The sequence below is a fragment of the Aureibaculum marinum genome, from assembly GCF_003813905.1.
Classification (GTDB): domain Bacteria; phylum Bacteroidota; class Bacteroidia; order Flavobacteriales; family Flavobacteriaceae; genus Aureibaculum; species Aureibaculum marinum.
In genome coordinates this window covers 57,672-115,342 of record NZ_RPFJ01000006.1, presented here as the reverse complement: position 1 = coordinate 115,342, position 57,671 = coordinate 57,672, and the positions used below count along the sequence as shown (strand labels likewise).

General features: G+C 30.3%; 48 protein-coding genes and 5 tRNA genes (1 of these 53 only partly in view). 17 read left to right on the top strand and 36 right to left on the bottom strand.

The annotated features are described in order from the left end of the window. Nucleotides 1–26: 26 nt before the first annotated feature. Nucleotides 27–713 carry a ComF family protein gene (locus tag EGM88_RS05030; protein ID WP_123896877.1) on the bottom strand — a complete coding sequence of 229 codons (687 nt, stop codon included), beginning with the start codon at nt 711–713 and terminating at the stop codon, nt 27–29. 51 nt (nt 714–764) lie between these two features. On the opposite strand from EGM88_RS05030, the gene EGM88_RS05025 reads away from it, so the two are divergent. The 7 genes from EGM88_RS05025 to EGM88_RS04995 all read left to right on the top strand — a co-directional run bounded on the left by EGM88_RS05025 (nt 765) and on the right by EGM88_RS04995 (nt 7,208). Then, nucleotides 765–1,322: a class I SAM-dependent methyltransferase gene (locus tag EGM88_RS05025; RefSeq protein ID WP_123896876.1), complete on the top strand. Its 558-nt coding sequence runs from the start codon at nt 765–767 to the stop codon at nt 1,320–1,322. Between the two features lie 86 nt (nt 1,323–1,408). After that, nucleotides 1,409–2,314 carry a hypothetical protein gene (locus tag EGM88_RS05020; protein WP_123896875.1) on the top strand — a complete coding sequence of 302 codons (906 nt, stop codon included), beginning with the start codon at nt 1,409–1,411 and terminating at the stop codon, nt 2,312–2,314. Nucleotides 2,315–2,412: 98 nt separating this feature from the next. Beyond that, the gene (locus EGM88_RS05015; protein ID WP_123896874.1) at nt 2,413–3,954 is read left to right on the top strand and encodes a glycine--tRNA ligase; all 1,542 of its coding nucleotides are present in this window, start codon (nt 2,413–2,415) and stop codon (nt 3,952–3,954) included. 287 nt (nt 3,955–4,241) lie between these two features. Further along, nucleotides 4,242–4,844, top strand: a complete 603-nt coding sequence (locus EGM88_RS05010) for a TetR/AcrR family transcriptional regulator (RefSeq protein ID WP_123896873.1) — start codon at nt 4,242–4,244, stop codon at nt 4,842–4,844. Between the two features lie 36 nt (nt 4,845–4,880). Further along, nucleotides 4,881–5,681, top strand: coding sequence for a haloacid dehalogenase type II (locus tag EGM88_RS05005; protein ID WP_123896872.1), 801 nt, complete (start codon nt 4,881–4,883; stop codon nt 5,679–5,681). Nucleotides 5,682–5,705: 24 nt separating this feature from the next. Beyond that, nucleotides 5,706–6,464: a peroxiredoxin-like family protein gene (locus EGM88_RS05000; protein WP_238988381.1), complete on the top strand. Its 759-nt coding sequence runs from the start codon at nt 5,706–5,708 to the stop codon at nt 6,462–6,464. 9 nt (nt 6,465–6,473) lie between these two features. Further along, complete coding sequence (locus EGM88_RS04995) at nt 6,474–7,208, top strand: SDR family oxidoreductase (protein WP_123896871.1); 735 nt, start codon at nt 6,474–6,476, stop codon at nt 7,206–7,208. A gap of 76 nt (nt 7,209–7,284) precedes the next feature. Here EGM88_RS04995 and EGM88_RS04990 read toward each other — a convergent pair whose 3' ends face one another. The 5 genes from EGM88_RS04990 to EGM88_RS04970 form a co-directional block, all read right to left on the bottom strand. Further along, nucleotides 7,285–7,848, bottom strand: coding sequence for a DUF3575 domain-containing protein (locus EGM88_RS04990; RefSeq protein ID WP_123896870.1), 564 nt, complete (start codon nt 7,846–7,848; stop codon nt 7,285–7,287). A gap of 97 nt (nt 7,849–7,945) precedes the next feature. After that, nucleotides 7,946–9,073, bottom strand: a complete 1,128-nt coding sequence (locus tag EGM88_RS04985) for an efflux RND transporter periplasmic adaptor subunit (RefSeq protein ID WP_123896869.1) — start codon at nt 9,071–9,073, stop codon at nt 7,946–7,948. A 12-nt stretch (nt 9,074–9,085) separates the two neighbouring features. Then, nucleotides 9,086–13,402, bottom strand: coding sequence for a CusA/CzcA family heavy metal efflux RND transporter (locus tag EGM88_RS04980; RefSeq protein WP_123896868.1), 4,317 nt, complete (start codon nt 13,400–13,402; stop codon nt 9,086–9,088). Nucleotides 13,403–13,562: 160 nt separating this feature from the next. Next, on the bottom strand, nt 13,563–13,952 hold the full coding sequence (locus EGM88_RS04975) for a hypothetical protein (RefSeq protein ID WP_123896867.1): 390 nt from the start codon (nt 13,950–13,952) through the stop codon (nt 13,563–13,565). Nucleotides 13,953–14,099: 147 nt separating this feature from the next. Continuing rightward, a complete protein-coding gene (locus tag EGM88_RS04970; RefSeq protein WP_123896866.1) occupies nt 14,100–14,969 on the bottom strand; it encodes a cation diffusion facilitator family transporter in 870 nt (289 codons plus the stop codon). 333 nt (nt 14,970–15,302) lie between these two features. Between EGM88_RS04970 and EGM88_RS04965 the strand changes: the two genes are divergently transcribed. Beyond that, nucleotides 15,303–15,698, top strand: coding sequence for a hypothetical protein (locus EGM88_RS04965; RefSeq protein ID WP_123896865.1), 396 nt, complete (start codon nt 15,303–15,305; stop codon nt 15,696–15,698). Nucleotides 15,699–15,719: 21 nt separating this feature from the next. Here the strand turns inward: EGM88_RS04965 and EGM88_RS04960 are convergent, their stop codons facing one another. From EGM88_RS04960 to EGM88_RS04950, 3 genes are all read right to left on the bottom strand, one after another. Further along, nucleotides 15,720–19,136 (bottom strand): hypothetical protein, encoded by a 3,417-nt coding sequence (locus EGM88_RS04960; RefSeq protein WP_238988380.1) that lies wholly within the window; start codon nt 19,134–19,136, stop codon nt 15,720–15,722. Nucleotides 19,137–19,302: 166 nt separating this feature from the next. After that, nucleotides 19,303–19,785 carry a methylated-DNA--[protein]-cysteine S-methyltransferase gene (locus EGM88_RS04955; protein WP_394336876.1) on the bottom strand — a complete coding sequence of 161 codons (483 nt, stop codon included), beginning with the start codon at nt 19,783–19,785 and terminating at the stop codon, nt 19,303–19,305. Continuing rightward, complete coding sequence (locus EGM88_RS04950) at nt 19,775–20,542, bottom strand: TatD family hydrolase (RefSeq protein WP_203229429.1); 768 nt, start codon at nt 20,540–20,542, stop codon at nt 19,775–19,777. The genes EGM88_RS04955 and EGM88_RS04950 overlap by 11 nt, the downstream gene beginning before the upstream one ends. Before the next feature lie 79 nt (nt 20,543–20,621). Between EGM88_RS04950 and arsC the strand changes: the two genes are divergently transcribed. Both arsC and EGM88_RS04940 read left to right on the top strand, forming a co-directional pair. Further along, entirely contained in the window at nt 20,622–20,963 is a 342-nt protein-coding gene (arsC, locus tag EGM88_RS04945; RefSeq protein ID WP_123896863.1) for an arsenate reductase (glutaredoxin), read from the top strand. A gap of 184 nt (nt 20,964–21,147) precedes the next feature. Next, entirely contained in the window at nt 21,148–23,568 is a 2,421-nt protein-coding gene (locus tag EGM88_RS04940; protein ID WP_123896862.1) for an outer membrane beta-barrel family protein, read from the top strand. Between the two features lie 55 nt (nt 23,569–23,623). On the opposite strand, the gene EGM88_RS15915 is transcribed toward EGM88_RS04940, so the two are convergent. Next, complete coding sequence (locus EGM88_RS15915; protein ID WP_203229428.1) at nt 23,624–23,788, bottom strand: hypothetical protein; 165 nt, start codon at nt 23,786–23,788, stop codon at nt 23,624–23,626. Nucleotides 23,789–24,080: 292 nt separating this feature from the next. On the opposite strand from EGM88_RS15915, the gene EGM88_RS04935 reads away from it, so the two are divergent. The 3 genes from EGM88_RS04935 (at nt 24,081) to EGM88_RS04925 (ending at nt 28,712) form a co-directional block, all read left to right on the top strand. Next, complete coding sequence (locus EGM88_RS04935; protein WP_123896861.1) at nt 24,081–26,534, top strand: TonB-dependent receptor domain-containing protein; 2,454 nt, start codon at nt 24,081–24,083, stop codon at nt 26,532–26,534. Between the two features lie 174 nt (nt 26,535–26,708). Further along, a complete protein-coding gene (gene fumC, locus EGM88_RS04930) occupies nt 26,709–28,106 on the top strand; it encodes a class II fumarate hydratase (RefSeq protein WP_123896860.1) in 1,398 nt (465 codons plus the stop codon). A gap of 132 nt (nt 28,107–28,238) precedes the next feature. Continuing rightward, entirely contained in the window at nt 28,239–28,712 is a 474-nt protein-coding gene (locus EGM88_RS04925; RefSeq protein WP_123897177.1) for a nucleoside deaminase, read from the top strand. Here EGM88_RS04925 and EGM88_RS04920 read toward each other — a convergent pair. The 3 genes from EGM88_RS04920 to EGM88_RS04910 form a co-directional block, all read right to left on the bottom strand. Beyond that, entirely contained in the window at nt 28,706–29,110 is a 405-nt protein-coding gene (locus tag EGM88_RS04920; RefSeq protein ID WP_123896859.1) for a hypothetical protein, read from the bottom strand. The two genes, EGM88_RS04925 and EGM88_RS04920, sit on opposite strands and share 7 nt — an antisense overlap. Nucleotides 29,111–29,146: 36 nt before the next feature. After that, nucleotides 29,147–29,326, bottom strand: a complete 180-nt coding sequence (locus EGM88_RS04915; protein WP_123896858.1) for a hypothetical protein — start codon at nt 29,324–29,326, stop codon at nt 29,147–29,149. Between the two features lie 70 nt (nt 29,327–29,396). Further along, nucleotides 29,397–29,915, bottom strand: a complete 519-nt coding sequence (locus EGM88_RS04910; RefSeq protein WP_123896857.1) for a DinB family protein — start codon at nt 29,913–29,915, stop codon at nt 29,397–29,399. A gap of 45 nt (nt 29,916–29,960) precedes the next feature. On the opposite strand from EGM88_RS04910, the gene hutI reads away from it, so the two are divergent. Further along, nucleotides 29,961–31,202 carry an imidazolonepropionase gene (gene hutI / locus EGM88_RS04905; RefSeq protein ID WP_123896856.1) on the top strand — a complete coding sequence of 414 codons (1,242 nt, stop codon included), beginning with the start codon at nt 29,961–29,963 and terminating at the stop codon, nt 31,200–31,202. A 104-nt stretch (nt 31,203–31,306) separates the two neighbouring features. Further along, the gene (locus tag EGM88_RS04900; protein WP_123896855.1) at nt 31,307–32,371 is read left to right on the top strand and encodes an N-acetylmuramoyl-L-alanine amidase family protein; all 1,065 of its coding nucleotides are present in this window, start codon (nt 31,307–31,309) and stop codon (nt 32,369–32,371) included. Nucleotides 32,372–32,514: 143 nt separating this feature from the next. On the opposite strand, the gene EGM88_RS04895 is transcribed toward EGM88_RS04900, so the two are convergent. Then, nucleotides 32,515–33,240, bottom strand: coding sequence for an FKBP-type peptidyl-prolyl cis-trans isomerase (locus EGM88_RS04895; protein ID WP_123896854.1), 726 nt, complete (start codon nt 33,238–33,240; stop codon nt 32,515–32,517). Nucleotides 33,241–33,407: 167 nt separating this feature from the next. Between EGM88_RS04895 and ftcD the strand changes: the two genes are divergently transcribed. After that, the gene (gene ftcD / locus EGM88_RS16000; protein WP_238988379.1) at nt 33,408–34,475 is read left to right on the top strand and encodes a glutamate formimidoyltransferase; all 1,068 of its coding nucleotides are present in this window, start codon (nt 33,408–33,410) and stop codon (nt 34,473–34,475) included. A gap of 58 nt (nt 34,476–34,533) precedes the next feature. Continuing rightward, nucleotides 34,534–35,178: a cyclodeaminase/cyclohydrolase family protein gene (locus tag EGM88_RS15995; RefSeq protein ID WP_238988378.1), complete on the top strand. Its 645-nt coding sequence runs from the start codon at nt 34,534–34,536 to the stop codon at nt 35,176–35,178. Between the two features lie 64 nt (nt 35,179–35,242). Here the strand turns inward: EGM88_RS15995 and EGM88_RS04885 are convergent, their stop codons facing one another. From EGM88_RS04885 to EGM88_RS04780, 22 genes are all read right to left on the bottom strand, one after another. Then, the gene (locus EGM88_RS04885; protein ID WP_123896853.1) at nt 35,243–36,388 is read right to left on the bottom strand and encodes a hypothetical protein; all 1,146 of its coding nucleotides are present in this window, start codon (nt 36,386–36,388) and stop codon (nt 35,243–35,245) included. A gap of 51 nt (nt 36,389–36,439) precedes the next feature. Then, the gene (locus EGM88_RS04880; RefSeq protein ID WP_123896852.1) at nt 36,440–36,754 is read right to left on the bottom strand and encodes a DUF3467 domain-containing protein; all 315 of its coding nucleotides are present in this window, start codon (nt 36,752–36,754) and stop codon (nt 36,440–36,442) included. Between the two features lie 2 nt (nt 36,755–36,756). Continuing rightward, a complete protein-coding gene (gene rpoC / locus EGM88_RS04875; protein WP_123896851.1) occupies nt 36,757–41,028 on the bottom strand; it encodes a DNA-directed RNA polymerase subunit beta' in 4,272 nt (1,423 codons plus the stop codon). 92 nt (nt 41,029–41,120) lie between these two features. Further along, nucleotides 41,121–44,936: a DNA-directed RNA polymerase subunit beta gene (gene rpoB / locus EGM88_RS04870; RefSeq protein WP_123896850.1), complete on the bottom strand. Its 3,816-nt coding sequence runs from the start codon at nt 44,934–44,936 to the stop codon at nt 41,121–41,123. 132 nt (nt 44,937–45,068) lie between these two features. After that, entirely contained in the window at nt 45,069–45,446 is a 378-nt protein-coding gene (gene rplL / locus EGM88_RS04865; protein ID WP_123896849.1) for a 50S ribosomal protein L7/L12, read from the bottom strand. Nucleotides 45,447–45,493: 47 nt separating this feature from the next. Beyond that, nucleotides 45,494–46,009: a 50S ribosomal protein L10 gene (gene rplJ, locus EGM88_RS04860; RefSeq protein ID WP_123896848.1), complete on the bottom strand. Its 516-nt coding sequence runs from the start codon at nt 46,007–46,009 to the stop codon at nt 45,494–45,496. Between the two features lie 21 nt (nt 46,010–46,030). After that, the gene (rplA, locus tag EGM88_RS04855; RefSeq protein ID WP_123896847.1) at nt 46,031–46,723 is read right to left on the bottom strand and encodes a 50S ribosomal protein L1; all 693 of its coding nucleotides are present in this window, start codon (nt 46,721–46,723) and stop codon (nt 46,031–46,033) included. A 21-nt stretch (nt 46,724–46,744) separates the two neighbouring features. Further along, complete coding sequence (gene rplK, locus EGM88_RS04850; RefSeq protein WP_123896846.1) at nt 46,745–47,182, bottom strand: 50S ribosomal protein L11; 438 nt, start codon at nt 47,180–47,182, stop codon at nt 46,745–46,747. A 65-nt stretch (nt 47,183–47,247) separates the two neighbouring features. Further along, nucleotides 47,248–47,799, bottom strand: a complete 552-nt coding sequence (gene nusG / locus EGM88_RS04845) for a transcription termination/antitermination protein NusG (protein WP_123896845.1) — start codon at nt 47,797–47,799, stop codon at nt 47,248–47,250. Between the two features lies 1 nt (nt 47,800). Beyond that, complete coding sequence (secE, locus tag EGM88_RS04840) at nt 47,801–47,995, bottom strand: preprotein translocase subunit SecE (RefSeq protein ID WP_123896844.1); 195 nt, start codon at nt 47,993–47,995, stop codon at nt 47,801–47,803. 137 nt (nt 47,996–48,132) lie between these two features. Further along, nucleotides 48,133–48,205 (bottom strand) — tRNA-Trp (locus EGM88_RS04835). A gap of 76 nt (nt 48,206–48,281) precedes the next feature. Next, on the bottom strand, nt 48,282–49,466 hold the full coding sequence (gene tuf / locus EGM88_RS04830; RefSeq protein ID WP_123896843.1) for an elongation factor Tu: 1,185 nt from the start codon (nt 49,464–49,466) through the stop codon (nt 48,282–48,284). Nucleotides 49,467–49,524: 58 nt separating this feature from the next. Next, nucleotides 49,525–49,596, bottom strand: a tRNA-Thr gene (locus EGM88_RS04825). A gap of 223 nt (nt 49,597–49,819) precedes the next feature. Then, a tRNA-Gly gene (locus tag EGM88_RS04820) sits at nt 49,820–49,892 on the bottom strand. A 188-nt stretch (nt 49,893–50,080) separates the two neighbouring features. Beyond that, nucleotides 50,081–50,163, bottom strand: a tRNA-Tyr gene (locus EGM88_RS04815). A gap of 40 nt (nt 50,164–50,203) precedes the next feature. Next, a tRNA-Thr gene (locus EGM88_RS04810) sits at nt 50,204–50,277 on the bottom strand. 97 nt (nt 50,278–50,374) lie between these two features. Beyond that, the gene (hpf, locus tag EGM88_RS04805) at nt 50,375–50,680 is read right to left on the bottom strand and encodes a ribosome hibernation-promoting factor, HPF/YfiA family (RefSeq protein WP_123896842.1); all 306 of its coding nucleotides are present in this window, start codon (nt 50,678–50,680) and stop codon (nt 50,375–50,377) included. A gap of 6 nt (nt 50,681–50,686) precedes the next feature. Continuing rightward, nucleotides 50,687–51,577 (bottom strand): tyrosine-type recombinase/integrase, encoded by an 891-nt coding sequence (locus EGM88_RS04800; protein ID WP_123896841.1) that lies wholly within the window; start codon nt 51,575–51,577, stop codon nt 50,687–50,689. A gap of 105 nt (nt 51,578–51,682) precedes the next feature. Further along, nucleotides 51,683–51,880, bottom strand: coding sequence for a 30S ribosomal protein S21 (gene rpsU, locus EGM88_RS04795; protein ID WP_123896840.1), 198 nt, complete (start codon nt 51,878–51,880; stop codon nt 51,683–51,685). 280 nt (nt 51,881–52,160) lie between these two features. Then, the gene (locus tag EGM88_RS04790; RefSeq protein ID WP_123896839.1) at nt 52,161–54,650 is read right to left on the bottom strand and encodes a zinc-dependent metalloprotease; all 2,490 of its coding nucleotides are present in this window, start codon (nt 54,648–54,650) and stop codon (nt 52,161–52,163) included. Nucleotides 54,651–54,767: 117 nt separating this feature from the next. After that, nucleotides 54,768–56,246 carry an SLC13 family permease gene (locus EGM88_RS04785; RefSeq protein ID WP_123896838.1) on the bottom strand — a complete coding sequence of 493 codons (1,479 nt, stop codon included), beginning with the start codon at nt 56,244–56,246 and terminating at the stop codon, nt 54,768–54,770. A 181-nt stretch (nt 56,247–56,427) separates the two neighbouring features. Next, nucleotides 56,428–57,671, bottom strand: the 3' portion of a protein-coding gene (locus EGM88_RS04780) for an aryl-sulfate sulfotransferase (protein ID WP_123896837.1). Its footprint extends 343 nt past the window's final position; the window shows 1,244 of its 1,587 coding nt (coding positions 344–1,587); the start codon falls outside the window, past its right edge; its stop codon occupies nt 56,428–56,430.

The window sequence follows — 57,671 nt, the reverse complement described above, 5'->3', positions numbered from 1 at the left end:
ATTTGTTGCAAAAGTAAAGAAATATTCTATTCGGTGTAGGCCATTGTTGCAATACTTATTTTTACATTATTTGATTTTAAAATTTGCATGGCACAGGCCTCTAAGGTAGCTCCAGTAGTAAACACATCATCTATTAATAATATATGCTTATTATCAAAAAAAGATAGATTATTTACATGAAATATTTCTTGAACATTTTTCCATCGTTCAAAACGGTGTTTTAATGTCTGAGTTTCTGTTTTTGATTTACGTGTTAAAATACCTTCAATAAAAGGAACATTTATTTTTTCTGAAATGCAGAGTCCAAATTTTGTAAGTTGATTATACCCTCTTTTTTTTAATCTATTTTTGTGTAACGGCACCGGTACTATATAGTCAATTTTAGGAAATCTTTTACTGTTATTAAATTCTTCTCCCATCCAATTTCCTAAGAAAGTACCTACATCTTGTTGACCTTTATATTTTAACTGATAAATTAATTGCTGAGACACACCTTTTGTTTTGTAATAAAACAATGCGGTGCCAAAATTTATAGGCAAACGCCCATAAAAGGCTTTTTCAACTTTGTTATTTTCTTCGTTAACAAAACTTGTTAATGGAAGTTCAAATCTACAATTTAAACATAAGGTTAACTCATTTTGCATCAATTGCTCTAGGCAACAAACACAAACTTTAGGAAAAAATAAGTAATAAATATCTCGAAAAAATTGCATCTTTGACAAATATTTTGTGAATTTAACAGTTATTTTAATAAAGATACAATATTGCAGACAAAAAAAGCATTTATAAAAGAAGCCATTAAGAATATTAAAACTTCAGGGACTGTAGCTCCAAGTTCTAGATATTTGATACAAAAAATGCTAAAAGAAGTAGATTTTTCAAAAACTAATGTTATTGTAGAATATGGTTCTGGTAATGGTAATTTTACTAAAGAAATTTTAAAAAAATTATCAAAAGATAGTCAACTTATTTGTTTTGAAATTAATGATAAGTTTGTAGAACATTTAAAAAAAATTAAAGATCCAAGACTTACCATTTTAAATGAATCTTGCGAAAACATTAAGTCTGTTTGTAAAAATTTAAATATTACTAGTATTGATTATTTTATATCTAGTTTGCCGTTAACAAATATTCCCGATAATATATCGTGTAAAATTCTAACAGAAAGTTATAATCAACTTGACAACAACGGAGCTTTCTTACAATATCAATACAGCTTAACTTATTATAGAAAATTAAAGAAAATGTACAATCAAGTAGATTTAGATTTTGAAATAAGAAACTTACCACCAGCATTTATTTACAAATGCAAAAAAAATTAATACTGTGTACAATATTTTTCTAATTTTGCGTTTTGCTTAGATAAGTATTTAACAAACTCTAAATTAAAACTTTAATTATTTTTATTATGGAAGAACAAAAATCATCTTCAAACAAAAAAATTATAATTGGCATACTATTGGCATTGCTAGTTGGGTTAGGCGTATATACTATACGTACAAATTCAAAGTTCAAAGCTTCTGAAGAGTTCTTAAAACAAGAAAAAGAACAAATATTAGGCAATTTAACTGCTATGGAAGAAAAATACGATACAGCAATTGCACAAAATAATTCAATGGCCGAGGAATTATCAATTGAAAGAGATAGAATAATTGCATTTAAAGATTCCGTAAAAAATTTAAAAGAAACAAATTGGTCTTTAATAAGACGTTACCGAAATAAAATAGCTGAATTAGAAAAAACAAACGAAAGATTAATGAGCGTTGCTGACTCTTTATTTCTTGTTAATAATGATTTGACCATTCAAAGAGATAGTATTACTGGTAAATTAATTGAGCAAACAAATGCCAATGACACCTTATTAGCTCAAAACATGGACCTTTCAGAAAAAGTTAAAATTGGTGGGGCTTTAAGAGTTAACTCTGTAGCTGCTACTGCTATGAGATTAAGAGGTAATGGTAAATATGCTGAAACTACTAAAGCTCAAAAAGCTGAGGCAATTCGTGTATCTTTTAGATTAGAAGGTAATGAAATTGCTACTCCTGGAGAAAAAACTGCTCATATTATTATACAAAATCCTACTGGAAAAGTACTTAGCGAAAAAGGTACTTTTACTACTAATGATGGTAAAGAATTACCATATACTGACATGGACGTTATAGATTATAAAAATGTAGATAGAGATGTTGTATTGTTTGTAGAAAAAATACCTCAAAAATTTATAAAGGGTAATTATACTGTTAAAGTATATGTAGAAGGAAACATTGTAGGAGCTACAAAATTAGAATTAAAAGATGCATTTTTAGGTTTGTAAAAAATCAAAATAATTAAATTATAAATTAAAGTGTAAATAGGTAATACTATTTACACTTTTTTATTTTTATAATATTTTTAATTAGCTATTTTTGCATCATGGCAAAACAAGATGATCAATTTAAAAAAGTAATCTCACATGCTAAGGAATACGGTTATGTATTTCAAAGCAGTGAAATTTATGATGGCTTAAGTGCTGTATATGATTACGCTCAAAACGGAGTAGAGTTAAAAAACAATATACGCGACTATTGGTGGAAAGCCATGGTGCAATTAAATGATAATATTGTTGGTTTAGATGCCGCAATATTTATGCATCCAACTACTTGGAAAGCATCAGGACATATAGATGCCTTTAACGATCCTTTAATTGATAATAAAGATTCTAAAAAACGTTATAGAGCTGATGTTTTAATAGAAGATTATTGTGCTAAAATAGAAACAAAAATAAATAAAGAAATTGCTAAAGCTGAAAAACGCTTCGGTGATGCCTTTAACAAAGAAGAATTTATCTCTACTAACCCACGCGTTGTAGGTTATCAAGAAAAAATTAACACCATTCTTTCTAGAATGGGTAAATCTTTAGAAAATGAAGATTTAGCTGATGTTAAAGCCCTTATCGAAGAGTTAGAAATAGCTGATCCGTTAACTGGTTCTAGAAACTGGACTGACGTAAAACAATTTAACTTGATGTTTGGCACTAAATTAGGAGCATCTATAGATACTGCAATGGATTTATATTTGCGTCCAGAAACTGCTCAAGGTATTTTTGTTAACTTTTTAAATGTTCAAAAAACGGGACGTATGAAAATTCCTTTTGGGATAGCTCAAACAGGAAAAGCCTTTAGAAATGAAATTGTTGCAAGACAATTTATTTTTAGAATGCGTGAGTTTGAACAAATGGAAATGCAGTTTTTTATAAAACCTGGTACTCAAAAGGAATGGTATGAACAGTGGAAAAAAACTCGTTTAAAATGGCATTTATCATTAGGAATGGGTGAGGAAAATTATCGTTTCCATGACCATGAAAAATTAGCTCATTATGCCGACGCTGCAGCAGATATCGAATTTAAATTTCCTTTTGGTTTTAAAGAATTAGAAGGAATTCATTCTCGTACAGATTTTGATTTAGGTCAGCACGAAAAATTCTCAAATAAAAAGTTACAATATTTTGACCATGAAGATAACCAAAGTTACGTACCTTATGTAATTGAAACTTCAATAGGTTTAGACAGAATGTTCTTGGCTGTTTTTTCTAATTCTTTGGTTGAAGAAGAGCTTGATAATAACACTACCAGGACCGTGTTAAAATTACCTGCTGTTTTAGCACCTAATAAAGCTGCTATTTTACCTTTAGTAAAAAAAGATGGACTGCCTGATATTGCTAAAAAAATTGTAGATGATTTAAAATGGGATTTCAATGTTGTTTATGATGAAAAGGATGCCGTAGGGAGAAGATACAGAAGACAAGATGCCAATGGAACTCCTTTTTGCATAACAGTTGATCATGACACTTTAGAAAACAATACAGTTACAATAAGACATAGAGATACTATGGAACAAAAACGTGTAAAAATTGAAGAAGTCCGTAATATTATAAAAAAGGAAGTAGATGTTAAAGAGTGGTTACAAAAAATGTAATAAGTATACTTAAAAAACTAACGCCCTTTTAAAAAATTTTAAAACGCAATAGAAAATTCTATTGCGTTTTTTTATTAACTAATCTCCTTACATCCTAACTAAATTTTAAAGCTCCTCATTATTAAAATAGCATTATCAATTAAACCTCCTATCACCCCACCTTAAACAATTGAAAATCTAACATTTATAGCATCTTATTTAGACCAAATTTTATATTTAAAATTGTTTTATTTCAAAAACAACTAAAAACATTCTATATAGAATGTTTTTAGTTGTATATTTGTCCTATGCAACAGAATATAAAATCAGAGCTTACAAAAAAACATATTGTTGATAAAGCCTTTGAATTGTTTTATGAAAATGGGTTTAAAACCACAAGTATTGATAAAATAATGAAAGCTACACCTTTTTCTAAAGGGGCTTTTTATCACCATTATAAAAACAAAAAAGAATTAGGACTCGAAGTTATAACCTTAAAAATACAACAACGCGTCTATGACGGTATGGTTTTACCCTTAACTAAAAAAGGGGATGCTTTACAACTATTGCAATCTACTTTTTTAAATAGAATAAAATCGTTTCCATTATATGACAAAACGCATGGTTGTCCTATGAATAATTTTATAAATGAAATAGGCGATTATGAATTGGCCTATCAGAACGCTTTAAAAAATATTATTGAAAAGTGGAAAGAGACCCTAATACAATTAATAGAACGGGGAAAAAAAGAGAATTCAATCAATAAAAAAATATCAAGTACAGCCGTAGCCGTTTATTTAATAAGTGCTTTTGAAGGAATTAGAGGTATAAGAAAACTATATTCAGATGATCGTATAATTGACGAATACATTTCTGGCCTCTCGTTATATCTAACTCGGCTAAAGCCTTAATTTAATACAATTAATAGTTTAACTCAACTTATAAAAATGAATAACGACAGAAGAAGCTTTATTAAAAAAACAGCAATTATCGGTGTAACAGGGGCTTCAGTACCTCTATTCGGTTATGCTAAAAACTCAAGTAAAGAGCATACAAAAAGAACAACATTAAAAAGACCTAAAGTTCTCTTTTTTGATGTAAATGAAACATTACTTGACTTAACAGCAATGAAAAAAAGTGTAGGAAAAGCTTTAGGTAATCGTAGCGATTTATTACCCTTATGGTTTACCACAATGTTGCAATATTCATTGGTATCTACAGTGGCAAGACAATATAAAGATTTTGGAATAATTGGTGCTGCTGCTTTACAAATGGTTGCATCAAATAACAATATTTCGTTAACAGAAACTCAAGCTAAAGAAGCTATTCTAGGACCAATACGCTCCTTACCCGCCCATCCCGAAGTAAAAAAAGCTCTTGAAGAATTAAAAAAAGTAGGATATAAACTTGTTTCATTTACAAATTCTTCAAACAAAGGTGTTGAAACACAATTTAAAAATGCTGGACTTATTGATTTATTTGACTATCGTTTAAGTATAGAAGATATTGGGAAATTTAAACCTCATGTAGATACTTATGATTGGGCAGCCCGTAAAATGAATATAAATCCTACTGAATGTATGCTTGTGGCAGCTCATGGCTGGGATATTGCAGGTGCTCTATGGGCAAATTGGAGGGCTGCTTTTATTAATAGACCTGGTGCTCAACTTTATCCACTATCTCCTTCTCCTGAAATTAACGAGTCTGATTTATCGTTAATTGCAGAAAAGTTAATTGCTCTTAAATAACTTTTAAAATATAAACAATACATCATGAAAAATAGAACACTTTACATATTTACACTACCCTTTATAATATTAATAGGCTGCGGAGATGTGAAGAAAGAAAATGCAAAAAATAATATTATGAAAACCGACAGTATAGAAAGACCTTTAGAAAACGAACTAAACAATCGTAAATTAAATTTTGAAAAAACAGCCTCAGTGGAGAAAAAGAGAATTTACGCTGAAGGATTAGAAAAAGTAAAAGAAAATAATATTGTTGGCAACGCTTTACAAGTAGGTGATACTGCCATAGATTTCACATTACAAAATGCTTCTGGTAAAAACGTAACTTTATATAACGAACTTAAAAAAGGACCTGTTATTTTAATGTGGTATCGTGGAGGATGGTGTCCTTATTGTAATATGACACTGCATTACATGCAAGAATCACTTTCTGAATTTAAAAAATATAATGCTAATCTGTTGGCATTAACTCCTGAAACACCTGATAATTCTATTTCTACAAAAGAAAAACACGATTTACAATTTGAAGTTTTAAGCGATATAGACAATATAGTTGCTCGTCAATATAAAGTAGTCTTTAAATTAACTGATGATGTAAAAGAAGCCTATGAAAACAGTTTTGGATTAAGTAACTATAACAACAATGACAAAGGTGAATTACCTCTCGCTGTTACATATATTATTGGACAAGATAGAGTTATTAAATATGCATTTTTAGATGCCGATTACAGAAATAGAGCCGAACCCAAAGATTTGGTTGAATTTTTAAAAGAAAATAAATAAAAAATTATTATGAGATTAGAAAACAAAGTAATTGTTGTTACAGGGGCTTCTAGAGGAATTGGCAAAGAAATTGCTTTATTATTAGCTAAAAACGGAGCCAAAATAGTTGTAAATTATTCAAGAAATCAGACTGAAGCAGAAGAAACTGTAGCCGAAATTACTAAAAATGGAGGTACTGCTATTTCGATTAAAGCTGATGTAAGTAAAAGAGATCAAGTGACGTTTTTATTTGATAAGAGTATAGAATCTTTTGGTAAAATTGATGTTTTAATTAATAATGCTGGAATACTAATAACTAAAAAAATAAAAGAAAACACTCAAGACGATTTTAGCACAATTTTTGACGTAAATGTTAGAGGTGTTTTTAACGCCTTACAAGAAGCTAACTTAAAACTAGCAGATCATGGAACTATAATTAACGTATCTTCTAGTACTGTAAAGTTAATGTTTGCCAACTATGCCCTCTATTCTGCCTCAAAAGCAGCTGTTGAACAAATGACTCGTGTTTTTTCTAAAGAGATTGGTAGAGGAATTTCTGTAAATGCTATTGCTCCTGGTGCCACAGAAACAAAATTATTTTTAGAAGGAAAAACACCTGAATTTATTGAAAAACTTAGCTCAATGAATGCATTTAACAGATTGGCAAAACCAATTGATATTGCAAAAGTTGTATTATTTTTAGCTAGTGATGATTCTAAATGGATTTCAGGTCAAGTAATTGGTGCTAATGGAGCTATGATATAATTAAAACTAGGGTTTCACTTTTTATTAATAATTTATGAGAAGGCCTAGTATTTTAAACATTTAATTACAATAAAATTTACCATCGATATCCAAAAGAAGCCCCTAACCTAGGAACTAATTCAGTTGAATATACTTCATCAGACTGATAAACATTTCTACCTGCACCACCAAAAAACTCAAATACAAAGCCTTTTTCACTAACAAATTTACCTCCAATAGAAATACCTAAGGCAACATTTGTTGAATTTCCATCACTATGTATAGTTGCCTCTGGATAAGGAACATAATCATAGTAAAAACTATCATATTCATCTTGAACATTTATCATACCAAAGGTTTCTAAAAAAAATCCCCAAGCATATTTACTAGAAAAATACCTTCTATAAAAAGGTGTAAAAGCAAACTCCTCATTATAGTAAGGTCCATTATCAGAATCACTGTCCTGTAAATTTATTAAAATGGAAGCTCCAACAGAAGATTCAGAATCTATCAAGTATTCATACGAAAAGTCAGCCGCTTTAAAAACTATAATATTAAAGGCATTGCCTTTTATTTCATTCTTTTTTATAAGTACGTTATCATTTTGTGCAAATATTATTCCTGTAACTAATAAAAAGACAATTACTATTAAATTTTTCATTAAATGATTTTACATTAAACATCTCAATACGAATTATAGATGAAAAAAATTAAAAAGGTTGCTTCTCATTTTATTATATCGTGTGGTTAGAATTAAATCATCCTTCATTCAATAACATAAAAGCTCCTCTAACTAATATTTCTTTCCCCTTTAAATCATTAGAATTCAACACTTCAATATAATCTTCATTTTGCTTACCTATTTCTAATTTTACTTTTTCAAAAGTAAAATTATTAGCATCTTTATTATGAAGTACCAACACATAATAATCATTTCCAATAGATCCTACAGCCTCAGTTGGCAAAGCTGAGCTTATTTTAGAATTATTAATTATTTTAGCTTCAGCAAACATACCAACTATCAAATTGGCATGTTCATCATCTAAATGAGCATGAACTTTTACAGTTCTATTAGTTTCATTAATTGTATTACCAACCAAATGCACCTCTGCTTTAAATATTTTATCAGAGGCTTCTGGTATTTGAAACATTACCAATTGTCCTTTTTTTATTTTTAGGATATCCTTTTCAAAGACTGTCAACTCTAAATGCAAATGATCTCTATCTACAATTTCTAAAATTTCATCAGAAGGAGCCACATAAGATCCATTATTTACATTTACTTTTGATACTGTACCATTAATTGGAGCATATAAATTAATTTGTGAAGTAAAATTACCTTGTTCAACAGAGGTGGGATTAATATTCATCATCTTTAATTTTTGTCGTAGCCCATTAGATTTTGCCAATGCACTTTTATAAGAACTCTCTGCTTTTAAATAATTTTTTTTAGAAGTAATATTTTCTTCATACAAGGTTTTTTGTCGATTATATTCAGACTTTAAGAAATTAAGCTGTTCCGTTATTTCTGCATATTGCTGTTGTAGCTCTACAAATTCTGTATTTTCTATGGTCACTAACAGTTGTCCCTTTTTTACTTCATCACCCACCAATAAAGGCGTGTTTTTTATAAAACCTCCTAAAAAAGTACTGACGTTAGCCTTATTCTGAGGAGGAACATCAATTATTCCATTTACATTTATGACGTTGCTAAACTCTTGTTCTGATAACTTACCTAACTTCATTTTCTCCAATTTAAATTGAGTATTAGTCACCGTAACAACATTTTTATCTTTAGAAGTTAATAAATTCTCATTTTCTTGTTTATCAGAAGTACCACAAGAAATAAAAGCAAGGATAATTATAAGTATATATATTTTTTTCATTTTCTATTTTTGTTATAAGGTTAAATAATTTATATCAATTATTGTTTGATTGTATTTATTCAGATTATCTAAATAAGTTAATTCAATATCTTTAGCGGTCTCTAAACTTTGTATATATTGAAAAAAGTCAATTTCGCCATGTTTAAAACTGAGTTCGGCTGTTTTTATAATTTCTTCTGAAAGTCTCTTTCCTTGATTTTCATAATAATTAACAGCTTCACCATATTGATTAAGTTCTGCCATTAATTTGTGATAACTTGTAAACAACCTCGATTTGAAATCGGATTGTTCTTCTTTAATTATATCCTTTTCAAGTTTAGTGGCTTTAATTTTAGATATTTTTCCTCCAAATAATAATGGTATTTTAATCCCAATTTGATATCCAATCATTTGTTGATTTAATGCCTCGTTTGAACCTTGAAAGTATTCTACACTTAAATCAGGTAATAACCTTTGTTTTTCACTCTTTTGCAACGCATTATAGTAACGTTCTGCATTATTATAATAGCTTAGTCCCACATTATTTTCAATAGAGACATTTAGCAATGTTAATTTTCTAAGGGGCTGACTAGGAACCTTAACACTATCAACCTGCACTAAAGCTTTTAACTCTTCATTCATCTTAATTACCTCTTGTGTTGCTTGTTTATACAAGATTTGTAATTGCTTTTGCTTACTTTGAGCCGTAATCACCTCTAAATAATTAGTTTCCCCCAATTCAAATCTTCGCTCTGCAGATTTTGAAAAATTAACGTACAAACTATCAACAAATTGATATAACTCTTTTTTGTTTTTAGCATAAACCACATTGTAATAAGCACTATAAACTTTTCGCTTAAGAGTTTCTAACTTGATGTTATAATTAGATTGCTGTAATTTGTAATCTGCTTTACCTAGTTTTTTATCTGAAAAATATACCGTTGGAAACTTAAAATTTTGCTGAATACCAAAAACGTGTAATGGCAAATTATTTGTGCCTAAATTACTTTCATCGTAACTATAATAAATTGCTGTTTTATCAAAATCAAAAGCACTTCTTATAAGTATATCGCTTTTATCAACCATTAAAGAAGAAGCTTTTAATTCTGCATTATTTTCTATTGCTAATGCTAAAGCTTTATCAGCAGTTAACAAGTTTTGCTGAGCATTTATGCCTAATGAAATTAGCAAAAGAAGTATTGTTGTTATTCTTTTATTGTTCATTTTTATTTCTTTTTTATCTTCAAACCAAGCATATAAAACAGGTAAAACTACCAATGTTAAAAAGGAAGCAGTTATCAATCCTCCAATAACCACTGTTGCTAATGGCCTTTGCACTTCTGCTCCTGCATTGGTTGAAACCGCCATAGGTAAAAAACCTAATGCAGCTGCCATTGCTGTCAATAAAACTGCACGTAATCTATCTTTTGTTCCTTGTATAACTCGTTCTTTAACATCTAATATTCCCTGTTTTTTTAATTCGTTAAAATGTTCGATTAATACAATTCCATTAAGTACGGCAATTCCAAAAAGTGCAATAAAACCAACTCCTGCAGAAATACTAAATGGCAAACCCCGTATCCATAGTAATAAAACACCTCCAACAGCCGCTAGTGGTATGGCTGAATATACCAATAGAGCTTCTTTAACAGAATTAAAGGCAAAATAAAGCAATATAAAAATGAGCAAGAGAGCTACAGGCACTGCGATTTTTAAGCGATTTTTAGCACTTTGCAAATTCTCAAATTGCCCTCCATAAGTAATAGTATATCCCGCAGGTAATTTTAAATTTTGATTTACAATAGCTTGAATATCGTCAACTACTGACTGTAAATCTCTATTTCGGACATTAATTCCAACCACGATACGCCGTTTTGTATCATCTCTTGAAATTTTGGCTGGACCATTAGAATATTGAATTTCTGCCAACTCACTCAAAGGTATTTTAAACCCATTAGGCGTATCTATGTATAAATTTTTAAGGTTTTCTAAATTTTTACGATGATTTTCATCAAACCGTAAAACCAAATCAAAACGTTTTTCTCCTTCAAAAACACTACCCAATAATTCACCCGCAAACCCCATAGAAATAATTTGGTTTAAGTCAGAAATATTTAATCCATATCTAGCAATTTTTCTTCTATCAAATGTGACACTCATTTGAGGTAAACCGTCTATTTTTTCGACAATAATATCGGAAGCACCTTCTACATTTGCTATTAAAGCTTTAACTTCATCAGCTTTTGTTGATAAGACATCTAAATTTTCTCCAAATATTTTAATAGCAACATCTGCCCTAACTCCTGTAATTAACTCATTGAATCTCATCTCTATAGGCTGAGTAAACTCTACATCCATATTTGGAATTACTGCTAAAGCTTCTTTAAACTTATCTGCCAATTCATCTTTACTTGATGCTGAAGTCCATTGCTTTTTAGGTTTTAACTTGATTATAACATCACTCTCTTCCATTGACATGGGGTCTGTGGGTACTTCTGCTGCACCTATACGAGTTACCACCTGATCAACTTCTGGAAACTTTTCTAATAAAATTTGTTCTATTTTTGTAGTTGTTTCAATAGTCTTACTTAAGGATGTACCTGTTTTTAAAACAGGTTGAATAACAAAATCTCCTTCATCCAAAGTAGGCACAAACTCTCCTCCCATCTTACTAAAAATCAATACACTAATCCCTAATAGCAATATTGACAATACTATAACCATTTTTCTATTAAAAAGAGCCCAATTAATAACGGGGTTATACAATTTTGTTATAAATTTTATCAATCTTACCGAGATATTTTTGTCACTATGTCTTGTTGGCTTTAAAAATAAAGAAGCTATTACAGGCACATAGGTTAAACAAAATAACATAGCCCCAATTAAAGCAAAACTAAACGTTAAAGCCATGGGTCTAAACATTTTACCTTCTACACTACTCAGTGATAATATTGGAATAAAAACTATAAGAATTATAAATTGACCAAAAATAGCTGAGTTCATCATTTTTGATGCTCCATTAGAAGTAATTTGATCAATTTCTGTCTGTCTTTCTTTATTAGATAAAGATAAAATTTCGCTACGCCTAGAAGTAATTTGAAAAGCAATAAACTCAACAATAATTACAGCCCCATCAATGATTATTCCAAAATCTATTGCTCCTAAGCTCATTAAGTTTGCATCAATTCCAAATAGATACATCAAAGAAATAGCAAATAATAAACTTAATGGAATTACAGAAGCTACTACCAGTCCAGAACGCCAATTACCTAATAATAATACCACTACAAAAATAACTATGAGCGAACCTAAAATAAGATTTTCAGCGACTGTAAATGTGGTTTTTCCAATCAGTTCACTACGTTCTAAAAACCCATTAATATAAACCCCTTCTGGTAACGTTTTTTGTATGGAAGCTATTCGCTCTTTTACCGCTTCAATAATTTCGTTAGAATTTCCATCTTTAAGCATCATTATTTGGCCTAAAACCTTTTCTCCTTCTCCATTACCCGTTATAGCACCAAATCTGGTAGCACTACCAAATCTTACGGTAGCAATATCTTTTATATAAATAGGATTGCTATCTGTATTTTTAACTACTATATTTTCAATATCTTCCAATGATTTGACCAATCCTTCACCTCGAACAAAAAAGGCTTCATTCTCTTTTTCTATATATCCACCACCGGCTACACTATTGTTTTTTTCTAATGCGGTATATATATCACTAATAGCTATATTCATAGCATTAAGTTTTGTTGGGTTAATTGCTACTTCATACTGTTTAAGATAGCCTCCCCATGTATTAACCTCAACTACACCTGGAATACCAGAAAGTTGCCTTTTTACAATCCAATCTTGAATTGTACGTAATTCAGTGGTCGAATATTTATCTTCGAAACCCGGTTTTACATCCAAAACATACTGATAAATTTCGCCTAAGCCAGTTGTTATTGGACCCATTTCTGGTGTACCAAAACCTTCTGGTATTTTTTCGGATGCAGATTTAATTTTTTCAGCAATTAGTTGCCTAGGTAAATAAGTTCCCATATTGTCTTCAAAAACAATGGTTACTACGGATAAACCAAATTTTGAAATAGAACGTATTTCTACTACTCCTGGTAAATTTGCCATTTCAAGTTCAACAGGATATGTAATAAACTGTTCAACATCTTGAGTAGATAAATTTTGAGATGTAGTAATTACTTGTACCTGATTGTTTGTAATATCGGGTACAGCTCCAATTGGTATTTTGCTTAAGGAATAAATTCCAAAACCAATAATAAAAGTTATAAAAAGTAGGATAATCAGCTTATTACTTAAGCTGAATTTTATAATTCTGTTTAACATAATTATTTTTAATAAAGTAGAACAAGCTATGATTAATTAGCTTTAAAAGAAATGACTTAAATCAATACTCTCATTAAAAATGAGAATCAGACACCTTCAATTATTAATTTTAATTGCTCTAAAAGAAATGAGGTTTATAATAAAAAAATTAACTTTTAAATTATAAGTGTTTGGGAGGTTGAAAAACAGAAGGTTTCTCAAAATAAGAAATAGAATCTTTATAAAAAAAGTTAAAAGGAATAGCTACAAAAGGTGTAAAATTTAAATCGAAATTTGAAGCAACAAAAGTAAATGGAGGATTTAGGTGTTGGCAACTATGATGACTGCTTTTAAAAGGCAAACTCTTATGTTCTTGATGCTCATCACCATTTAATAAATCACTAGAACTGTAATGCTCTATCAAAAAATCAACAAAAGAATCTCCATAAGTTTTCTGATGGTATTCAGCATGTTCCCACAATATTTTAAATTTAGAGACATCTTCAATATTTATATTAAAGCTTTGAAAAAGGATTAAACATGAGGATAATATGGAAAACACTTTAGCCATTGACTACAAATTTACTTATTTTTAAAATAAAGTATGTAACATTTTTCACATAACTAATTACCTTAGTTTTATTACAGAATAGAAAACGAATGCCAGTAGTTAAAACACAAGCATAATATATAAAAAAATAAACAGTCTTTTTTATAATTACTCGTTTGGTTCAATATGAATTAATACCTGTCCTAGGTTGGGTATTTCTTCGTGTAAATAATCTTTCAATTTATGAGCAATTTCATGTCCAATTTTTACTGAAACTTTTCCATTAACAATTGCATGTAAATCTACATGATATTTCATACCTGCTTTTCTTACAAAACATTTCTCTGTTCCTAAAACCCCTGGAACCTCCATAGATTTCTCTCTAATTATAATTATAAGGTCGTCATAAAGTTGCTCGTCCATAACCTCACCTAAAGCTGGTCTTAAAATTAAATAACTATTATATAAAATAAAAGCAGAAGCTCCTAATGCGGCCCAATCATCAGCAGTCTCATACCCCTTACCAAATATAATTGCTATTAAAATTCCAATAAAAGCCATTACTGAAGTAATTGCATCACTTCTATGATGCCAAGCATCCGCCTTAAGCGAAGAACTATTGGTTTCTTTACTTTTTCTAATAACTATTTGGAAAGAAATTTCTTTCCAGGCAATTATTCCCCCTAATACTATCAATGTCCAAGATTTAGGAATTTTATGTGGAGTTCTAATGTTTTGAATACTTTCGTAGGCAATAATTGTGGCAGAAACTACAAGAAAAGCAACTACTGCAAAGGTAACTAATGGTTCAATTTTTCCATGTCCGTATGGATGATTTTCATCAGCAGGTCGTTTGGCATATTTAAAACCTAATAACACTAAAAAGGAAGCAAAAATATCTGTTATGGATTCAATTGCATCTGCTATTAGAGCATACGAATTTCCAAAAACACCTGCAATTCCTTTTATTAGAGCTAAAAGAGTATTTCCAATTATACTAAAATAAGTAGTTCGTATTGCTGTTTGTTCGTTGTTCATCACTTAAATTCAATAGTTTCGCAATACCAATTTATCACAATTATGGTCATATTTTTGGCATATGCAAGATATAGAAATTCATATCAAAACTTGCAATGTTTGTATGATTTAACAAAGCATAGTTACAAGAAAATTTCAACATAAAATTATACTACACTTAATAATGAAAAAATCTTTAAAAAACAACCAAAGTGACAATAGAACTTTTAATTAGATTTAATTTAAATATAGGTATAAACAAATCTTAAAACCAATATAAAAAAATGATTTGATACTATTTAAAAACAAGTATTTTTGTCTTTTAAAACGCTAAATAAAATTTACTCTTTTGAAATGAAAAAAGACATTGAAATTCCTGAAGTAAAAGACGTTTATATTGCCATTGTAAAAGAATATAATAAACTCTTTAAGAATTATGATTGGAATGCATACATAATTAATAATAAAACTGTCGATTTAGAAATGGTACTTATTGTTACTTCTGGTTTTTCAGAAAATAAAAGTACAGCCACTTTGCGAAGAAAACTAGACAAACTACCTGCTAAAAGTTATGCTAAGTTAGAATTAATTCCAGAAGAATTATTTGCGTTAAACAATATCTTTAAGGTTTCTTTTTTTGAAGAAAACAAAATGTATGACAAAACATATGTTTTTAGAAAAAACACCATTAACGAAAAAGCCCTACAACCTATCCCTGTAATGGATGTAAAAGGGGTTTTGGTAAAATAAAAGTCCTTATAAATCATCAAGTTAAAAACTCGCTCTTAACTGTACTGTACCTGTATGAATAGCCTTTGCCATTTCTGATTTTCTACCTAAATAATTAATGTTTAAATCTAAATAAGAAGTAATTCTTTTTTGTAAACTTAAATTCCAGGTGTAATTAGTTCCTGGCTGTAAGCCTTCTAACATTTGATAAGCGACAGGAGAGTTTAAATCTCCTTCAAAAGTATTCAACACTAAATTTAATGATGAATTGATTGAATAATTCTGATTTTTTGCAAAAATAAAATTAGCTCCAAAATTATGAGAAGATAAAGTTTCAAGATTATATATTTGATTCTCTTTATTCTTAAAATGATAGAACATTTCTAACCGTGAATTTTTACTATACAAATAAGATATTTTAGGATTAACTTCTGTATTTTCTAATGTATAATTTCTACTTGTAAATTGTTCTGACGCACTTTTATTTTCTGTGAATGCCGTTTTAAAATCAAATAACCAAAACTTGCCTATTTTATGATTAAATAATAACTGATGTGATTGTAACATTTGCTCTTGATCACCAATAGAAAAAGAATTTTTATTTTCTGTGGAAATATAAGTGTATGTTGTTGAATATTTTTGTTTTCCTCGATTAAAAAACAGACTATTCTTCAAATTCAATGTTAACGACAATACATCTTCATTTATACTAAATGGATTAATTTCAAAATTGGCTCCTTCTCTTTTCTTTTTAGTATCTATTAATGCAAAAGACTGATTAGTAAAATGTGATAATATTTTTTTCAATCCTTTTTTACTACTCCAACTAGCAGGGTAAATAGTCAAGCTTTGACTAAATTTATTGCGGTGCGTTTTTACAAAATTAATTGTAGGTAACAAAACACGAACATAATTAGCTTCATCTTGAAATTGAGCAATTTCAAATTCATCTAATTCTTGTATATTATTAGCATTATAATCATTCCAGGTATAATAACCAAGGCCTGTATCTACTTGAATATAACTATACTCTTGTTGTGCTAAATTTCCTGAATTGGTTTCGTAAACCGTTTGTAAATTAATGGCACTATTTAACAATTGTTGACGAAAAGATAATCTAGAATTTAAAGACTCTTCTTTGGTAGATTCTACATTTAAATTTTCATGTTTTACTGTTCTATAATTTACAAATAATGAAAGGTTTGAATTCTTTTTTTGAATTAATTGAGATCTTAAAAAATAAGTATTGGCATTATTAACTCTAGTTATGTTGTTATTTTGAACACTATCTGTAGTTCTATAATTATAACCAAATTCAGCAAAAACCTTAGCAGTATCTCCTACACCAATATAAGCTTCAGATTCAACATATTTATGACTTAAATTTGAAAATGTATTGGTTAATTTATCTTTACGTTTATTACTTTCACTATTTAATTTGGCTCCTACCCAACCTTTATTAAAATAGTGCTTTATTGTTGAATAACCTCTAAAAAATTCTGTCTGTGCGACATCAGAATCATTATTTAAATAACTGCCATCAATAGTTATTTTTGTATTATTAAATTTTAAATTACTATAAAAATTATGTTTTGTTCCCTTGTAATTTTCACTAAAATTAAGCCAATCAAAAGCATAAATTATTTTTCCTTTTTCATAATTACTATAGCTTAATTCTGCAGATAAATAGTTTTGATTCCCAAGCGGATTTACCAAATCCCAATCGCGAGAAAATTCGACATCTCTATAACGTTCAATGGTTTTAAAATCATTCTGTATAAATTCGTAATCAACAGAACTTTTTAATTTCCATTTTCTATCTGATAAAAGCTGATTCCACGATATTTTTGTTGCTACACCTTTATTATCATTATCATCAATAGAAGAAAAAAGGTTTCTGTCATTTACACTATAGGCTACTTCTGAGTTAAAACTAGTTATTGTATTGGGGTTATAGCTCATATTTACTACAGCAATCTGTAATTTTTCTGGAGCAACCAACGTCACTATTGGCTCAAAATCTCCTTGAGGTACACCATTTATAGGTTCAACATATTCATAAATTCTACCTGATGCTATGGTTGTTTTAATTTGATAATTACCATTATTTAAACCTACATAGGAAAATTGTAAATTGTATAAGTTTTCGTTTTCGTCATTTGAATATGTAAAAATTTCTTCGCCATATAAAATTTCTTTTTTATATAGTATTTTATGTTCTTCAAACGCTACAGGGTAAGCTGACGAAACATTCATTTTAGAATTATCATCTCCAGCAAGCGACAAAACTTCTTTTTGGCTATTGCTTAAATCTTGTTGTAATGATTGATTTTTAGCGTCATTCTCATTATAAAAACTAAACCCAACGGTAAATTTATCTGATTTATACTCTACACCATCATATGATACAAAACGAGTATAATTACGATCTGCATATTGATATTCTACTGTTATTCTCATATCAGCTGTAATTGGATATGTTGGCATAAAGGTTATTTCAGCAGTATTATAATCAATAATATAATCATTACCTTCGCCTCGTTTTAATAAAACACCATTAACATAAACTCTTTCTGAGCCTGAAATTAATAAAATATATTGCTCAGCTGACGTTATAGGCTCAGCTCCTGTTATTTTATAAGGTCCTTGATTGCCTTCTTGACCAGAAAACTTATTTTCACCATATTGACCTCTTACCAAAGCTCCAGAAGCAAAAATATTAATGTCATCATCTTCATTTTCCAGATTTACATCAAGTTGAAGACCAGCCACTTTTTTATTAAATTTTAAAAATTGACTTTCTGTATTTTGTAAATTAATATCTCCTGCATTTATGCTCCAATCTTTACTAAATAACTCAATAAAAACTCGATCAAATTCATCTAACCGCTGAGTATATCCGTTATCTTGCAAAGGAACATTACTGTCTGTTATTGAAGCTCTTAACTGTACTTTTTCCGACAGATGTCCAGAAATCTGCAAATCCAAATTTGAATTTACTGTAGCGTCTTGGTTATTGCCTACAGTTACACCTCTTGAAATACTTCCGCTGGTGTTTAAACCATCAAACGGAGTAAACACCTTATTTTTTGTTTTGCTTTGTACACTATATAAACGTGATAAGTCAGTAGATTTAGGTACGATTAGACTTTTATCAAAAACAGAATATGTTCTCGTTAAAAAAGAAGGTAACAACTTATATTTTACAACAATATTAGGGTATTTTTTAGCATTTATAATTAAGACGGATTTTGCAAAATCAATCTTATACTTTGTACTGTCTATTTGTTGAGATAAATTATCAAATACTTTAAAATTGTAAGGACTTATGCTAATGGAATCTATTTTAATAGTATCAGAAACTACTTTAAAAGCTTTTGATATAATACGATTATTACCTTCTTGAGCAAAAGCAAAAGAGCTTAATAAAATTATAAGTATACAAATAGATTTATTCACTAAACCAAAGCATTTTGAGGGTAAAAATAGGATATTTTAACGAGTTGAATCCTAAAAAGCACTGTTCATATAGTTTAGATTAATTTCGAATTAGCATGATATCTAATTCATTACAAATTAAAATCTCAAAAAAATATTTGATGAACAAAGGTTAGGCTGAAGTAATTTAAAATAAAGATTGTTGCTCAGGCGGATTTTCATGTTCTAACAACCACCGCTTACGCCATAATCCACCCGAATACCCTGTTAAAGCCCCGTCAGAACCTATAACTCTATGGCACGGCACAACTATTAACAACGGGTTTTTTGCATTAGCAGAAGCTACTGCCCTAACTGCCTTAACATCACCTAAAGCTTCACTTTGCTCCTGATAAGACCTTGTAGTTCCATACGGGATTTGTTGCAAACTTTGCCAAACTTCCTTTTGAAATTCGGTTCCTTGCGGATTTAATTTCAAATTAAAAGTAGTTCGTTTTTTTTGAAAATATTCATCCAACTGCTTCACACATTCTTGCAAACTCTTAGGAATTTCTGTTGAACCTTTTTCTACTCCATCAATAACTGTTATTGAAGAAATTCCACTGCTATCTCCAACAATTCTTGCCATTCCAATTGGAGTTTTATAATATGTTATGCTTTCAAATTCCAAATACCTGTTTTGAGTTTTCTGTAGTTATATTAGCAATTTCTACAGGGCTTAAGTTATAAATAGTTGCCAATTTTTCCAAAACATTTATAATATAACTGCTTTCGTTACGCTTACCTCGAAATGGTGTTGGAGCCAAATAAGGAGAATCTGTCTCTAATACAATATACTCAAGTGCTATTTTATTTAAAAATTGATCAATTTTACCATTTTTAAAAGTAACAACACCTCCAATGCCTAATTTCATATTGTAGGAAATTGCTTGTTTAGCTTGTTCTAAATTTCCTGTAAAACAATGAAAAATACCCCGTAATTTATCATCATTTACTTCTTCTAATACTTCAAAAACTTCATCAAAAGCTTCTCTACAATGAATTACAATTGGTAATTCTTTTTCTTTTGCCCATGCAATTTGAATTTTAAAAGCTTCTTGCTGTTGTTTCAATAAAGATTTGTCCCAATAAAGATCAATACCAATTTCACCAACAGCATAAAAATCTCTTTTGTCCAGCCATTGTTTTACAATATTCAATTCTTCTAGATAATTTTCTTTTACACTTGTTGGATGAAGCCCCATCATTAAAAAAACATGATCAGGATAGCTCTTTTCAAGAGCAAACATGGCATTATTATAAGATGAATCAATAGCCGGAATAAAAAAACGTGAAACACCAGCATCAAATGCACGTTGCATCATTTCTGATCTATCTTCGTTAAACTGTTCTGAATATAAATGGGTATGTGTATCGGTAACTATCATTAACTAATTTTAAGACTACAAAGATATGATGTTATGTTAGTTTTTTTTAGTTTAGCAACTCAATTTATTAAATTTAATAATTATGAAAATATATCATAATAATCGCTGTAGTAAAAGCAGAAGTGGATTGGAAATTCTAAACAACTCAAAACAAGATTATGAAGTAATTGACTATATTAAAAATCCTTTATCCGAAAACGAAATTAAAGATATTTTAAAAAAATTGAATTTTACTCCGATTCAATTAGTGAGAAAAAATGAAGCTATTTGGAAAGAAAACTATAAAAGGAAAGAACTTTCTGATGATGAAATTATTAAAGCACTGGCCGAGCATCCTAAATTAATTGAGCGTCCAATTGTAGTAAAAGGAGATAAAGCTGTTGTAGGCAGACCGCCAGAAAACATCAAACAGTTATTATAAAAAAGGTAGCTTCCTAATTCAATAATTACTTTACATTATTATAAATTGTAAATATTCATTAATCGTGTTAAACTGGTAATAAACACTAAATTTTCATTTTAAATAATCTATAATAATACTACCTAAAAACCACTATTTTTTAAGTTATTATAAACTATTAGCTTTGTAAGCAAAGGGCATAGTATTGAAAAAAATAGTTTTACTCCTTATCATTCTTAGCAGCCTGTTACCTATTTATAGTCAAGAAATTGCAAAAAAAATTACGGTATCTGGGAAAATAATAGATGCTTCAACTAGTAATCCTATACAATATGCTACCATATCTTTTAAAAAAGATTCTATTTTAGTAGGTACAACGAGTGATAAAAAGGGAAATTTTTCTCTAGATATTTTTCCTGACGTATATACAATAAAAGCTAAATTTCTTTCTTATGACACTTATACTTTAAATAAAAAAAGTATAGTTGAAACTACAGACTTGGGTACCATTGTTTTATTTTATAACTCAGAAAAATTAGATGAGATAGAACTTACTGCACAACAACAACTTTTTGAATTTAAAATTAACAAAAAAATATATCGGTCTTCTGAAGATGTAATAAATAAAGGAAGTAATGCCTTAGAAGTATTAAATAACACCCCTTCAGTTACTATTGACGATAATGGTATTGTTCGTATGAGAGGAACTGAAGCTACCGTATTAATTGATGGCAAACCTCTTTTTGGACTAGACAATGGAACCGATTTTTTAAGTTCCCTTCCTTCAAACAATATAGATAAAGTTGAACTAATTACACAATCAGCTAAATATAGTGCAGAAGGCGGCGGAATATTAAATATTATAACTAAAAAAAATAAAACTCAAGGGCTGAGTGGTTCTATTGATATCCATGGTGGTATCCCTGAAAAAAATGGAGGTTCTATATTTTTAAATAAAAGTTCTGAAAAATTTAATTTATTTAGTACTATTAGCTTTAATAACGAAAAAAAAATAAAGTATACAGATATTAATCAAACTCATTTTAATGACTCTAACTCAATATCTAGTTCTTTTGAAGAAAATAGAAAAGATAAAAATCAAAAAAATAGTTTTTTGTTTAATATCGGTAGTGATTTTTATTTAAATGATAAAAACACATTAACTACCTCATTTTTAATCAATACACACAATAAAAACTTTAACTCTAACATAAACTTAGATGATTTTGATTCAGACAAGATACTTAATCGTTCTGTTAAAAGAAATGTTAATGATGCTGATAATATTTTAAAAATTGAAACATTACTAAATTACACAACACATTTTAATACTAAAGGACAAAAGCTATCTTTTGACTTTAAATATGCTACAACGATTTCTGATAACGAAGCTAATATTATAGAAAACACAATCACACCAACATCTCAAGCTATTGTCCAAAAAGTAGATAAAGACCAAAATCTTGATGATTACTTGTTTCAATTGGATTATACTTTGCCTTTTACTGAAGAAAAAGAGTTAGAACTAGGTTTAAAAAGTACGTTTAGAACATATAAAAATGGTTATGATGTTTCACAGTTTGATAATAATAGTGAAAACTTTGTAACTATAGAAGGTTTTACAGACATAGTAAAATATAACGAAAACGTACATGCAGCTTATGCCCAGTACACAGCTACTCATAATAATTTTTCTTATACTCTCGGACTACGTTCAGAGCATACATATGTTACCATTGGTACAAATGAAATTGATAAAAAGTCTAAAAATTATATTGATTTTTTTCCATCTGCTTCATTTGGTTATGAATTTAAAAATGAAAGTTATTTATCTCTAAATTATAGCAGATCTATTAATAGACCAGAAATTTATCATATCAATCCATTTATTTCTTTTACAGATGAACGGTATCAATCAGTTGGCAACCCTGAATTAGACCCTTATTACACCAATTATATTGAACTACTTTATGATATGAGTTTCGATAAGCTATTTATTACCTCATCGATATATTCAACTTATGCAGAAAATCAGTTTTTAAGAATTCTTAAAAATGCTGGACAAAACGATGCTGGATTAGAAATTTTTAACCAAACCACTATAAATAGTGGTAATAAATTAAGTTCTGGTATTGATGTTGATATTACTTATACACCTTATAAAGGCATTAGATTAAATACTTATGTTAGTCCATACTATGAAGAAACTAAAAAAGCAAAAAACAATAATTATAATATTTCAAACACAGTATTATACGCAGAAGCCTCTGTATTAATTACCTTATTTAATGATGTGAAATTTGTAGCACAACATTATTATCAATCACCTATAATTGATGGATTGGCAAAATATAAATCTATCAACTTTACAAATTTTGCTCTTAGTACTCCTTTTCTTAAAAAGAAAGTAATACTTACATTTAAAGTTAGTGATGCTTTTAATACTAAAAACTACTCTACCCATACTTTAGAAGCCAGTAGTAACACCAACAGAAATGTTTCCTATAAAAGACAATTTTCTATTGCATTAACTTATGATTTTAAACAAGGTGATAAAAAAAGAAAAAGCAGAAGTAAAGAAACTTCCAAAGATGAATTGGAAGACAAAAACGACATAAAAATGTAATAAAAAAGGGTTTGACAATATCAAACCCTTCAGATATATTTTTATATATAAAAAATTATTTTTTATTCTTTTTAGCTTCTTTCTTTAATTTTATATTCTCCATTATACTTCCAAAAAGCCAATAGGGTACAATAAAAGTAAGTGCAAAAATCATCAACCAAAATCCCATTGTGAAAACACCTAAGAAAATTAAAAAACCTATAAATTGTTGAAATTCCATCTTTGCTATTTATTGTTTAATAGGGCCAAAAATAATATATATTTTTCATATTTTAAAATACAAATTGATTTTTTATTTTAATTAGAGTATCCCTCCTTTAATTTAGTTAAAATCACTTCATTTAACTTTTCTTTAACTACAAACAAAAGATAGCTCTATATTTTTGCGTCCAATTAAAATTATTAACCCAAATTATAATTTTACAAGAGACTTAACACTAGTTAACACAAGTTAACAGCTTATCATAACTCAAGTTATTACTTTTGTAAAATACAAATATTATTAATTCGATATGCAACTTTTAAAGAATACTATTTTACTTCTAATTTTATCTAGCATTTCTTATACATTAAATGCTCAATCTTTTGAAATTACAGGTACTGTCATTGATGAAGACACGAATCAACCATTAGAGTATGCTACTGTTGTACTTAGACCTACAAATGGAGATCAAGTAACAGGTGGACTTACAGATGCCAATGGAAACTTCAATATAGAAGCAAAAAAAGGTACTTATAATATTTCTATAGAGTTTATTTCTTTTAAAACATATAACATACCAAATAAGGAAATTAATAGAAATTTAAACTTAGGTAAAATTGTATTAAGTTCTGCTAGTCAAGCTCTAGATGAAGTTGAACTAATAGCAGAAAAAACTACAGTTGAAATAAAACTAGATAAAAAAATATATAATGTAGGTAAAGATTTAACTGTAAGAGGTGGTACAGTAAGTGATGTATTAGACAATGTACCTTCTGTTTCTGTTGATGTTGAAGGTAATGTTGCTTTACGAGGTAATGATAATGTTACTATATTAATTAATGGAAAACCTTCAGGGTTAGTTGGTTTAAATTCAACTGATGCCTTACGTCAATTACCATCAGATGCCATAGAGAAAGTGGAAGTAATTACATCTCCTTCTGCCAGATATAATGCAGAGGGTACAGGAGGAATATTAAATATTATTTTACGAAGAAGTAAACTTCAAGGTTTAAATGGAGCTATAACAACAAATGTTGGCTATCCTTGGCAAGCTGGTATTTCAGGAAACATCAATTATAGAACTGGAGATTTTAATTTTTTTAATACCACCAGTTATGGATATAGAGAGTCTCCAGGCTTATCAAAAACAGAAACGCAATATTTCAATAATGAATTTGATGATAATGGTAACTTGATTTCTGACGATCCTGATACTTTTTTAAATGAAAGAAGAGAAACCGATCGTGAAAGTTATAGTTTTAATACAAATTTTGGTGTTGAGTATTATTTTAACAATTCTACTTCTTTAACTGCGTCTGTACTTTTAGGAAATAGAGATAATTCTAGTGAAACTACAAATACAATTAAAGAATATGATATTAATGGAAATTTAATTAAAGAATCTTATCGTTTTGATCCAGAAGATGAAGATGATAAAACCACTGAATTTTCTTTAAATTTTAATAAAGACTTTAAAACAGATGGCCATAAATTAACAGCTGATTTTCAATATTCAGACGCTAGTGAAGACGAAAATTCAATTATTTCTGAAGATGGTTTAGATTCTGAAAAAGTAAGAACTTACGAAAAGCAAAAAGAACTATTAATTAAAACAGATTATGTTTTACCAATAGGCGAAAACAGTCAATTTGAATTTGGTTATAGAGGTAAATTTAATGATTTAGATACTGACTATACATTAGCATTTAATGAAAACGGAACCTATGTGACAGATACAGATGTAAGTAATAATTTAATTTACAAAGAGAATGTAAATGCTTTATATACTCAATACGGTAGTAAAATAAAAGATAAATTTTCGTATTTACTAGGGTTGCGTTTTGAAGCTACTGATGTTACAATAAATCAAAAAACTAGTAATGACTACGAAAATAAAAATTATTCAGGTTTCTTCCCTACAGTTAATTTAGGATATGAACTTAATGAAAAACAAAGCTTAACATTAGGCTATAACCGAAGAATTAGAAGACCTCGTTCTAGATTTATAAATCCTTTTCCTTCTAGAAGTAGTTCTACAAACTTATTCCAAGGAAATCCTGATATAGACCCTAGTTATTCCAATACATTTGATTTTGGGTATTTAAATAGATTTGGAAAGTTAACATTAAATTCATCTATATATTATCAGAAAGCTACTGATATTTTTACCTTCATTTCTGAAGATACTGGTGAAACAGCTCTGGTAGGTGGTACTGAAATTCCTATTATTAGACGTACACCAATAAATTTAGCTACCAATAATAGATTTGGTTTTGAATTTACTTTAACATACAGACCCACACGAAAATGGAATTTGAATGGTAATTTTAACTTATTTAATTCTGAAACTATTGGAGAATATAATGGCACTGATTATGGTGCAGAAAATTTAAGTTGGTTTGTAAGATTAAACAATAAAGTAACTTTACCTGCAAATATTGATTGGCAAACACGTTTATTTTATATGGGCCCGAGTGAAGATGCTCAAAATAAAAGAAAAGGAATGTTCTCTACAGATTTAGCATTTAGTAAAGATGTTTTTGATGAAAAAGCTTCAATTACTTTTAACGTAAGTGATGTATTTAATACTCGTAAACGCTCAATGGAATCATTTACGCCCACATTTGATAGCGATAGTGAATTTCAATGGAGACAACGTAGTTTTAACTTAGCGTTTACCTATCGTTTTAATCAAAAAAAGAAATCTGAAAGAGAACGACCAGGTATGATAGGTGAAGATGATGACGAAAGTTTTGGTGGATAGTTTTACTTAAATAGTTTAGTACATTTCAATTTTATAACACTAAAAGTGTTAAGACAAAAAATAGTTTAAAACCCGCAAATCAATTGCGGGTTTTTTCATCTTTCATATTCCTATTTTGTATCTTTGTAATAGAATAAACACATAAAATAGCATTAATAATAAATAGAATTCACCATGGAATTTAGAATTGAAAAAGACACTATGGGCGAGGTAAAAGTGCCTGCCGATAAATATTGGGGAGCTCAAACAGAACGTTCAAGAAATAATTTTAAAATTGGTCCTTCTGCTTCTATGCCTTTAGAAATAATTTATGGCTTTGCATACCTAAAAAAAGCAGCTGCTCATGCTAATTTTGAATTGGGCGTATTACCTGAAGAAAAACGCGATTTAATTTCTACTGTTTGTGACGAAATATTAGCAGGAAAATTAGATGATCAATTTCCATTGGTAATTTGGCAAACTGGATCTGGTACGCAAAGTAACATGAATGTTAATGAAGTTATAGCCAATAGAGCTCATGAAATTGCCGGTAAAAAAATTGGTGAAGGTGAAAAAACTATTCAACCTAATGATGATGTAAATAAGTCACAATCATCAAATGATACGTTTCCTACAGGAATGCACATTGCATGTTATAAAATGATTGTAGAGACTACCATTCCTGGAGTTGAAAAATTAAGAAATTCTTTAAATGAAAAAGCGAAAGCTTTTGCTAATGTTGTTAAAATTGGCCGTACCCATTTAATGGATGCTACTCCTTTAACTGTTGGACAAGAATTTTCTGGATATGTATCTCAATTAGATCATGGTTTAAAAGCTTTAAAAAACACATTACCACACCTCTCTGAACTCGCTTTAGGAGGAACGGCAGTTGGTACAGGATTAAATACTCCAAAAGGTTACGACGTTTTAGTAGCTAAAAAAATTGCTGAATTCACTAAATTACCTTTTGTAACTGCAGAAAATAAATTTGAGGCTCTTGCAGCTCATGATGCTTTAGTAGAATCTCATGGTGCTTTAAAACAGTTAGCTGTTTCTTTAAATAAAATTGCTAATGATATTAGATTAATGGCCTCTGGACCTCGTTCAGGAATTGGTGAATTAATTATTCCTGCAAATGAACCTGGAAGTTCTATTATGCCTGGTAAAGTTAATCCAACACAAGCTGAAGCATTAACAATGGTTTGTGCTCAAGTTATAGGTAATGATGTTGCTGTTACTGTTGGTGGAACTCAAGGTCATTATGAATTAAATGTCTTTAAACCTATTATGGCTAATAATGTTTTACAATCTGCGAGATTATTAGGTGATGCTTGTGTTTCATTTAATGACAACTGTGTGAAAGGAATTGAACCCAACACACCAAGAATAAAAGAATTAGTAGATAATTCGTTAATGCTTGTTACAGCATTAAACACTAAAATAGGTTATTATAAAGCCGCTGAAATAGCAAATACAGCTCATAAAAATGGAACTACCTTAAAAGAAGAAGCTATCCGTTTAGGATATGTTACTGCTGAGCAATATGACGAATGGGTAAAACCAGAAGACATGACAAGCGGATTAAAATAATATATCATTTTTAGAAGAGAGATTCTAGAATCTCTCTTCTAATTTTATAAATTCAAAAGACTAACAATGTGTAACCAATTCAATAAAAAGTTCTTAGACGAAGCCTCAAAAGCCCAATCTAATTCGGTAAAAATGTCTGACCATGAAATTTTCATGAAAGAAGCTATTCAACTAGCCATTGATGGCATGGATGCTAATGAAGGTGGTCCATTTGGTTGTGTAATTGTTAAAGATGGTAAAATTATTGGTCGTGGAAATAATAAAGTCACTTCTACTAACGACCCTACGGCACATGCTGAAGTAACAGCCATAAGGGATGCTTGTAAAAATTTAAATTCTTTTCAATTAGAAGGTTGTATTATCTATACTTCTTGCGAACCATGCCCTATGTGTTTAGGAGCTATATATTGGGCAAGACCAGATAAAGTATATTTTGGGTGCAACCAAAAAGATGCTGCTAATATCGGTTTTGATGATGCATTTATTTATAAAGAAATTGAATTAGATTATAACAAGCGAAGCATTCCTTTTCAACAAGTTTGTCAAAATAAAGCTCTCAATGCTTTCCAAAAATGGGTAGACAAAGACGATAAAACAGCTTATTGATTATTCTTTACGTATTCATTTTGCTTTTGCAATTGCTTCTGAGTATGGTCATTAGCAATATTCCAAATAAAATGGTCACGGTTCTTAGTTACATCAAACTTATATTGCTCAGCTTTTTCAAAATTGTTTTTCATATCTTCAACAGAAGCTATCCTACCAATATTTCTTAAATCTACATTAAGAGTATTATAAGAAAGCCCTTGGAAAACGTCAGTTATAAAAAATTTATAATCTACCAATCCTAAAGAAACTACTTTTTTATAATCTTTATTAGAGCCTAGCGAATTAACTACAAATATACTTGATGGAACTAAATCCTGTTCTTGAATAGAATTTTTCTCTTGACTAACAATAGATAACGAAAATAAAAGACAACCAATAAAAAGTATACTTCGCATAATTTCTAAGTTAATTATACTCAAATATAGCCATTTTTATTGAAAATCTAATGGATTATTAGTTTTACTCATTAATTCTATATTGCTGAGATAATTTTCATACTCAATCAATTTGGACAAACTATATTTGTCTTTTTTATAAGGTCCAATATTCTTTTTTCTTCTTTTTTTGGGACGTAAAGATCCGTCCTTTTCTGAGTCAAAGTTTTTATTCATGTTTAGCGTGTTTTACTAAATAACGTAAATAAATGTCTAATTATTACATTTAAATAAGCTCAAAAAACAACTAGGCTAAATATCTTTCTTCAATAATTTTTAAATGATGTAATAAATGTCCAGAAATAATATATCCTAAAGCTTTGACAGACATAAAATTACCACTAGCTATCCCTTTTTTTTCTAAATCTGAATATTTTAAACTTTTAAAAAGTAATATTGTTGATCTGCGAACTGATTTAAACTCTACTAATAAATCTTGATAGGGCCTTAAATTTGCATTTGAATGCAAAACATATTGGTTCTCATCAAATCCTGGAAGTTCTGTAGTATCATTTCTTACGAATACCAACGTACGATAAGCAAACACGCGTTCTGTATCAATTAAATGTTGAATTAGCTCTTTTATTGTCCATTTCCCATCTCCATAACGATACAGTTGTTTCTCTTTAGAAATTCCTTCTAAAAGAGCTAATGCTTTAGATAAAGAATCTTCTAAATTATCAACTATTCCTTCTATATTTTTATCAAGAATATTTATATAAGGTTTAAAAAATGGAGCATACTCATTTGACTTCAATTCTAACATCTTTACTATTTAAATTAATTATCTTTACGGTAAATATAACATATTATGGCTACTTTAATTACTAATATAAAAGAACTATTACAAATCCGAAATCATTCTGTTAGTAAAATTTCTGGCTCTGAGATGAAAATTTTGCCAACCTTAAAAAATGCTTTTTTAATTATAGAAAATGGTTTAATAAAAGATTTTGGCAATATGAAAGACCTAAATGGTATTGTTGTAAATAAAGTTATTGATGCTAAAAATAAAATGGTTTTACCTGCTTGGTGTGATAGCCATACACATATAGTTTATGCAGGGAATCGTGAAGGAGAATTTGTTGATCGTATTAATGGTCTTAGTTATGAAGAAATTGCTGCAAAGGGAGGAGGCATATTAAATTCTGCTAAAAAATTACAACAAACAGATGAGAATGAACTTTTTGAACAATCTGCTGTTCGATTAGAAGAAGTATTAGCATTGGGTACAGGTGCTATAGAAATAAAATCAGGTTATGGCTTAACACCTGAAGCTGAACTAAAAATGCTCCGTGTTATTAGAAAACTAGCTAAACATTATCCTATTTCAATAAAATCTACATTTTTAGGAGCTCATGCTTTCCCTGAAACATACAAGACAAATAAAGAAAAATATATTGATTTAATAATTGATAAAATGTTACCTCAAATAGCAGAAGAAAACTTAGCAGATTTTATTGATGTATTTTGCGAAAAAGATTATTTTACGACTGCACAAACGGAGAAAATTTTAAAAACCTCAGAGGCATATAACCTTACCCCTAAACTACATGTTAATCAATTTAATAGTATTGGAGGTGTTAAATTAGGCGTGCAATACAATGCTCTATCTGTTGATCATCTTGAAGTAATGCTACCTGAAGACATTGAAGCTTTAAAAAATGGTAATACCATGCCTGTAGCTCTTCCCTCTTGCTCTTTCTTTTTAGGTATTCCATATGCACCAGCAAGAGCAATGATAGATTCTGGTTTGCCTCTAGCTTTAGCAACTGATTACAATCCGGGCTCCACTCCTTCTGGAAATATGAATTTTGTAATAAGCACTGCTTGCATCAAAATGAAAATGACCCCTGAAGAAGCAATTAATGCTGCAACCATAAATGGAGCATATGCTATGAATTTATCTAAAACTCATGGAAGTATTACTAAAGGTAAAAAAGCAAATTTAATTATAACTAAAGAAATTCCTTCGTATAATTTTTTACCCTATGCATTTGGAAGTAATTTAATTGACTCTGTTATAATAGATGGAAAACAAGTATCGTACTGATTTATATTCTTATTATTAGGAAAAAAATAATACTATTAAAAAACATCCATTCATCATTCTATAAAAATTGTTATTTTCACCAGATTAATAAAATAATTCTATTAATGATTAGAAAAACACTCTGCTTGTCCATTTCCCTTTTTATAACTTTCTTTACAATTGCTCAGACTCCCAAAAAAATAGTTATTGCGGTAAACGGAGATGGTATTTATTCTATACTTAGAAAAAACGGTTTAGATCCGACAAAATACTTTGACCAATTTATAAAGTTAAACAAGAAGAGTCTTACTAAGAATAATGGGTTATTTATAGGAAAAAAATATGTTCTTCCTGCTATTAAAACAGATAAAAGTATAGCAATAAAATCGTCTGTATTAAAGGATAGTATATCTTCAAAAGCTATTAAAAACAACAAAATTACTGAGGCTACTGTAGAGCAAATTTATGATCCTATTTTTGGAAAAAATCACAATCCTATTGTTATAAAAAATAAAAAATTAAAAGGAGCTATTTATTATTTAATCTCCGGACATGGAGGTCCAGACCCTGGAGCAATGACAACATACAATAGTAAATCAATTTCTGAAGACGAATATGCCTATGATGTATCGTTGCGACTAGCTCGTTTGTTAATATCTAATGGAGCTAAGGTCTATTTAATTATCCAAGATAAAAATGATGGAATCCGTGATGATAAAATATTAGAGGTTGATTATGATGAATATTGTTATCCTGATAATACCATACCTCTAAGTCAAAATTTAAGATTACGTCAGCGTACTAAGGCTGTAAATAAATTATTTTTAAAACATAAAGGTGCTTATCAAAGATTAATTGTTACCCATGTTGACAGTAGAAATAAAGGTAAAAATATTGACGTCTTTTTTTATCACGATAACAAAAGTAAAAGTGGAAAACGCTTGGCTGAAAACATTTATAATTCTTTTAAAGAAAAATATAACGAACACCAGCCAAATAGAAAATACCTAGGCTCAGTTAGCCCTAGAGGATTATATGTAATAAAAAGTACATTACCTGCAATGGTATATATTGAAATAGGTAATATTAAAAATAAAAAAGACCAAAAAAGAATACTTAATTATCAAAATAGAGAAGCATTAGCTCAATGGATTCACAATGGACTTTTAGTTGATTTCGAAGAGAATTAAAAGTTTACTTAAATAAACAACTAGAGTTACATAGATGTTTTAAAAAACATTCTATTTCTAAACATGTAAGGTATATAAAGTAAAAAAGGAACGCTGTATCGTTCCTTTTTTTTTTATATAAATTTGTCAAAAAATTGACAATATTATTTTACCTCTAACAATTCTACTTCAAAAATTAAAGTTGAAAATGGTTTAATAGGTCCATTTGGTCTTGGAAAAGCTCCGTAAGCCAAATCTTGAGGAATAAAGAATTTAAATTTAGAACCTACAGGCATTAATTGTAATCCTTCTGTCCAACCTTTAATAACTTGATTTACTCCAAATTCTGCAGGTTGACCTCTATCAACTGAACTGTCAAAAACAGTACCATCAATTAATGTTCCATGGTAATGAACTTTTACTCTAGAAGTAGCTGTAGGTTTTTCTCCTGTACCTTCTTTTAATACGATATACTGTAAACCACTTTCAGTAGTTTGTACACCTTCTTTAGTTTTATTTTCTTCTAAGAACTTTTCACCTTCCTCTTTAATATCTGCATATTCTTTTTCTGCTTTGGCCATTGCTTCAGCTTTTTGTTTTTCTTGCTCTTCAATTTGCTTTTTTTGCATATAAGCTCTAATTATACTATCTGTTTTTATACTTGGCATTAATAAATTTGAAGAGTCTACTCCATTTCTATACCCTTGAACAAAAAGATCTGCATCAATTTCTTTAAAGTTCTTTTTAAAATTAGTTGCCATATTCAACCCAATTGCATAACTAACAGAGTCTACTTGATTATTTAATGACTTTTTTGTAACTCCTTGACTATTGCAAGAAAAAAGTACAACTGACATTAAAACAACCGCAAGAATTTTTATTAATTTCATTATATTATGTTTTTAAATTCGGGGCAAAACTAAGGAATTTTAATCACTTAATTTTAATGAATTGGATATTTTTAATAAAACAAAAAGCGTATAATATTATATAAATTTCATGATTTTTAAAAAACAAAATATAACTTTGATATTTATAACTTATAATCACATCCCTAATGTCTAAACAATTAATAGAATGCGTACCCAACATTAGTGAAGGTAGAGATGATAAAAAAATACATACTATTGCACATATTGTCGAAACTGTTAAAGGCGTAACATTATTAGATATAGATTCTGGCAAAGCTGCTAATCGATCTGTAATTACTTTTATTGGTGAACCTGAGCAAGTTACTGAAGCTGCTTTTAGATTAATAAAAATGGCTGCAGCGTTAATTGATATGCGAAAACAACATGGAGAACATCCCCGTTTTGGATCTACAGATGTATGCCCTTTAATACCTATTTCAGGAATAACTTTACAAGAAACAGCTAAATGGGCAAATCTTTTAGGAAAACGTGTGGGTGAAGAATTAGGTATACCAGGATATTATTATGAGGCTACAGCTACCTCACCTAAAAGAAAGAATTTAGCCAATTGTAGAGCAGGAGAATATGAAGGGCTGTCAAAAAAAATGCAACATTTAGAATGGAAGCCAGATTTTGGACCATTAAAATATAATGAACAGGTTGCTAAAACTGGTGCAATTGCCATCTCTGCTCGCAATATTTTAATTGCCTATAATATTAATTTAAATACTACCTCAATTGATGCAGCAACAGCTATAGCATCAGAAATTAGAGAATCTGGTAGAATAAAACGAGATGGTCATCCTGTTACTGGTAAAAAAGTTCTAGACAATAATGGTAAGGTTATTCGTATTCCTGGCAAGTTAAAAGCTGTAAAAGGTATTGGTTGGTACATTAAAGAGTTTGGAATTGCTCAAATATCATATAATTTAACTAATATTTCCATCACTCCTTTACATATTGCATTTGAAGAAACAGTAAAAATAGCCGAATCTCGTGGTTTAAAAGTTACAGGTTCGGAACTAGTTGGACTGATTCCTCTTAAAGCAATAGTTGATGCAGCTGATTATTTTCTTAAAAAACAAAATTATTCTTTAAACATTTCTGAAAATGAAAAAATTGAATTTGCTATTAAATCGCTTGGACTAAATGATGTAAAACCATTTAACCCACATGAAAAAATAATTGAATACGCCCTAAAATTGAAATCATAATAAATTGGCTCCTACAGATACTATTATTGACATAGTAATAAGAATAAATTTTAGCTAAATGAAAAAAGAGAACAATACAGAATTTATAAATTTATCATTAGCTGATTTCGTAAATAGTACTTCAAGTAATTCAATTGCCCCAGGAGGAGGGTCTGTTGCCGCTTACATTGGTGCTTTAGGAGCAGCTTTAGGTATTATGGTCGCTAACATCTCATCACAAAAAAAAGGTTGGGAAGAAAAATCTAACTATTTTTTAGATTGGGCTAAAAAAGGGGAAGTATTTAAAAATCAATTACTCCTTTTAGTTGATGAAGACTCAAAGGCTTATGGGCAAATTATAAAGGCTAAGAGAATGCCAAAAACATCTTTAGAAGAAAAAAAGGCTAGAAAGATAGCCCTAGAAAAAGCTACAATGTATGCTACCGAAATACCATACCAAGCGATGTTAACTGCTTATAATTCTATGGAGTTTATACAAGCAATGGTTAAAGATGGTATTTTAAGTACAGCTTCAGATGCTGCAGTTGGTATATTATGTGCGAGAACAACTGTAATAGCAGCATATTTTAATGTTTGCATAAATGCAAAAAACTTGAATGACAAAAAGTTTACTAAAGACGTAATTGAAAAAGCTGAAAATATTTATGAAAAAACATTGTTGATTGACAAACAAGTTATTGCATATCTAAAAAGTAAAATGTAGCTTTTAATTACTTAATGAAGTTTAAGTTATTAGTAAATACAAACAGTCATATATCCTTTCCTTTTTACCTATTAAATTTTGAGATATCACTCATTGATTTTATACTAAAAACAGCTGAAAGATGCACATAACAAATACATAAGGTTAGTGCAAAGTAACTCCAAAATAAGCTCCACATTAATGGTAAAGATAAAAAGTTTACAATAACATTAGGAAACACCAAAGCTATTTCAGAAAATAAAAATGCCAAACCATAAACACTCCAAAGAAGATTAGGTAATTTTTTTAACGACAGCCAAATAAATGGAATATAAACACCTAAAAATAATAAATGGAGCCAAGCTATTAAAATAAAGCGGCTATCAACCACTAAATTAGCAATTGTCGGAATACTTCCTAAAATATAGAAAATAGTTATGATAAGAATACCATAATAAATAAATTTATACCCATGATTTATAGTCTTAAATTGCTTTACAAAATTAGTGAGTAATATAAACAAACCTAAAGCACCAAGACTACCAAATAGTTGAATAGTCCAATGATTAAAACTAAAATCTAAAGAATGTGCATAAAGAAAAGTTAAACTTACCCCAAGCAATATCAACTGATTTTTTGAAAACGTAACTTTTACTTTATTATATAAAACAGCCAATATCCAAACAAAAAAAACTCCAAAATACTGAAAGTGTAAATAAAAGAAAATTGCTTGCTGATACCATGGTGTACTTTGTTTTCCCATGACCATAAGGGGACCTAACATATAAGGGCCTATGCTTGAAAGAAAGTAAAAAACAATACCTAATTTTATTAAGTTTCTCTGCGGCATATTTCTGTTAAGTTTTCTCCACAATCTAATTAACAAAATGTAACTTAACCATAAATGAATAGTAGAAAACAAAATAGAGAATAAAGCATAACCCTGAAATACAAAAGCGACTAAAAATATCACTACACATACTTGCAAAGCTAAAAACAATAGAAAAGTAACTTTATCTATTTGTATTTTAAAACTTGAACAAATATTTATAAAAAGGGCATTGAAAATAAAACCTAGTAGCATTACATGGCTATGAGAATGTAATACGTTTTTAAAAGGAAAACCACTAAGTAAACCAGTATAAGAATAACGTAGTAAAAGTCCTAGTAATGCTCCTATTGTTCCAAATAATAGTGGATAAACCCATAGACTTTTTAAGTTTCTCTTCATAATTTAATATAAATAAAAACGCCTCCATTAATATGGAGGCGTTTAATTTATTTATGCTTGACCTGTAGGTCCAAAATTCATTGGAATTGGAGGTTGTTCATAATCTTTAATCTCTCCATGAGCATTTTCAAATCTATTTACATTTTCTGCCAAAGCTTTTACTAAACGTTTAGCATGCTGAGGAGTTAAAATAATTCTAGATTTTACTTTTGCCTTTGGAGTACCAGGCATAACATTAACAAAGTCAACAACAAACTCAGATACAGAGTGATTTATTATTGCCAAATTAGCATAAGTACCATCTGCAATACTCTCATCTAATTCGATATTCAATTTATTGTCTTTCTTATTATTATTTTCTGCCATAATTAATTCTCTTCCATTTCGGCTTTAGAACCTACAATCATATTATCATAAATACGCATACCAGTACCTGCTGGTATTTTCTTACCAACAATAACATTTTCTTTCAATCCTTCCAAAGTATCAACTTTACCGCTTACAGCAGCCTCATTTAATACTTTAGTTGTCTCTTGGAAAGATGCCGCTGAGATAAATGACTTGGTTTGAAGTGATGCTCTTGTTATACCTTGTAAGATTGGTTCTGCTGTTGCAGGAACTGCCTCTCTAGCAACTACTAAATTCTTATCAGCTCTACGTAAAATTGAATTTTCATCTCTTAATTTACGTGCACTAACAATCATTCCTGGTTTCAAGTTTTCAGAATCACCAGCATCTTCAATCACTTTCATTCCATAAATTTCATCATTTTGTTCAATAAAGTCATTTTTATGAATCAATTGATTTTCTAAGAAAATAGTATCTCCAGAATCAATAATTCTAACTTTACGCATCATTTGACGAACAACAACTTCAAAGTGTTTATCATTAATTTTCACACCTTGTAATCTATATACTTCTTGTATCTCATTAACCAAATACTCTTGAACAGCACTAGGTCCTTTAATATTTAAAATATCAGTTGGTGTCACAGCTCCATCAGATAAAGGCATACCTGCTTTAATAAAGTCATTTTCTTGTACTAAGATTTGATTTGAAAGTTTAACTAAATACTTTCTTACATCTCCTAACTTAGACTCTACTATAATTTCACGATTACCACGTTTAATTTTACCGAAAGAAACCACACCATCAATTTCAGAAACAACAGAAGGATTAGATGGGTTACGAGCCTCAAACAATTCTGTTACCCTTGGTAAACCACCAGTAATATCACCTGCTTTACCAGATTTTCTTGGAATTTTAACTAATACTTTACCAGCATCAATTTCTTCCCCTTCTTCTACCATTAAGTGAGCACCTACTGGTAAACTATATGATCTTATCTCTTCTCCTTTATCGTCTAAAATCAATAAAGTAGGAACTACCTTTTTGTTCTTAGATTCAGAAATTACTTTTTCTTGGAAACCAGTTTGTTCGTCAATTTCTACTTGATACGTAACACCTTGATCTATATTTTGGAATCCTATTTTTCCTTTAAATTCAGATACGATTACACCATTATATGGATCCCATTGACAAATAACATCTCCTTTTTTAATAGATTTAGCATCTTTTACAAAGAAGTGTGAACCATAAGGTATGTTATTATTACTTAATGTAAGACCAGTTTTCTTATCAATAATTTTAAATTCAGATGTTCTAGAAATTACAATATCAACTTTATTTCCATCATTATCAACACCTTCTACAGTACTTAAGTCATCAATTTCAAGAAGACCATCAAACTTAGCAGTTAATTTATTTTCTTCAGAAATATTACCTGCAATACCCCCAACGTGGAATGTACGTAATGTCAACTGTGTACCTGGTTCTCCAATTGATTGAGCTGCAATAACACCAACAGCTTCACCAATTTGAACCATTTTTCTAGTTGATAGACTATGTCCATAACATTTAGCACAAATACCTTTAGAAGATTCACAAGTTAGTGCTGACCGTACTTCAACACTTTCAATTGGTAAAGCCTCTATTTTTTCAACAGCATCTTCATCAATTTCTTCTCCTTCTTTAATTATAATTTCGTCTGTTAAAGGATTTCTAATATCATTTAAAGATATTCTACCTAAAATACGCTCACCTAAAGACTCTACAATTTCTTCGTTTTTCTTTAAAGGGAATATTTCAAGACCTCTTAATGTACCACAATCATGTTCGTTAATAATAACATCTTGAGAAACATCTACCAAACGACGTGTTAAATAACCTGCATCGGCTGTTTTTAATGCCGTATCAGCCAGACCTTTACGAGCACCGTGAGTAGAGATAAAGTATTCTAAAATTGACAACCCTTCTTTAAAGTTAGAAAGAATTGGGTTTTCAATAATTTCTCCACCGCCTGCTGTAGATTTTTTAGGCTTGGCCATTAATCCACGCATACCAGTTAACTGGCGAATTTGTTCCTTAGACCCCCTCGCACCAGAGTCAAGCATCATATACACAGAGTTAAACCCTTGTTGGTCTTCTCTTAAGCGTTTCATGGATAACTCTGTTAACTTATTATTAGTAGAACTCCAAATATCAATTACTTGATTATAGCGTTCTTTATTAGTTAACATACCCATATTATAACTTGCTGTAATGGTATCTACTTGCTCATTAGCAGCATCAATCATTGTAGATTTTTCTTTAGGAATAATGATATCTCCTAAACTAAAAGACAACCCACCTTTAAAGGCAAATTTATATCCCATCCCTTTAATTTCATCAAGAAACTTACCTGTTGTAGGTACATTGGTTACTTTTAAAATACGACCAATAATATCTCTTAACGATTTTTTCGTCAATACTTCATTAACATAACCAGCCTCTTCAGGAACAACTTCATTGAATAAAACTCTACCCACTGTTGTTTCAACAATTTGTGTAGTTAATTCCCCTTCTTCATTAAAATCTTTTGTTCTAACTTTTATACTTGCATTAAGATCTACTTTCTTTTCATTAAAGGCTATATTCACTTCTTCTGGAGAATAAAAAATACTTCCTTCTCCTTTCACTTTATGTTCAGGGGTAGATTTACGCTCTTTAGTCATATAATACAACCCTAATACCATATCTTGAGAAGGTACCGTAATAGGAGAACCATTAGCTGGATTTAAAATACTATGAGAAGCCAACATTAATAATTGAGCTTCTAAAATAGCCTCTGGTCCTAATGGTAAATGTACCGCCATTTGGTCACCATCAAAATCCGCATTAAATGCAGTACACACTAATGGGTGTAATTGAATAGCTTTACCTTCAATTAATTTTGGTTGAAATGCTTGAATACCTAAACGGTGTAATGTTGGAGCACGGTTTAATAAAACAGGATGTCCTTTTAGTACATTCTCTAAAATATCCCAAACAACTGGCTCTCTTTTATCTATAATTTTCTTTGCAGATTTTACTGTTTTTACAATTCCTCTTTCAATTAATTTTCTAATTATAAAAGGTTTGTATAACTCAGCTGCCATATCTTTTGGCAATCCACATTCGTATAATTTTAATTCAGGACCAACAACAATTACCGAACGTGCAGAGTAATCAACACGTTTACCCAATAAGTTTTGACGGAAACGTCCTTGTTTCCCTTTTAACGAATCAGATAATGATTTTAATGGTCTATTAGATTCTGTCTTTACTGCAGATGATTTACGAGTGTTATCAAACAAAGAGTCAACAGATTCTTGTAACATACGTTTTTCATTACGTAAAATCACTTCAGGAGCTTTAATCTCCATCAATCTTTTTAAACGATTATTTCTAATAATTACTCTACGGTATAAATCATTTAAATCAGAAGTCGCAAAACGACCACCATCTAGTGGTACTAACGGACGTAATTCTGGTGGAATAACAGGTACCACTTTCATAATCATCCATTCGGGTTTATTTTCCCTGTTTAAATTTGCATCTCTAAAAGCTTCAACAACATTTAATCTTTTTAAAGCTTCTGTTTTACGTTGTTTAGATGTTTCTGTATTCGCTTTATGTCTTAATTCATAAGACAAGGCATCCAAATCTATTCTAGACAATAATTCAATTAAACATTCTGCACCCATTTTAGCAATAAACTTATTAGGGTCAGTATCTTCTAAATATTGATTGTCTTGTGGTAGAGATTCTAAAATATCTAAATATTCTTCTTCTGTTAAGAAGTCCATTTTCTGCAATGGTTCTCCTTCAGCATTTTTAGCATTACCTGGTTGAATTACAACATAACGTTCATAATAAATTATCATATCTAATTTCTTAGATGGTAATCCTAGAAGATATCCCATTTTGTTTGGTAATGATCTAAAATACCAAATGTGGGCAATAGGTACTACTAAATTTATATGACCAACCCTATCTCTACGAACCTTCTTCTCTGTTACTTCAACTCCACAACGGTCACAAATAATTCCTTTATATCTTATTCTTTTGTACTTTCCACAAGCACACTCATAATCTTTAATCGGGCCAAAAATACGCTCACAAAATAACCCATCTCTTTCTGGTTTATGTGTTCGATAATTAATGGTTTCAGGTTTTAAAACTTCTCCTCTAGATTTTTCTAGAATTGATTCTGGCGAAGCCAAACCAATAGAAATTTTATTGAATTTTTTTACAGTGTATTTTTCTCTCTGTTTTGCCATGATGTGTAATATGCAATCAATTAAAATGTAAAAATATATTGTTATAACTGTTCGTTAAACTGGAACAGTTCCCCACTTTCGTGGGGATATAATTATTCCTCTAATCTAACGTCCAGTCCAAGTCCTTTTAACTCGTGCATCAATACGTTAAATGATTCTGGTAAACCAGGTTCTGGCATTGGCTCTCCTTTTACGATAGATTCGTAAGTTTTGGCTCTACCTAATACATCATCTGATTTTACAGTTAAGATTTCCCTTAATGTAGCAGATGCTCCATAAGCTTCTAGTGCCCAAACCTCCATTTCACCAAAACGTTGTCCACCAAATTGTGCTTTACCACCTAAAGGTTGTTGTGTAATTAACGAATATGGACCTATAGAACGAGCATGCATTTTATCCTCAATCATGTGACCCAATTTAATCATGTATATTACTCCAACAGTTGCAGGTTGATCAAAACGCTCACCTGTACCTCCATCATATAAATAGGTATGTCCAAATTCAGGTACACCAGCTTTATTAGTCAATTCAGTAATTTGATCAATTCCAGCCCCATCAAAAATTGGTGTAGCATATTTTTGATTTAATTTCTGTCCTGCCCAACCTAATACTGTTTCGTAAATTTGACCAATATTCATACGAGATGGTACCCCTAATGGATTTAAAACAATATCAACTGGAGTTCCATCTTCTAAGAAAGGCATATCTTCAGCTCTTACTATACGAGCTACAATACCTTTATTACCGTGACGACCAGCCATTTTATCACCAACTTTAAGTTTACGTTTTTTAGCAATATAAACTTTAGCTAATTTTACAATTCCTGCTGGCAATTCATCACCTACTGTAATGGTAAATTTCTCTCTACGCAATGAACCTTGAATATCATTCACTTTAATTTTATAATTATGAATTAATTCAGTAATTAATTTATTAAGGTGTTCATCTGTAGTCCAAGTCCCCTTAGTCAAATACTCAAAATCTTGTACGGCATTTAACATTTTTAAGGTGAATTTTTTTCCTTTAGGGAATACTTCTTCTCCTAAATCATTTAATACCCCTTGAGCTGTTTTACCATTAACAAGACTAAATAATTTTTCAATTAAACGTTCTCTAATTTCATTGAATTTAAGCGTATACTCAGCTTCAAGTTTAGCGATATCTTCTTTGTCTTGGCTTCTTTTCGCTTTATCTTTAATAGTTCTTTGGAATAATTTCTTATCAATAACAACACCATTTAATGATGGAGATGCTTTTAAAGAAGCGTCTTTTACATCACCAGCATTATCACCAAAAATAGCTCGTAATAATTTTTCTTCTGGAGTAGGATCTGATTCTCCTTTCGGAGTAATTTTACCAATTAGAATATCTCCTGGTTTAATTTCAGCACCTATTCTAATCATTCCATTTTCATCTAAATCTTTAGTTGCTTCTTCACTAACATTTGGTATATCATTAGTTAGTTCTTCTGCACCCAGTTTAGTATCTCTAACATCTAAAGAATACTCATCAATATGAATAGAAGTAAAAATATCTTCACGAACTACACGCTCAGAAATTACAATTGCATCCTCAAAGTTATACCCTTTCCAAGGCATAAAAGCAACTTTCATATTTCTACCTAAGGCCAACTCACCTTTTTCCGTAGCATATCCTTCACATAAAACTTGACCTTTAGTAACTCTATCACCTTTAACAACAATTGGATGTAGGTTTATAGAAGTACCTTGATTGGTTTTTCTAAATTTAATTAGATTGTACGTTTTTTCATCTTCAGTAAAACTTACCAATCTTTCTTCCTCTGTTCTATCGTACTTAATTGTAATTTTATCAGAATCTACATAAGTAACAACTCCTTCTCCTTCAGCATTTATTAAAATTCTAGAATCTGTTGCAACTCTACGCTCTAAACCTGTTCCAACAATTGGAGCCTCTGGTCTCATTAAAGGTACTGCTTGACGCATCATGTTAGACCCCATCAAAGCACGGTTCGCATCATCATGTTCTAAGAACGGAATTAAAGAAGCTGAAATAGAAGAAATTTGATTTGGTGATACATCCATATAATTCACTTCCTCTGGAGTTACCAATGGAAAGTCACCTTCTTCTCTTGCTACAACTTTATCTAATACAATTTTTCCATCCTCATCAAATTCTAAATTAGATTGAGCTATTTTCTTACCTTCTTCTTCTTCGGCACTTAAATAGATAGGAGATTTATTCACATCTACCTTACCATCAACAACCTCACGATAAGGCGTTTCAATAAATCCTAAATTATTAACTTTAGCATATACTGATAAAGAAGATATTAAACCAATATTTGGCCCCTCAGGAGTTTCAATTGGACAAAGGCGACCATAATGAGTATAGTGAACATCACGTACCTCAAATCCAGCTCTTTCTCTAGACAAACCTCCAGGACCTAATGCTGATAATCTTCTTTTATGTGTAATCTCGGCCAATGGATTTGTTTGATCCATAAATTGAGATAACTGATTTGTTCCAAAAAATGAGTTGATTACTGATGATAATGTTTTAGCATTAATCAAATCAATAGGTGTAAACACCTCATTATCACGCACATTCATACGTTCTCTAATAGTACGAGCCATACGAGACAACCCAACTCCAAACTGACTTGCTAACTGCTCTCCAACAGTTCTAACACGACGGTTTGATAAGTGATCAATATCATCAACTTCTGCTTTAGAATTTACTAATTTAATCAAATTCTTAATGATAGTAATGATATCTTCTTTGGTTAAAACACGTTCATCAATATCAATGTCTAACCCTAATTTTTTATTCATTCTATAACGACCAACTTCACCTAGATTGTAACGTTGCTCAGAAAAGAATAATTTATTAATAATACCTTTTGCAGTCTCATAATCTGGCGGTTCAGCATTACGTAACTGACGGTAAATATGTTCAACAGCTTCTTTTTCAGAGTTTGTTGGATCTTTTTGCAATGTATTATGGATAATTGCATAATCACCCATTTCATTATCTTCTTTATGTAAAAGAATAGTTTTAGCACCAGCATCAAGAATCTCATCAATATGTTCTTTTTCAAGAACGGTATCTCTGTCTAAAATAATCTCATTTCGCTCAATTGAAACCACCTCTCCAGTATCTTCATCCACAAAATCTTCGTGCCATGTTTTTAATACTCTTGCAGCCAATTTACGATTTAGAACTTTTTTTAATCCACTTTTTGAAACTTTAACTTCATCTGCAAGATCAAAAATTTCTAAAATATCTTTATCACGTTCGAACCCTATAGCCCGGAATAATGTGGTTACTGGTAATTTTTTCTTTCTATCAATATACGCATACATAACACTATTGATATCTGTAGCAAATTCTATCCAAGAACCTTTAAAAGGAATTACCCTAGCAGAATATAATTTTGTACCATTGGCGTGGAAAGATTGTCCGAAGAAAACCCCTGGAGAACGATGTAATTGAGAAACAACAACACGTTCTGCACCATTAATTACAAATGTTCCACTATGCGTCATATAAGGTATAGTACCTAAATATACGTCTTGTACAATAGTTTCAAAATCTTCATGTTCAGGGTCTGTACAATATAATTTTAGCCTTGCCTTTAGTGGTACGCTATATGTTAATCCTCTTTCAATACACTCTTGAATGGAATATCGTGGTGGATCAACAAAATAATCTATAAATTCTAATACAAATTGGTTTCTGGTATCGGTTATTGGAAAATTGTCTGAGAAAGTTTTAAATAAACCTTCATCACCTCTTTCGTCTGCTTTGGTTTCTAACTGAAAAAAATCTTGAAAAGATTTTACTTGAATATCTAAGAAATCTGGATAATCAGTAATAAGTTTTGCAGAGGAGAAGTTTACTCTTTCGGTACTTGTATTTGTTGCCAATGGAGATATTTTTTAATTAAAAAAATGATGAACTTTTAAGAACGAATATATATGCAAAATGGTTTAGGCCAATTACGATTGTACGTAATGACCTAAACCTTTATTGTTTAGCTCGACATCCGAGCTATGAGCTTACTTAAGCTCAACCTCAGCCCCAGCTTCTTCTAAAGATGATTTAAGGCCTTCAGCCTCTTCTTTTGATACTCCTTCTTTTACTGCTTTAGGAGCACCATCAACTAATTCTTTAGCGTCTTTAAGACCTAAACCAGTTAATTCTTTTACTAATTTTACAACAGCTAATTTAGAACTACCTGCTGCTTTTAAAATTACATCAAATTCTGATTTTTCTTCTGCTGCTTCTTCACCAGCACCAGCACCAGGTCCTGCTACTGCTACGGCTGCTGCTGCAGGCTCTATACCATATTCGTTTTTTAAAATATCAGCTAATTCGTTAACTTCTTTTACAGTTAAGTTAACTAATTGTTCTGCGAAATCTTTTAATTCTGCCATTTTTGTTTGTTTTAATTTTTTATTATTAGTTTATAAGTGCGTACAATTTATTTTTCTGATAAAGTCTTAAGAATTCCTGATAATTTTTGACCACCAGATTGTAAAGCTCCAATAACATTTTTAGCTGGAGATTGTAACAATCCAATAACTTCACCGATAAGTTCTTCTTTAGATTTAATACTTACAAGAGCATCTAATTGATCATCACCAACATAAATTGATTCTTCAATATAAGCCCCTTTAAGAACTGGTTTATCAGATTTTTTACGAAATTCTTTAATTACTTTTGCTGGAGCATTACTTACTTCAGAAATCATTATTGAGGTATTCCCTTTTAATACTTCTGGTAATTCTCCAAAATCTTTATCAGATTTTTCCATTGCTTTTGTAAGCAATGTGTTTTTTACAACAGCCAATTTTACATTAGCTTTAAAACAAGCTCTACGTAATTTTGTGGTGTTTAAAGCATCTAATCCTGATATATCTGCAAGGTATATAGTATTATTATCAGCTAATTGGCTTGTTAAGTAGTCTATTACTTGTGATTTTTGTTCTCTAGTCATTTTTTCTAAACTTTTAACTTCCTATACAACTGATTTTGTATCTATTTGAATACTAGGACTCATGGTACTAGACATAAAGATACTTTTTACATATACTCCTTTCGATGTAGTTGGCTTTAATTTCATAATTGTGGTAAACAATTCTTTTGCATTACCAGCAATTTTTTCAGCATCAAAAGATGCTTTACCAATGGCAGCATGAACGATTCCAGTTTTATCAACTTTAAAATCAATTTTTCCGCCTTTAACATCCGCAACAGCTTTTGCAACATCCATTGTTACAGTACCAGTTTTAGGATTTGGCATTAAACCACGAGGACCAAGAATTCGACCTAGGGGACCTAATTTACCCATAACACTAGGCATGGTAACAATTACGTCTACATCAGTCCAACCTCCTTTAATTTTTTGAAGGTACTCATCTAATCCAACATAATCAGCTCCTGCTTCTTTAGCTTCAGCTTCTTTATCTGGTGTTACTAATGCAAGTACTTTAACATCTTTACCTGTTCCATGTGGTAAAGTTACTACCCCACGAACCATTTGATTTGCCTTTCTAGGATCTACTCCCAAACGAATAGCAACATCAATAGATGGATCAAACTTTACATTAGATATTTCTTTTACTAAAACAGAGGCTTCTTCTAGTGAATATGCTTTTGTAGCATCTACCTTAGCTTTAGCTTCTTTTCTATTTTTAGTTATTTTCGACATATTTTTATAAAATTATAAAGTTTAAGCAGGAAAACTTCCTTTCACTCTGATTCCCATTGACCTTGCTGTACCTGCAACCATTTTCATTGCTGATTCTACTTTAAAAGCATTTAAATCTTGCATCTTATCTTCAGCAATGGTTCTAATTTGATCCCAAGTTACTGTAGCAACTTTTTTACGATTTGGCTCTCCAGAACCTTTTTTCGTTTTTGCAGCTTCAAGTAATTGTACTGCAGCAGGTGGTGTTTTAACAACAAAGTCAAAAGACTTGTCTTTATACACAGTAATAACTACTGGTAACACTTTGCCTGGTCTATCTTGAGTTCTAGCATTAAACTGCTTACAAAACTCCATAATATTAACCCCAGCAGCACCTAAAGCAGGTCCAACAGGTGGTGAAGGGTTTGCTGCACCCCCACGAACTTGTAATTTTACAACCTTACTAACTTCTTTTGCCATTTTTTAAACTTTAGTTTAGATAATATTCATAGGAAAGCTTAAATATTATCCTAAATATGTAACATTTATGATATTTTTTCAACTTGCATATAGCTTAATTCTAATGGAGTTTTTCTTCCAAAGATTTTCACCATAACCTCAAGTTTACGTTTTTCTTCATTTATATTCTCAATAGTACCATCAAATCCATTAAAAGGACCATCAATAACTTTTACTGTTTCTCCTTTTACGTAAGGAATAGCAACATTTTCATTTTGAACAGCCAACTCATCAACTTTACCTAACATTCTATTCACCTCTGACTTTCTTAATGGAACCGGATCACCACCTTTAACTTCTCCTAAAAATCCAATAACACCTGTAACAGATTTAATTACATGAGGAAGTTCTCCAGTCAAATTTGCCTGAATCATTATATACCCTGGAAAATAAACTTTTTCTTTATTTATTTTTTTTCCAGCACGTATTTGAATAACCTTTTCTGTAGGTACCAATACTTGATCAACATAATCAGAAAGACCTAAACGAGCAACTTCATTCTCAATATAAGTCTTTACCTTATTTTCTTGACCTCCTATTGCTCTAACTACATACCATTTCTTTACAGAATCAGTCATACTATTTATTAAAAAGATTAAAATATTGTTCTAAACCTAATTGAAACACTTTATCAACCAAGAATACCGCAATAGCAAACAAAACAGTAAAAAGTGCGACTACTACAGTAGATTTTTGAGCTTCTGTAAAAGATATCCAAGTAACCTTATTATTTAACTCGTCAAAAGATTCTTTAATGTATGTAACAATACCCATGTATATATATTTTAGTAGTACTTAATTAAAAATTACTTGAGGTAAGCTTTAATTTTAAATCACTTATTCGCCGTTGTAAGCTTCAAATACCCTCTACACTGTTAATAGTAAACATTAACTTAATGTTTTTAATTATGCACGGGTGGAGAGACTCGAACTCCCGACACCCGGTTTTGGAGACCGGTGCTCTACCAACTGAGCTACACCCGTATAGAATATAAGGTGCTCCTTTCAGAAGGAGCACCTATTCCTATATATATAATTAACTAAAAACTATTTAGGTGTCTTATAATATTTCAGTCACCTGACCAGCACCAACTGTTCTACCACCTTCACGGATAGCAAAACGTAAACCAACATTCATTGCAATTGGTTGATGTAAATCAACAGTAATTGTTAAGTTATCACCTGGCATAACCATCTCAACTCCATCAGGTAAATTAATTGTACCTGTTACGTCAGTTGTTCTTACATAGAACTGTGGACGGTAGTTATTATGGAATGGAGTATGACGTCCACCTTCTTCTTTTTTAAGGATATAAACCTCAGCTTTAAATTTATCGTGAGGAGTTACAGAACCTGGTTTACAGATTACCATACCTCTTTTAATTTGATCTTTTTCGATACCTCTTAATAAGATACCAACGTTATCACCAGCCTCACCTCTATCTAATATTTTACGGAACATTTCAACTCCAGTAATAGTAGAAGTTAATTTTTCAGCTCCCATACCGATAATATCAACTGGATCACCTGTGTTAGCGACACCAGTTTCGATACGACCAGTAGCTACAGTACCACGGCCAGTAATTGAGAAAACATCTTCAATTGGCATCAAGAAATCTTTATCAACATCACGAGCAGGTAATTCAATCCAGTTATCAACTGCTTCCATTAATTCTATTACTGTATTCACCCATTTTTCCTCACCATTTAGAGCTCCTAATGCAGAACCAGAAATTACAGGACCATTATCACCGTCATATTCATAGAAGTTTAACAAATCTCTAACTTCCATATCAACTAACTCTAGTAACTCTTCATCATCAACCATATCTACTTTATTCAAGAATACTACAATTCTTGGAATACCTACTTGACGTCCTAATAAGATGTGCTCTCTAGTTTGAGGCATTGGACCATCAGTTGCAGCTACAACTAAGATAGCACCGTCCATTTGAGCAGCACCAGTAACCATGTTCTTAACATAATCCGCGTGACCAGGACAGTCAACGTGTGCATAGTGACGATTATCAGTAGCATATTCTACGTGTGAAGTATTAATTGTAATACCTCTTTCCTTTTCTTCAGGAGCATTATCAATTTGGTCAAAGTTTCTTACCTCTGAAAATCCTTTTTCTGATAATACTTTAGTAATTGCCGCTGTTAAAGTTGTTTTACCGTGGTCAACGTGCCCAATTGTACCAATATTTAAATGTGGTTTGGAACGATCAAAATTCTCTTTTGCCATGATTATTTAATTTTTAAATCTTAGTTATATATATTTAGTAATTCTTCTGTTTATTTTGAGCCAATGACGGGAATTGAACCCGTGACCTCTTCCTTACCAAGGAAACGCTCTACCCCTGAGCTACACCGGCTTATTCTAGTTCAAGGTTCTAAGTTACAAGCTTAATATATTTATTAAACTTATAACTTTAACTTTAGAGCGAGAAATCTGCATCAAACAAATAACTTAGTTAGGAAGTCTAACGCCATCATTAACAAAAGAGCTCCCTTCATTTTATGAAATCTCAAAAAAACCAGAAAACTTCTATTTAAAACGAAAGACCATGTCTTCTTCGTGATAACATTCACTCTTAGAGCGAGAGACCGGGTTCGAACCGGCGACATTCAGCTTGGAAGGCTGACGCTCTACCAACTGAGCTACTCTCGCATTTTATTTGACAAATCCAAAAAAAATTAAACATCTCTATCTTAAAAGAAAATGACTTTACATTTATTCAGAATTTACCAAAAAGGTATTTCAATATTTTAATGAACTATTGCAAAACTTCCAACAAAATGGACTTTTTGACTTTTCAACTTTATAACCTTCAATTTTCACCTCAAGAAAATTGTCAGTGGGGAGAGCAGGATTCGAACCTACGAAGACGAAAGTCAGCGGAGTTACAGTCCGCCCCAGTTGGCCGCTTTGGTATCTCCCCAAAAAAAAAGATTATTCAAAGAACTAATTTAGTTTTTTTGAGCCGATGGAGGGACTCGAACCCACGACCTGCTGATTACAAATCAGCTGCTCTAGCCAGCTGAGCTACATCGGCTTTTTCATCTCAAAAACAAACCGTTTTTTCTAACGGTGTGCAAATGTATAAAGTTTTTTTTTATTACAAAACTTTTCCTACTTTTTTTTAAAAAAAATTACACTTGATGTGATCTTTGCTTCTCTTTCTTTTTACGTAATTGCCTTCTTAAAGCTTCTGCAATTAAATCAATAGCTTCTTCAAAAGTCTTACATTGTTTTTTCACAACCAACTCATCTCCTGGAATAAGCATCTTAGTTTCAGCTATTTTGTTTTCTTTTTCACTTGTATTCTGAACTTTTAAATATACCTCAGCTCCTATTATCCGATCATAATACTTTTCAAGGTTGTCTATTTTAGCATGAATAAAATTTTCTAATTTTTTGTCTATGTTAAAATTTACTGATTGAATATTAATTTTCATTTTTATTTAGATTTTAGAGCTCCTAGGGTGAGCTTGGTTATAAATTTTTTTTAATTCATTCAAACTACTATGAGTATAAATTTGGGTCGAAGCCAAACTTGAATGACCTAATAATTCTTTAACAGAATTTAAATCTGCTCCTTGGTTTAACAAATGTGTTGCAAATGAATGTCTAATAACATGAGGGCTTTTTTTTACTTTTGAAGATACTGTACTAAAATACTCATTTATTATTCTATAAACAAAATTAGGGTATAATTTATTGCCTTTATTTGTTAAAAAAAGATAATCATTATTACTATCAAGATGTTTTCTTTCTTTAAGATAATCGGTTAGTGTTTGACGAACTGAATTTAACAACGGAATGTACCGTTCTTTATTTCTTTTACCAATAACTTTTACAGTACCATTATGTATATTTATTGAACTTAGTTTTAGTTCGATAAGTTCTGATCGCCTCATACCTGTTGAATATAAAAGTTCAACTATTAATTTATTTCTAAGTGATTCATAATTAAAATCCATTGTATTTAAATTATTTAACACTTCTTCAATTTCGGCTTGAGAAAAGGGAATTTGAACTTTTTTAGATACTTTTAAAGCTTGGTGTCTTACTAAAGGTGATTCTTTAATTTGTTTCGTTTTAACTAAAAATTTATAATAGGTTTTTAAACTGGTAATTTTTCTATTAACAGTTCTATTAGATATTTTTTTATCTACCATGTCTACAATCCAAGATCTTATTTGACTGTAATTTATATCGGAAAGTTGGCTCGAATTATAGGTAGAAAAACAAAAAGATTCAAACGATTTTAAATCGTCATGATAGGCTCTAACGGTATGAGTTGAGTATTTCTTCTCAGAAGTAAGATAATCGATAAAATGAATTATTGACATATAAAAAACCGTTAGCAAACAAAGCTACAAAATATGTAGTGGTTTTACTAACGGTTTAACTTATTTTTAAGATAAATATACACCTGTATAATCAGGCTTCATTTATTACCCTTGCTCTTCTTCTGTTCTTAAATTCTGAACATATTGAGCTTTTTGAAGTTGAGCTCTTTTTTCAATAGAAGGCTTTGTGAAATGTTTACGATCACGCAACTGCTTCATTGTTTTAGTTCTGTCAAACTTTCTTTTAAAACGTTTTAACGCCCTATCAATATTCTCACCATCTTTAACTGGAATTATTAGCATATTGTTGCACCTCCCTTCATACGTATTTTTTTTATATTATAAACAGCTCTAAGCTTATTTCTTTTTTTTATTGGACGGCAAAGATACAAATAATTATATTACAGCAACTAAAACAATTTCTTTTTTTAATTTAAACTTTGATTGTTCTAGATAATTTACCAAAGCACCTCTATATATTTTATAATAAAAACTAAATACTTGCCCTTAAAAAATCTCTGTTTCAAAAATAAAGTCCGAAAATAATTTCGGACTTTATTTAATATTAATCTTATTAAAATATTTATTTTGGATTTAAAATAAGCTCAATTCTTTCAGCAATATCTTGTAAATGGATTCTTTTCATACCTGAAGAGTTTGCTGCAGATGACCTTACAGAACGTTGCAATGTTTTTAATTCAGCTCTAACTATAGGCCTAATATCTGACTCGTTTACACTTACTTCCGTTACACTAGCCCATCTTCTGAATCTGGCAGGAATAGGTGTTTGTTCTTGTGTCATTAGATACTCCATTCTATCTATATAAGCACGCTGAAGATTTCTTCTATAAGTATCAATTGAACGTCCATTATATATTTCACTCCAAATTCCTCTTCTCAAATCTCTCATCATTTCTAACAAACTATAAGCTTTATTTCCATTTAAAGTTTCATTTTCAATCATCCTAGCCATTCTACCAAAGTCAAGTATATTATTTAAGGTTCTCGCTTGAATTCCTCTAATTCTTTCAACAGCACCAGCACTTTCAAATTTGTTAAAAATATTATCATCTATCATCCAAGTAGGCGTTTCAAATAAATTTTTATGTAAAAATTGTAAAGCCTCTCTCTGTTTAGATTTAGGCACATGCGTATATACAGCTCCTTCTTGATCAGAAGTTTTATAATACTCATACACACCTCCAATATTAGAAGATACGTGCCCCATGTAGCGATTAAATTGAGAAATTACATGACCATACATGGTTTCTAAATCTTCATAATTTTTACCTTCTTCTGAAGTCCATTCTATTAAATTAGGTACAATTCTCTTCAGATTTTTTATTCCATAATCACTAGCTTTAACAGCATCGTCACCTAAATCTTCTGTTTGAGAACTAGGATCAATTATTCCTCCACTTTGTTGTTTCCCAAATCTATACATAGGATCTCCAGCATGTTTTAAAATCCAAGCATCTAAGGTTTTCTTTTCGTCTTCTGATGTTTTAGCATCCAATATAGGTCTATACCCCCAAGATATTGCATATTTATCATAAACTCCAATATTAGGCATTAACGCAACCCCTTTATCTTCAGGTTGAGCTATATAATTAAAACGTGCATAATCCATAATTGAAGGAGCAGTTCCATATTTTTGAGTAAACGTTTTTGATCTTAACGAATCTACTGGATAAGCAACACTACTTCCCATATTATGTGGCAATCCTAAGGTATGCCCTACCTCGTGAGAAGAAACAAAACGAATTAAACGCCCCATTACTTCATCTTTAAATTCAGTAGTTTGAGCATCAGGATTGATAGCAGCGGTTTGCACAAAGAACCATCCACTTAAAAGGCTCATTACATTGTGATACCAATTAATATCTGATTCTAATATTTCACCAGAACGAGGGTCACTTACATGAGGTCCATTAGCATTTGGTATTGGAGATGCTAAATATCTAACCACAGAATAACGTACATCTTCAGGGCTCCATTCAGGATCTTCTTCTACTGTTGGAGGATCTTTAGCGATGATAGCTTCTTTAAACCCAGCAGCTTCAAAAGCTACTTGCCAATCTTCTATACCTTGTTTAATATATTTTCTCCATTTTACAGGTGTTGCTCTATCAATATAATAAACAATTTGTTTTTTAGGAACAACTAATTCTCCTCTTTTAAACTTTTCAATATCTTCATCTTTAACTTCTAACCTCCATCTATCTAAATAAGTAACTCTTTTACTTTTTTGAGCTTCCAATCCATAATCAACTTGACTAGAAGTAAACCACCCTACTCTTTCGTCAAACATTCTACGTTTCATTGGTACTTTAGGTAATAAAATCATAGAATTATTAATTTCAACAGAAATAGTACCTGTACTAGCGTTTGAAGGAGGAGCCCCAGCTGCATATGTTTTTACATGTCTAGCTTCAATATTTTCTGGATAACTTTTAATACTCTCGATAAAAGATTTATCAGCATCTAAACGTGAAATTTTATATTGTTTTCTATATCTATCTGGTAATCCTAACGCTTTTACGTCTTTATTAAATAAGTTAGAAACATCTATAACTGTTGCTGTAGAGTCTTTACTAAATGCTTTGATTGGAAATGTAAATAAAATAGGTTCAAAATTAGAGTTAACTACGGCTTCATGAACAGGAAGCGAATCTGAAGCAACTACTGAATGAGAAACCATTCTTGCAATTACTTTTTTATCTCTTTTTTGCCAACGTACTACTTTCGTATTGATTTTTCCTCCTCCGAAACCAATACCTGAAGCTGTCTTGGCTATTCGAGTAACCATTAACATTTCACGTTCAAATAAAGAATCTGGGATTTCAAACAAATAGGTATCATCTATTCTATGAACTTTAAAAAGTCCGTTATCGGTAATAGCTTCTTTCGTTACCACCTTAGCATAAGGTTGTGGTCCACCTTTTTTAGTAGGTTTTTTTTCTGGTTGAGCCGTTTTGGCTGAAGATTTACTCGCTTTTTTTTGAGTGGTACACGAAATAGTGAACAATGCCATTATCATAATAGCAAGTGCAATGGGTAATCGTTTTAACATAATAAAAGTTGATATTTGGTTACGAAATAATATTAATAAGTTTCGAAAATATTCATTTCTGAATTATTATTTCTTAATGAAATGTTAAAGAAATAGTTAACGTTAAGATTTACTTTGTTAATTTTTAAAAACTTCAGGAAATCCTTGTACCGTCAAACTCCATAATTCAGGCAAAACAAAATAAACAAATACAGTAAGTATAAGTATAGAAATCACATTCATAACAAAACCTTTGGATACCATATCTGGAATTCTTAAATAACCAGACCCAAAAACTACAGCATTTGGTGGAGTAGCAACAGGCAACATAAAAGCACATGATGCAGCAACTGCAGCTGCAACCATTAAAATTAATGGGTGCACATCAACTGTTAAGGCCATAGGTGCTAATACCGGCAATAGCATAGCTGTTGTAGCTAAATTTGAAGTTATTTCGGTTAAAAAGTTGACCGATGCTATTAGTAGAAATATCAATAAAATAAGTTTTAATCCTCCAAATGCTGTCATCTGATTTCCTAGCCAAATAGCAAGTCCACTTATTTCAAAACCTTTAGCTAATGCCATTCCTCCACCAAATAAAAGAATAATACCCCAAGGTAATTTTACTGCATCATTCCAATTAATTAACTTTTCTGATTTATCTTTTGAGGGAATTATAAACAGTAAAATAGCAAAGGAAATGGCTATTATTGTGTCATCTAATTGCGGAAATAATCGCTGTAATAAAAAAGATCGTGTTATCCAACAGAAAGCGGTGAATGCAAAAACTATAGAAACTAATTTTTCTTCATAAGTAATTTTGCCCAACTTTTGTTGTTGTTGTTTAATTTCAGTTCTACCTCCTGGAAATGCTTTTTGTTTAAATTTAAAAGCAAATTTGGTTAAATATACCCAGCAAATAAAAAGTAATATAATTGATATTGGAAATCCAAATACAAACCATTGCGAAAAGGTAATTTCGTAACCATAAGTTTCTTCAACCACACCTGCAAGTACCAAGTTTGGAGGTGTTCCAATGAGTGTTGCCACTCCTCCAATAGAAGCACTATATGCTATGGCTAACATTAAAGCTTTCCCAAAAATGAGATTTTCATCTTCAATAGTATTAGGATTATCTTTTAATTGCTTAATAATAGCCATACCAATTGGAAGCATCATAACAGATGTTGCCGTATTTGATATCCACATAGATAAAAAAGCTGTTGCTATCATAAAGCCCAAAATAATTTTTCGAATATCTGAGCCAATAACATTTATTATATTTAAGGCAATACGCTTATGTAAATTCCATTTTTCTATGGCTATTGCAATAATAAACCCACCCAAATACAAAAACACATATTTATGTCCATAAGAACCACTTGTGGAAGCTATATTTAATCCGCCAGATAATGGAAATAAAACAATAGGCAATAAGGCTGTAACTGCTATTGGTATAGCTTCTGTTATCCACCAGATAGCTATCCATAAAGTTGTTGCTAGAACTGCATTTGCTTCTTTCGGTAGGTCTTGAGGATGAAAAAATTTTAAAGTCAAAACAAAAATAAGAGGCCCAAGAAAAAGTCCAATTTTTTGAGTAATAGTAGTTTGGTTCATTGATTAGATTAGCATATATGAGTTAAATTATTAGATATTAAAATTTAATTTCTAACAGTTGGGTAAATCTAATATTTTTTTTTGAGTAAAATATTTAACTCAATATATTCAAAAAAACAGAGTAGTATAACGTTTTAAACAACACTTCAAGATAAAACAAAGAACTTTCGCGAAAAAGACTTTAAATCTTAAGAATTTTAACAAATTTAGAGTTTCCTTCAATAGAAATTTTAACAAAATATAAACCGTCTACTAACTTTTCTAAATTTATAAACTCAGAACTTTTTTTATTTAATACACTTTTTCCTGACAAATCATAAACCTTAATTTCATCAATAGGTTTATTAAAATTAAGTACATCTTTTGTTGGGTTAGGATAAACTTGCAAACCATTAAAAGACAAATTATCTACAAAAAGTGTTTTAACACAATTTTCTGAAATAAAATTTACATTTTCTATAATGCCAGTATTTTTTAAAGTTACATTATTAAATCCCGCATAATTTTCTGGATATCTATGAGCTCTAAAAGTACCATTGCCAACAGGAATATCAAATTGATTGTACGTACTATTATCACTTATAGGAATAATATACACCCAAATTACATTTCCTGATGGATCAATTTCAGTAATTCTTCCAAGACTAGTTTCATTAATTAGAGCATTTCCATTAGCCATTATTTGAACTCCACTTCTAGTAGATTCAATCATTACTTCTCCTAAAATAGTACCATCGTAAGACCAATAATAATCTTTTGGCAAAAACTTACCTGAGTCTAAACTATATACACCATCACTATCTTTCGGATCAATAATATGAATAGATGAAGCTCTTAAGTCAAAACCATAGCCATCATTAGAAAAAACGGACATTTTATCTTTATAAGGACCTTCAGTTATCCATTTAATATCATGCTGTCTTCCTAGTTTTTTATCAGCACTGGTTCCTTGATTATAGGTTTCAGGATTTCCCCATCTCCAAAGAAAATCTCCACCTTTACCATAAATTCCGCCTGAATGTGTTGCAGCTTCTTTAGTAGTAGTGCTATGATCTATAACAAAAACTTCGTTTAAGTGCCTTGCTGAGACTGCTATCTGATCTAACTCTTGATTATAATCAATAGCATTAGCATGTATAGGATTAAAAGAGTTGCCATTATTATAATTTATATCTAACAATTGAGGATTAGTAGAAACATTACCAAAATTTGGTTTAGAAGCATCAAAATCTTGTATTAAATGATCAAAAAGTTTCCATTCCCAAACAATTTTAGCAGAATCTATACCAATAGGTTCAATTTCTACAATTCTCTCTAAGTCAATAGCATCTTTGGTAAAAGCAGGGTCTTTACCTACAGCAATCATTTCGGCAATAGTATAAGTATCTCTTATTAAAACTAAAAAGTTTCCATTAGGTAAAGGTT

Bases quoted from the DNA above. Each gene is read 5' to 3' on its own strand.
- EGM88_RS05030 (WP_123896877.1), bottom strand. From the start codon at position 713: ATGCAATTTTTTCGAGATATTTATTACTTATTTTTTCCTAAAGTTTGT.
- EGM88_RS05020 (WP_123896875.1), top strand. From the start codon at position 1,409: ATGGAAGAACAAAAATCATCTTCAAACAAAAAAATTATAATTGGCATA.
- EGM88_RS05015 (WP_123896874.1), top strand. From the start codon at position 2,413: ATGGCAAAACAAGATGATCAATTTAAAAAAGTAATCTCACATGCTAAG.
- EGM88_RS05010 (WP_123896873.1), top strand. From the start codon at position 4,242: ATGCAACAGAATATAAAATCAGAGCTTACAAAAAAACATATTGTTGAT.
- EGM88_RS05005 (WP_123896872.1), top strand. From the start codon at position 4,881: ATGAATAACGACAGAAGAAGCTTTATTAAAAAAACAGCAATTATCGGT.
- EGM88_RS05000 (WP_238988381.1), top strand. From the start codon at position 5,706: ATGAAAAATAGAACACTTTACATATTTACACTACCCTTTATAATATTA.
- EGM88_RS04995 (WP_123896871.1), top strand. From the start codon at position 6,474: ATGAGATTAGAAAACAAAGTAATTGTTGTTACAGGGGCTTCTAGAGGA.
- EGM88_RS04990 (WP_123896870.1), bottom strand. From the start codon at position 7,848: ATGAAAAATTTAATAGTAATTGTCTTTTTATTAGTTACAGGAATAATA.
- EGM88_RS04985 (WP_123896869.1), bottom strand. From the start codon at position 9,073: ATGAAAAAAATATATATACTTATAATTATCCTTGCTTTTATTTCTTGT.
- EGM88_RS04980 (WP_123896868.1), bottom strand. From the start codon at position 13,402: ATGTTAAACAGAATTATAAAATTCAGCTTAAGTAATAAGCTGATTATC.
- EGM88_RS04975 (WP_123896867.1), bottom strand. From the start codon at position 13,952: ATGGCTAAAGTGTTTTCCATATTATCCTCATGTTTAATCCTTTTTCAA.
- EGM88_RS04970 (WP_123896866.1), bottom strand. From the start codon at position 14,969: ATGAACAACGAACAAACAGCAATACGAACTACTTATTTTAGTATAATT.
- EGM88_RS04965 (WP_123896865.1), top strand. From the start codon at position 15,303: ATGAAAAAAGACATTGAAATTCCTGAAGTAAAAGACGTTTATATTGCC.
- EGM88_RS04950 (WP_203229429.1), bottom strand. From the start codon at position 20,542: ATGATAGTTACCGATACACATACCCATTTATATTCAGAACAGTTTAAC.
- EGM88_RS15915 (WP_203229428.1), bottom strand. From the start codon at position 23,788: ATGGAATTTCAACAATTTATAGGTTTTTTAATTTTCTTAGGTGTTTTC.
- EGM88_RS04935 (WP_123896861.1), top strand. From the start codon at position 24,081: ATGCAACTTTTAAAGAATACTATTTTACTTCTAATTTTATCTAGCATT.
- fumC (WP_123896860.1), top strand. From the start codon at position 26,709: ATGGAATTTAGAATTGAAAAAGACACTATGGGCGAGGTAAAAGTGCCT.
- EGM88_RS04925 (WP_123897177.1), top strand. From the start codon at position 28,239: ATGTCTGACCATGAAATTTTCATGAAAGAAGCTATTCAACTAGCCATT.
- EGM88_RS04920 (WP_123896859.1), bottom strand. From the start codon at position 29,110: ATGCGAAGTATACTTTTTATTGGTTGTCTTTTATTTTCGTTATCTATT.
- EGM88_RS04915 (WP_123896858.1), bottom strand. From the start codon at position 29,326: ATGAATAAAAACTTTGACTCAGAAAAGGACGGATCTTTACGTCCCAAA.
- EGM88_RS04910 (WP_123896857.1), bottom strand. From the start codon at position 29,915: ATGTTAGAATTGAAGTCAAATGAGTATGCTCCATTTTTTAAACCTTAT.
- hutI (WP_123896856.1), top strand. From the start codon at position 29,961: ATGGCTACTTTAATTACTAATATAAAAGAACTATTACAAATCCGAAAT.
- EGM88_RS04900 (WP_123896855.1), top strand. From the start codon at position 31,307: ATGATTAGAAAAACACTCTGCTTGTCCATTTCCCTTTTTATAACTTTC.
- EGM88_RS04895 (WP_123896854.1), bottom strand. From the start codon at position 33,240: ATGAAATTAATAAAAATTCTTGCGGTTGTTTTAATGTCAGTTGTACTT.
- ftcD (WP_238988379.1), top strand. From the start codon at position 33,408: ATGTCTAAACAATTAATAGAATGCGTACCCAACATTAGTGAAGGTAGA.
- EGM88_RS15995 (WP_238988378.1), top strand. From the start codon at position 34,534: ATGAAAAAAGAGAACAATACAGAATTTATAAATTTATCATTAGCTGAT.
- EGM88_RS04885 (WP_123896853.1), bottom strand. From the start codon at position 36,388: ATGAAGAGAAACTTAAAAAGTCTATGGGTTTATCCACTATTATTTGGA.
- EGM88_RS04880 (WP_123896852.1), bottom strand. From the start codon at position 36,754: ATGGCAGAAAATAATAATAAGAAAGACAATAAATTGAATATCGAATTA.
- rpoC (WP_123896851.1), bottom strand. From the start codon at position 41,028: ATGGCAAAACAGAGAGAAAAATACACTGTAAAAAAATTCAATAAAATT.
- rplL (WP_123896849.1), bottom strand. From the start codon at position 45,446: ATGGCAGAATTAAAAGATTTCGCAGAACAATTAGTTAACTTAACTGTA.
- rplJ (WP_123896848.1), bottom strand. From the start codon at position 46,009: ATGACTAGAGAACAAAAATCACAAGTAATAGACTACTTAACAAGCCAA.
- rplA (WP_123896847.1), bottom strand. From the start codon at position 46,723: ATGTCGAAAATAACTAAAAATAGAAAAGAAGCTAAAGCTAAGGTAGAT.
- rplK (WP_123896846.1), bottom strand. From the start codon at position 47,182: ATGGCAAAAGAAGTTAGTAAGGTTGTAAAATTACAAGTTCGTGGGGGT.
- nusG (WP_123896845.1), bottom strand. From the start codon at position 47,799: ATGACTGATTCTGTAAAGAAATGGTATGTAGTTAGAGCAATAGGAGGT.
- secE (WP_123896844.1), bottom strand. From the start codon at position 47,995: ATGGGTATTGTTACATACATTAAAGAATCTTTTGACGAGTTAAATAAT.
- tuf (WP_123896843.1), bottom strand. From the start codon at position 49,466: ATGGCAAAAGAGAATTTTGATCGTTCCAAACCACATTTAAATATTGGT.
- hpf (WP_123896842.1), bottom strand. From the start codon at position 50,680: ATGAAAATTAATATTCAATCAGTAAATTTTAACATAGACAAAAAATTA.
- EGM88_RS04800 (WP_123896841.1), bottom strand. From the start codon at position 51,577: ATGTCAATAATTCATTTTATCGATTATCTTACTTCTGAGAAGAAATAC.
- rpsU (WP_123896840.1), bottom strand. From the start codon at position 51,880: ATGCTAATAATTCCAGTTAAAGATGGTGAGAATATTGATAGGGCGTTA.
- EGM88_RS04790 (WP_123896839.1), bottom strand. From the start codon at position 54,650: ATGTTAAAACGATTACCCATTGCACTTGCTATTATGATAATGGCATTG.
- EGM88_RS04785 (WP_123896838.1), bottom strand. From the start codon at position 56,246: ATGAACCAAACTACTATTACTCAAAAAATTGGACTTTTTCTTGGGCCT.